General features: G+C 60.8%; 54 protein-coding genes (1 of these 54 running past the window's edge). 32 read left to right on the top strand and 22 right to left on the bottom strand.

Annotation, left to right across the window (positions count from 1 at the left end; translation table 11 throughout):
- Together IPM54_10850 and IPM54_10845 are read left to right on the top strand one after the other, a co-directional pair.
- A protein-coding gene (locus IPM54_10850; protein MBK9260323.1) for a hypothetical protein crosses the window boundary here: on the top strand, positions 1–1,135 show its 3' portion. Its footprint begins 782 nt before the window's first position; 1,135 of the gene's 1,917 nt are visible here — the last part of the coding sequence; the start codon falls outside the window, past its left edge; it ends in the stop codon at positions 1,133–1,135.
- Positions 1,132–1,860 carry a hypothetical protein gene (locus IPM54_10845; GenBank protein MBK9260322.1) on the top strand — a complete coding sequence of 243 codons (729 nt, stop codon included), beginning with the start codon at positions 1,132–1,134 and terminating at the stop codon, positions 1,858–1,860. Before IPM54_10850 ends, IPM54_10845 begins: the two co-directional genes overlap by 4 nt.
- 245 nt (positions 1,861–2,105) lie before the next feature.
- Here IPM54_10845 and IPM54_10840 read toward each other — a convergent pair whose 3' ends face one another.
- Positions 2,106–2,324: a hypothetical protein gene (locus IPM54_10840; protein ID MBK9260321.1), complete on the bottom strand. Its 219-nt coding sequence runs from the start codon at positions 2,322–2,324 to the stop codon at positions 2,106–2,108.
- A gap of 57 nt (positions 2,325–2,381) precedes the next feature.
- Positions 2,382–3,158: a hypothetical protein gene (locus IPM54_10835; protein ID MBK9260320.1), complete on the bottom strand. Its 777-nt coding sequence runs from the start codon at positions 3,156–3,158 to the stop codon at positions 2,382–2,384.
- Positions 3,159–3,175: 17 nt separating this feature from the next.
- Between IPM54_10835 and IPM54_10830 the strand changes: the two genes are divergently transcribed.
- From IPM54_10830 to IPM54_10815, 4 genes are all read left to right on the top strand, one after another.
- Positions 3,176–4,273 carry a sigma-70 family RNA polymerase sigma factor gene (locus tag IPM54_10830; GenBank protein MBK9260319.1) on the top strand — a complete coding sequence of 366 codons (1,098 nt, stop codon included), beginning with the start codon at positions 3,176–3,178 and terminating at the stop codon, positions 4,271–4,273.
- A gap of 67 nt (positions 4,274–4,340) precedes the next feature.
- On the top strand, positions 4,341–4,853 hold the full coding sequence (locus tag IPM54_10825; GenBank protein MBK9260318.1) for a hypothetical protein: 513 nt from the start codon (positions 4,341–4,343) through the stop codon (positions 4,851–4,853).
- Between the two features lie 252 nt (positions 4,854–5,105).
- Positions 5,106–6,767, top strand: a complete 1,662-nt coding sequence (locus tag IPM54_10820) for a hypothetical protein (protein ID MBK9260317.1) — start codon at positions 5,106–5,108, stop codon at positions 6,765–6,767.
- Between the two features lie 240 nt (positions 6,768–7,007).
- Positions 7,008–7,706: a hypothetical protein gene (locus IPM54_10815; GenBank protein ID MBK9260316.1), complete on the top strand. Its 699-nt coding sequence runs from the start codon at positions 7,008–7,010 to the stop codon at positions 7,704–7,706.
- A 261-nt stretch (positions 7,707–7,967) separates the two neighbouring features.
- Here IPM54_10815 and IPM54_10810 read toward each other — a convergent pair whose 3' ends face one another.
- The gene (locus tag IPM54_10810) at positions 7,968–8,960 is read right to left on the bottom strand and encodes a hypothetical protein (protein MBK9260315.1); all 993 of its coding nucleotides are present in this window, start codon (positions 8,958–8,960) and stop codon (positions 7,968–7,970) included.
- Between the two features lie 431 nt (positions 8,961–9,391).
- Here IPM54_10810 and IPM54_10805 point away from each other — a divergent pair, with 431 nt between their 5' ends.
- The 7 genes from IPM54_10805 to IPM54_10775 all read left to right on the top strand — a co-directional run bounded on the left by IPM54_10805 (position 9,392) and on the right by IPM54_10775 (position 15,938).
- Positions 9,392–10,135, top strand: a complete 744-nt coding sequence (locus IPM54_10805; protein MBK9260314.1) for a hypothetical protein — start codon at positions 9,392–9,394, stop codon at positions 10,133–10,135.
- Between the two features lie 521 nt (positions 10,136–10,656).
- Positions 10,657–11,475, top strand: coding sequence for a hypothetical protein (locus tag IPM54_10800; GenBank protein ID MBK9260313.1), 819 nt, complete (start codon positions 10,657–10,659; stop codon positions 11,473–11,475).
- A gap of 129 nt (positions 11,476–11,604) precedes the next feature.
- Positions 11,605–11,904 (top strand): hypothetical protein, encoded by a 300-nt coding sequence (locus tag IPM54_10795; GenBank protein MBK9260312.1) that lies wholly within the window; start codon positions 11,605–11,607, stop codon positions 11,902–11,904.
- Between the two features lie 275 nt (positions 11,905–12,179).
- A complete protein-coding gene (locus IPM54_10790) occupies positions 12,180–12,725 on the top strand; it encodes a hypothetical protein (GenBank protein ID MBK9260311.1) in 546 nt (181 codons plus the stop codon).
- Positions 12,676–13,902, top strand: a complete 1,227-nt coding sequence (locus IPM54_10785) for an OmpA family protein (protein MBK9260310.1) — start codon at positions 12,676–12,678, stop codon at positions 13,900–13,902. Before IPM54_10790 ends, IPM54_10785 begins: the two co-directional genes overlap by 50 nt.
- Before the next feature lie 79 nt (positions 13,903–13,981).
- Positions 13,982–15,367 (top strand): hypothetical protein, encoded by a 1,386-nt coding sequence (locus IPM54_10780; GenBank protein ID MBK9260309.1) that lies wholly within the window; start codon positions 13,982–13,984, stop codon positions 15,365–15,367.
- 49 nt (positions 15,368–15,416) lie between these two features.
- A complete protein-coding gene (locus IPM54_10775; GenBank protein MBK9260308.1) occupies positions 15,417–15,938 on the top strand; it encodes a hypothetical protein in 522 nt (173 codons plus the stop codon).
- Positions 15,939–15,998: 60 nt separating this feature from the next.
- Here IPM54_10775 and IPM54_10770 read toward each other — a convergent pair whose 3' ends face one another.
- From IPM54_10770 to IPM54_10740, 7 genes are all read right to left on the bottom strand, one after another.
- The gene (locus IPM54_10770; GenBank protein ID MBK9260307.1) at positions 15,999–17,384 is read right to left on the bottom strand and encodes an FAD-dependent oxidoreductase; all 1,386 of its coding nucleotides are present in this window, start codon (positions 17,382–17,384) and stop codon (positions 15,999–16,001) included.
- 124 nt (positions 17,385–17,508) lie between these two features.
- Complete coding sequence (locus IPM54_10765; GenBank protein ID MBK9260306.1) at positions 17,509–18,564, bottom strand: NAD-dependent epimerase/dehydratase family protein; 1,056 nt, start codon at positions 18,562–18,564, stop codon at positions 17,509–17,511.
- A gap of 56 nt (positions 18,565–18,620) precedes the next feature.
- A complete protein-coding gene (locus IPM54_10760) occupies positions 18,621–19,709 on the bottom strand; it encodes a DUF1624 domain-containing protein (protein MBK9260305.1) in 1,089 nt (362 codons plus the stop codon).
- Between the two features lie 3 nt (positions 19,710–19,712).
- A complete protein-coding gene (locus IPM54_10755) occupies positions 19,713–20,582 on the bottom strand; it encodes a hypothetical protein (GenBank protein ID MBK9260304.1) in 870 nt (289 codons plus the stop codon).
- Between the two features lie 15 nt (positions 20,583–20,597).
- Positions 20,598–21,938 (bottom strand): FAD-dependent oxidoreductase, encoded by a 1,341-nt coding sequence (locus tag IPM54_10750; GenBank protein MBK9260303.1) that lies wholly within the window; start codon positions 21,936–21,938, stop codon positions 20,598–20,600.
- Positions 21,939–22,217: 279 nt separating this feature from the next.
- Positions 22,218–22,874, bottom strand: coding sequence for a CoA transferase subunit B (locus IPM54_10745; GenBank protein ID MBK9260302.1), 657 nt, complete (start codon positions 22,872–22,874; stop codon positions 22,218–22,220).
- A gap of 26 nt (positions 22,875–22,900) precedes the next feature.
- A complete protein-coding gene (locus tag IPM54_10740; GenBank protein MBK9260301.1) occupies positions 22,901–23,101 on the bottom strand; it encodes a hypothetical protein in 201 nt (66 codons plus the stop codon).
- A 219-nt stretch (positions 23,102–23,320) separates the two neighbouring features.
- Between IPM54_10740 and IPM54_10735 the strand changes: the two genes are divergently transcribed.
- Together IPM54_10735 and IPM54_10730 are read left to right on the top strand one after the other, a co-directional pair.
- Positions 23,321–24,241 (top strand): PAS domain-containing protein, encoded by a 921-nt coding sequence (locus IPM54_10735; GenBank protein MBK9260300.1) that lies wholly within the window; start codon positions 23,321–23,323, stop codon positions 24,239–24,241.
- 162 nt (positions 24,242–24,403) lie between these two features.
- Entirely contained in the window at positions 24,404–26,347 is a 1,944-nt protein-coding gene (locus tag IPM54_10730; GenBank protein ID MBK9260299.1) for a WD40 repeat domain-containing protein, read from the top strand.
- A 25-nt stretch (positions 26,348–26,372) separates the two neighbouring features.
- Here IPM54_10730 and IPM54_10725 read toward each other — a convergent pair whose 3' ends face one another.
- Entirely contained in the window at positions 26,373–26,831 is a 459-nt protein-coding gene (locus tag IPM54_10725) for an SMI1/KNR4 family protein (GenBank protein MBK9260298.1), read from the bottom strand.
- 11 nt (positions 26,832–26,842) lie between these two features.
- Positions 26,843–28,432, bottom strand: a complete 1,590-nt coding sequence (locus IPM54_10720) for an HNH endonuclease (protein ID MBK9260297.1) — start codon at positions 28,430–28,432, stop codon at positions 26,843–26,845.
- 652 nt (positions 28,433–29,084) lie between these two features.
- Between IPM54_10720 and IPM54_10715 the strand changes: the two genes are divergently transcribed.
- On the top strand, positions 29,085–29,384 hold the full coding sequence (locus IPM54_10715) for a ParA family protein (protein MBK9260296.1): 300 nt from the start codon (positions 29,085–29,087) through the stop codon (positions 29,382–29,384).
- A 38-nt stretch (positions 29,385–29,422) separates the two neighbouring features.
- Here the strand turns inward: IPM54_10715 and IPM54_10710 are convergent, their stop codons facing one another.
- Positions 29,423–29,590 carry a hypothetical protein gene (locus tag IPM54_10710; protein ID MBK9260295.1) on the bottom strand — a complete coding sequence of 56 codons (168 nt, stop codon included), beginning with the start codon at positions 29,588–29,590 and terminating at the stop codon, positions 29,423–29,425.
- Positions 29,591–29,602: 12 nt separating this feature from the next.
- On the opposite strand from IPM54_10710, the gene IPM54_10705 reads away from it, so the two are divergent.
- Positions 29,603–31,981 carry a hypothetical protein gene (locus IPM54_10705; GenBank protein MBK9260294.1) on the top strand — a complete coding sequence of 793 codons (2,379 nt, stop codon included), beginning with the start codon at positions 29,603–29,605 and terminating at the stop codon, positions 31,979–31,981.
- 95 nt (positions 31,982–32,076) lie between these two features.
- Positions 32,077–32,700: a hypothetical protein gene (locus IPM54_10700; GenBank protein MBK9260293.1), complete on the top strand. Its 624-nt coding sequence runs from the start codon at positions 32,077–32,079 to the stop codon at positions 32,698–32,700.
- A 27-nt stretch (positions 32,701–32,727) separates the two neighbouring features.
- On the opposite strand, the gene IPM54_10695 is transcribed toward IPM54_10700, so the two are convergent.
- Entirely contained in the window at positions 32,728–34,206 is a 1,479-nt protein-coding gene (locus IPM54_10695) for a hypothetical protein (protein MBK9260292.1), read from the bottom strand.
- A 9-nt stretch (positions 34,207–34,215) separates the two neighbouring features.
- On the bottom strand, positions 34,216–34,590 hold the full coding sequence (locus IPM54_10690) for a hypothetical protein (GenBank protein ID MBK9260291.1): 375 nt from the start codon (positions 34,588–34,590) through the stop codon (positions 34,216–34,218).
- 100 nt (positions 34,591–34,690) lie between these two features.
- On the opposite strand from IPM54_10690, the gene IPM54_10685 reads away from it, so the two are divergent.
- On the top strand, positions 34,691–35,422 hold the full coding sequence (locus IPM54_10685) for a hypothetical protein (protein MBK9260290.1): 732 nt from the start codon (positions 34,691–34,693) through the stop codon (positions 35,420–35,422).
- Between the two features lie 11 nt (positions 35,423–35,433).
- Here IPM54_10685 and IPM54_10680 read toward each other — a convergent pair whose 3' ends face one another.
- From IPM54_10680 to IPM54_10665, 4 genes are all read right to left on the bottom strand, one after another.
- Positions 35,434–37,425 carry a serine/threonine protein kinase gene (locus IPM54_10680; protein ID MBK9260289.1) on the bottom strand — a complete coding sequence of 664 codons (1,992 nt, stop codon included), beginning with the start codon at positions 37,423–37,425 and terminating at the stop codon, positions 35,434–35,436.
- Complete coding sequence (locus IPM54_10675) at positions 37,422–38,348, bottom strand: hypothetical protein (protein ID MBK9260288.1); 927 nt, start codon at positions 38,346–38,348, stop codon at positions 37,422–37,424. The genes IPM54_10680 and IPM54_10675 overlap by 4 nt, the downstream gene beginning before the upstream one ends.
- 68 nt (positions 38,349–38,416) lie before the next feature.
- A complete protein-coding gene (locus tag IPM54_10670) occupies positions 38,417–39,178 on the bottom strand; it encodes a hypothetical protein (GenBank protein ID MBK9260287.1) in 762 nt (253 codons plus the stop codon).
- A 26-nt stretch (positions 39,179–39,204) separates the two neighbouring features.
- Entirely contained in the window at positions 39,205–39,510 is a 306-nt protein-coding gene (locus tag IPM54_10665; GenBank protein ID MBK9260286.1) for a YfhL family 4Fe-4S dicluster ferredoxin, read from the bottom strand.
- 342 nt (positions 39,511–39,852) lie between these two features.
- Between IPM54_10665 and IPM54_10660 the strand changes: the two genes are divergently transcribed.
- The 11 genes from IPM54_10660 to IPM54_10610 all read left to right on the top strand — a co-directional run bounded on the left by IPM54_10660 (position 39,853) and on the right by IPM54_10610 (position 50,009).
- Complete coding sequence (locus IPM54_10660) at positions 39,853–40,542, top strand: hypothetical protein (protein MBK9260285.1); 690 nt, start codon at positions 39,853–39,855, stop codon at positions 40,540–40,542.
- An 82-nt stretch (positions 40,543–40,624) separates the two neighbouring features.
- Complete coding sequence (locus IPM54_10655) at positions 40,625–41,692, top strand: HEAT repeat domain-containing protein (protein MBK9260284.1); 1,068 nt, start codon at positions 40,625–40,627, stop codon at positions 41,690–41,692.
- The gene (locus IPM54_10650) at positions 41,689–42,723 is read left to right on the top strand and encodes a hypothetical protein (GenBank protein ID MBK9260283.1); all 1,035 of its coding nucleotides are present in this window, start codon (positions 41,689–41,691) and stop codon (positions 42,721–42,723) included. The genes IPM54_10655 and IPM54_10650 overlap by 4 nt, the downstream gene beginning before the upstream one ends.
- Complete coding sequence (locus IPM54_10645) at positions 42,720–43,340, top strand: DUF4149 domain-containing protein (protein ID MBK9260282.1); 621 nt, start codon at positions 42,720–42,722, stop codon at positions 43,338–43,340. The genes IPM54_10650 and IPM54_10645 overlap by 4 nt, the downstream gene beginning before the upstream one ends.
- Before the next feature lie 131 nt (positions 43,341–43,471).
- A complete protein-coding gene (locus IPM54_10640; GenBank protein ID MBK9260281.1) occupies positions 43,472–44,977 on the top strand; it encodes a hypothetical protein in 1,506 nt (501 codons plus the stop codon).
- Positions 44,974–45,603 (top strand): hypothetical protein, encoded by a 630-nt coding sequence (locus IPM54_10635; GenBank protein MBK9260280.1) that lies wholly within the window; start codon positions 44,974–44,976, stop codon positions 45,601–45,603. Before IPM54_10640 ends, IPM54_10635 begins: the two co-directional genes overlap by 4 nt.
- 47 nt (positions 45,604–45,650) lie before the next feature.
- The gene (locus tag IPM54_10630) at positions 45,651–46,784 is read left to right on the top strand and encodes a thiamine pyrophosphate-dependent dehydrogenase E1 component subunit alpha (protein MBK9260279.1); all 1,134 of its coding nucleotides are present in this window, start codon (positions 45,651–45,653) and stop codon (positions 46,782–46,784) included.
- A 130-nt stretch (positions 46,785–46,914) separates the two neighbouring features.
- Positions 46,915–48,321 carry a dihydrolipoyl dehydrogenase gene (lpdA, locus tag IPM54_10625; GenBank protein MBK9260278.1) on the top strand — a complete coding sequence of 469 codons (1,407 nt, stop codon included), beginning with the start codon at positions 46,915–46,917 and terminating at the stop codon, positions 48,319–48,321.
- Between the two features lie 204 nt (positions 48,322–48,525).
- Entirely contained in the window at positions 48,526–48,882 is a 357-nt protein-coding gene (locus IPM54_10620) for a hypothetical protein (GenBank protein MBK9260277.1), read from the top strand.
- Positions 48,879–49,295: an HNH endonuclease gene (locus IPM54_10615; GenBank protein ID MBK9260276.1), complete on the top strand. Its 417-nt coding sequence runs from the start codon at positions 48,879–48,881 to the stop codon at positions 49,293–49,295. Before IPM54_10620 ends, IPM54_10615 begins: the two co-directional genes overlap by 4 nt.
- A 264-nt stretch (positions 49,296–49,559) precedes the next feature.
- Positions 49,560–50,009 carry a nucleotide-binding protein gene (locus IPM54_10610; GenBank protein ID MBK9260275.1) on the top strand — a complete coding sequence of 150 codons (450 nt, stop codon included), beginning with the start codon at positions 49,560–49,562 and terminating at the stop codon, positions 50,007–50,009.
- A gap of 599 nt (positions 50,010–50,608) precedes the next feature.
- Here IPM54_10610 and IPM54_10605 read toward each other — a convergent pair.
- The 3 genes from IPM54_10605 to IPM54_10595 are packed head-to-tail and all read right to left on the bottom strand — an operon-like array spanning position 50,609 to position 52,272.
- A complete protein-coding gene (locus tag IPM54_10605; protein MBK9260274.1) occupies positions 50,609–51,013 on the bottom strand; it encodes a PIN domain-containing protein in 405 nt (134 codons plus the stop codon).
- A complete protein-coding gene (locus tag IPM54_10600) occupies positions 51,010–51,258 on the bottom strand; it encodes a ribbon-helix-helix protein, CopG family (protein ID MBK9260273.1) in 249 nt (82 codons plus the stop codon). The genes IPM54_10605 and IPM54_10600 overlap by 4 nt, the downstream gene beginning before the upstream one ends.
- A gap of 54 nt (positions 51,259–51,312) precedes the next feature.
- A complete protein-coding gene (locus IPM54_10595) occupies positions 51,313–52,272 on the bottom strand; it encodes a hypothetical protein (GenBank protein MBK9260272.1) in 960 nt (319 codons plus the stop codon).
- Positions 52,273–52,361: 89 nt separating this feature from the next.
- Between IPM54_10595 and IPM54_10590 the strand changes: the two genes are divergently transcribed.
- Positions 52,362–53,852 (top strand): VWA domain-containing protein, encoded by a 1,491-nt coding sequence (locus IPM54_10590; GenBank protein ID MBK9260271.1) that lies wholly within the window; start codon positions 52,362–52,364, stop codon positions 53,850–53,852.
- 73 nt (positions 53,853–53,925) lie between these two features.
- Positions 53,926–57,671 (top strand): protein kinase (locus IPM54_10585; GenBank protein MBK9260270.1); only part of this gene is annotated, 3,746 nt, incomplete at its 3' end.

The raw sequence follows: 57,671 nt of genomic DNA, 5'->3' as shown, positions 1-57,671 counted from the left end.
AACGTATCGGGATCCATTGCAGCAACTTGAAATCAAATTGGTGGTGGCTGCTCTGAGGTGGGCGGGTGAGCAATTGGCGGAGCCGCAGGTGATTCCGCCGCAGCCGCGCGAGATCTTGCCATTGCCGAAGCTCGTGGTGCAAAAGCCGGTCGCCGACGAAGCGTTGTCATTGGAAGATCCCCGCGTGCAATTTGGCGGGGGAATGGCTGCGGGTGGCGCGGTTGGCGCCGTGCCACTCGGTTCGCCCGGTGCCGAGGTAGCGATTCAATTGCGCCTGCTTCCGAAAGGCACGTATTGGGCGCAGGTGGGGCGTGCGTGTGGCGAGATTCTCGTAGGCACGGGACAGATTGCCCTCGGTTGCGCGGGCATGGGCGCTGGTGCCGGGATGAGCAGCACGGGTGGTGGGGCCATCGTGGGCGTGCCCGTCGCCGCGGGGTCGTTTGCCATTGCCACAAATGGCTGTGCGACGCTCGCAAATGGCGTGCGCAATGCCGGGCAATTGCTGAGTGAAGGCGCTCCTCCGGACGCTCCGCCTGCACCGTCACAGGTCAAGCTTCTGGAGCCCAAGGCGAAACCGTCGGCGCAAGCGCCGCCGCCACCCAAGGCAGCGCCGCCACCCGCGGCGAAACCGGCACAGGCGCCACCTGCGCAGCCGGTGACGAAGACGACGATCAAGGACTCGTCCGGCAAAATGATCGCAACGACCACGACGAGCTCGTCAGGTACGAGGACGACGACGCGACCGCGGCAACCACTCCCCGCGGAGCCTGCGGAGCTCAAGCCTTACGGCGGACCGGGAGGCGGGCACCATGTGCCGGCAAAGAAGGCCTTCGAGGGGCCATCAGGCTACACGCCCGGCTACAATCCGAACAAGGCGCTCGCCATTCCAAACGCTGAGCTCAAGAGTTTGGGGGTCGACCACGGCAAGGTTACGACCGCCCAGCAGAAAGCCTATGTTGCGTATGCAAAAACTGGTAAGCCTCTGACATGGGAGGCAGTTGCCAAAATTGAAACACATGCTCTTGTCGAGGGTGAAATGAAGCTCGAGACGGCCCGGGCCACCGTGGCTAAGGCCATCCAGGCGCTCAAGGATGCCGGCGTCGCGGCGCCGGTCCGGATTCCGTGGGGTAAATGATGTCTACAGATGCCGTCGAAGAATTCGGCGAACGGCTCGTGCGCCACGTGCGTGATGAAGCCATTCAGCTTTGTGACCTGCGACTACACCCCGATCGCCAATCGACAATCGCCAAGCGATGGAGAGCCGCCGCGGCTACTATCGGGGGTGAGGGCATGGTAATCCCCGATTACGTGGACACGACGGCCTTCGAAGTGCTTCGCGAGATCGACGACCAGGAGCGTCTTCATCTTTCGTTCACCACGAAAAACGGAGAGACCGTTGACTTGCTGGTCGAGGGTGGTGGTGAGCTCGGCGGATGGTACCTGGGCACTCCCGGATGGCGCACGTGGTACTCGAACGAGCGCATCGTCGACGCCGACGATATCGACGTCTCTGCCCTTGCAGCCGAATGGGGCACCGAACACATCCCGGACGACCCCGCCCCCATTCTCGAAGAGCTTCCCATGCCCCGCAGAGCCATCGAAGAGCTCGGCCAACTGCTCGTGCGCCATGTCCGCGACGTGGCCATTCAAAGCTGCGACCTGCAACTCTTGCCGCATTCGCAAACACCCCTGGCCAAACGATGGAGGCGCGCGGCGGTTCCTTTCAATGGCAAGGTGCCGCCACAGGTGCTCATCCCCGATTGCGTGGACGAGACGATCTTGCTTTTCTCCGCGCCATCGACCAAGGCCTCCTTCGCCTTTCCTTCACTGCGGAAAGCGGTGAAACCGTGGACCTTGTAAAGGAGGGGCGCGGAGAGCTCGGCGCACGGTACATGGCGAGCGGCGGGTGGCGTGCCAAATACTCGAAGGAGCGTTTTGTCGACGACTTCGCCGAGCTCTCGTCGGCATGAGGCGCTGCGTAGATCGGACTTTTCGACGACGTTTACCACAGGCTCGAGGACGGCGAGCGCACCGCCGATGTTTTGCGCGACTACGTCGCCGATGCACGCAGGCCACACGACTTTGCGTACTCCTGCGCGCTACCCTCATTCGAACGACCACACGGCCATCGCCGAAGCGCCCGCCGCAAAAGAATGCTGCGCGCCGAGCGCCGCTACTCCCAAAGGCATGAGTGCAAACACGTCGACACGAAGCGATGGCGGACCGGCAATCCTGATTTCCGCGCCGAGGCGCATACTTGCCGCGAGCATCGCGAGCATCGTGTCGCCATCATCATGTTCGCTTGGCAAAAACGTCGTCACCACGCCGCCGCATAGGCGTAACGCCGTCGGTGCAAAACAAAGCGAGCCAAAGAGCGGGGATCATATCGCCACGAAATGCATTCGAGGTCGGTAATGCATAAGCGACATCGAGTTCAATGCGCAGGTGCGGCACGCGAATAGACGGGACGAATCCAAGAGAAAGAGTGGGCCGACCCATTGCATCGGCGTCGCGCCCATGCCGGGCAATGCGCCGAGACCGAAGTCAAAGCGACGCACGGCTGGGGGTGGCGTGGAGACGGGGCACTTCGGACACGGCGGGCATGCTGGGGAAGGCGCGGGTTCCGGAGGAGGCGGAAGAGGGGGACACTGGGGCCAAGGTTCGGGCGGCGGCGGCTTCTCGAAGGCGCCCAGGAGCGTCGCTGCGGTACGTGCCGCTTCGTAAAGCACTCGGTGACATTCCTCTCTGACGCCGAAGGGCTGGTGATGCTCAGCCATGGTTGTCCCGGTTGCATCCACCAGCGTCACATCGACCAGCTTTTCACCCCTCGGAGAACGATGGATGCGGACCATGAGCCGGCGAGCTGCATCAGGTGTCCACACGCTTTCAGCCACCCAGTTCCGCAGGAGCATGTCAAACGTCACGCGATTGTTACAACTCTTGGGCGCTCGGCTTGCATCGAAGTCGAGCTGCGTCGGAGCGATGGCGGGTGCGTCGAGGGCAAACGCCGTACGAACCGGCAAGGTTAGCCCGAGCGTGAAGAAAAAGAGCAGGAGGGTGGACGATTTTTTCGGGATTCCGGTAGCCTCGTACCCTATCCCGTCATGACGCATCGACCACCGACTGATCCCCCGACGATCCGCCGAAGGTCCAGCCATCCCAGGATGTTCGCCGCATGCTCGCTTCGGCTTTTGGTTTGTCGAGACCAGAGTTCGACGACCTGGTGAAGACCATGATGGCGGTGGTGCGGAAAGTGGGTTGTCCTGCGCATGTTCATCCCTTGGAGGTCGTGCATGATGCCTTCATCAAGGCCCTAGACAAACCCATTTCGAAGCGCCGGTCCAGCACTGACCGAGAAAAATTCATCGGGTGGATGTGTGAGCTCGCGAGATATGCGGCTTTGACCAATCGCGGGTCCAAACATCGCAAGCTTTTAGGCGAAGAGCTCACCGATGCGAACATCGCCGCCGCGCTCTCCACGCCCGCCCATGTGCCCGACGTGGGTATGCGCAAAGCTCTAGAAGAGGCGTTGGCTCTGCTCGATGCCAAAGACCTGGCGCTCTTGTATGCTCATTACGTCGAAGACAAGACCGTGCAGGAGATTGCCGACGAACAGAACCGGCGTTGGTCAACGGTTGACTCGCGTCTTCGCCGGGTGCGGCGCTTGCTGCGCGCGGCCATGCAATCAACCATCATCGCCTTCGTCTTGTTCGTCGCAAAAAACGCCCGCGCACAAGGTGCTCGTTTGGCCCGGCACGTTTCGCGGTTGCTTCCGCATGCGACCCACGCGGCGTGCGCGATGACCGTCGCCGTGGTCTGCGGAATCGTCGCGCATGGGAATTCGACGGCTACGCCAGTACGTCAGGACATACCGTCGCTCGTGGCGTTGGCCCCACCAGAGACAGCCACCACGAATGCTATGGCGCCGCCCTTGCCCCAGGAGGTTGCGCCCGTAAAACCGATTGGCCTTGACGAACTCGGCGAGCAGTGGTCTGCTTCGACCATGAAGTCGACCAAGTTTGCCCTTTGTCTCCAAACAACCGTCGTCCCCTTTGGTTTTCTCTTGGCGTCCGCCATGACCGCTGGAGCTTGCGCCGGGACGGACCGCCAAACGCCTCCACCGCAAGAGCCAGAGGAGGAGTACGATCCAGGCGGGTATGACCCGTATGACCTGGCGTGTCAGAGCGAGACAGCCCGTGGCAACGACTGTCTTTCGAAGGAAGAGTGGTGCGCAAAGAGGGGCATGCGCCCCGCGCGTCGCGGCTGCAAGTGACCACGAGGTTGCGCCCGTAAAACGGATTGGCCTTGACGAACCCGGCGACCAGTGGTCTGCTTTCACCATGAAGTCGACCAAGTTTGCCCTTTGTCTTCAAACAACCGTTGTCCCCTTTGGCATTCTCATGGCGTCCGGCGCGGTCAAGAAGAATCGCGACAATCCCAAATACAAACGCTACTTTGCCGACGGCTTGCGCGCCGTGACGGCCGCAGAGTCACGGGAAGAAGAGCCGAAGATCGTCGCCGACATCCTCGAATCCATGGCCGAGGACGAAAACGATCCGGAGATTGGCGCTGTCGTCACGCAATGGAAATCAAAGCTCGCCGCTGCACGAGCGAAGGTGATCGCAACGGTCGAATCGCTCGAAACGACGGAAAAGGCCATTGCGTACATCAAAGACAAGAAGCTGCCCGTGCTGATGGCAACGTGGCGCGAGGAATACAAGAAACTCGAAGGCGCGCTCCTCACGGTTTATGCTTCCAATCCGAAGCGCGTCGCGCGGTTCTTCAAACCCTTTCGGAAGAATCGAAAAGTCTCCAAGCTTCAAACGCCCGTCGTGCCTCCCGCATCGCCCTGAAGCTGCACAAAGCGGTATCAGGCGCCTTGTCCGGCGCCTTGGACGTGCACAATCGAGTCGAACAGGGCTTCGGCGCGTCCGTGGACGTGCACAATTCGAGGGAACGCTCGTTGTGCGTCGTCGTGACGCTGTGAGGCGGCGAATTACGAAGTAAGCACCATGCTCAGGCGCGACGTTGGGGGGTTGACCTACGTTTGCTTGACTTGCAACAATTCGAAGCTGTAGCCTGCCTGCCGCGGGAGGCAGCTTGCGATGACGGCATGGCTTCGCTTTCTCTGGGTCGCTTGGGCGCTGGTCTTGCGGCGATGGGCTTGTTCGTGTGCGCTGGTGCTCGTGATGCCAGCGACGAACGCCTCAGCCGCGCCGGCCCCGGTCGAAGTGTGCTGGAGGCCTGACAAATTGGCGGCGGATACCGATACATTTGTCATCGTCAAGGATACGAAGGGGTGGAGGGAGGTCGGTGCATGGAAAGGGACGAGGACCGATCATCATCTTGTTTACAAGCACAACCCAAACCTTGGCCCCGATAGCCTCAATAGGTTTCCCGAGGATATTCGCAAGATTGCGTGGACTTGCAAGCGAGCACCCGCGGTTCAGCCGCCGCCGGCTGCGGATCCACCACCTCCGCCGCCCCCGCCAAAGCCGCCCCCGCCGAAGAAGACCACGCCGAAGCCGCAAAAGAAGAGCGCGAGCGATGGTCCGAAACCACTGCCACAACCGATTGCGCGGCCAGCGCAAAAGCCTGTTGCAAGGCCAGAGCAGCCGCGGAAAGCGCCGTCGGTGTTGCCTGGTGGCGAGCGGTTGCTGCCGAAGGACGAGCTGGCGCGCGTGCTGCCGGATGCAAAGGACGCGTCGCCATTGCCTCGGCCGTCGCTTTCGCATTTCGCTGTGAATTGCGCGGATGAAAAGGCGCGGTGCAAGCGTGACGCGGAGCTCTCCATGCCTGCCGAGCTGCGAGCAACGCTCACGGCGATCTTGGCGCAGTCGTGTCGAGACAATGCCCGCCCGGATCCTCGGTATGCGGGGCAAACGTATCGGGATCCATTGCAGCAACTTGAAACAAAGTTGCTCGTGGCTGCTCTGAGGTGGGCGGGTGAGCAATTGGCGGAGCCGCGAGTGATTCCGCCGCAGCCGCGCGAGATATTGCCATTGCCGAAGCTCGTGGTGCAAAAGCCGGTCGCTCAGGACGACGCGTTGTCATTGGAAGATCCCCGCGTGCAATTTGGCGGGGGATTGGTTTCTGGTGGCGCGAGTGGCGCCGTGCCGTTCGGTTCGGCCGGTGCCGAGGTCGCGATTCAACTGCGCCTGCTTCCGAAAGGCACGTATTGGGCGCAGGTGGGGCGTGCGTGTGGAGAGATTGCCGTCGGCACGGGTCAAATTGTCCTTGGTTGCACAGGCATGGGTGCTGGTGCCGGGATGAGCAGCACGGGTGGCGGGGCCATTGTCGGCGTGCCCATCGCGGCGGGGTCGTTTGCCATTGCGACCAATGGCTGTGCGACGCTCGCCAATGGCGTGCGCAATGCCGGGCAATTGCTGAGTGAAGGCGCTCCTCCGGACGCTCCGCCTGCACCGTCACAGGTCAAGCTTCTGGAGCCCAAGGCGAAACCGTCGGCGCAAGCGCCGCCGCCGCAAGGCAGCGCCGCCACCCGCGGCGAAACCGGCACAGGCGCCACCTGCGCAGCCGGTGACGAAGACGACGATCAAGGACTCGTCCGGCAAAACGATCGCAACGACCACGACGAGCTCGTCAGGTACGAGGACGACGACGCGACCGCGGCAACCACTCCCCGCGGAGCCTGCGGAGCTCAAGCCTTACGGCGGACCGGGAGGCGGGCACCATGTGCCTGCAAAGAGGGCTTTCGAAGGCGCGCCAAGGTACGATCTCAAGAAAGCACTCGCCATTCCCAATGCTGAGACTGATAAATTGGGGGTGAAACACGCCATCGTAACGGGTGCACAACGAAAGCGATACAAGGCATTTTGCAGAAACCGGTCAGCCGCTGACATGGGAGGCTATCGCCAAGATCGAAACAGAGGCGTTGGTGGACGCCAAGATGAACCTTGACATGGCCCAAGCGACCGTGGCCAAGGCGATCAAGGCCCTCAGAGACGCCGGCATCTCTGCACCAGTTAGTATACCGTGGGGTAAATGATATGTCCAAAGAAGCGATTGAAGAGTTTGCTGAGCTGCTCGTATGCCATGTGCGCGACGTGTCCATTCAGCAATGCGATATGACACTGGGACCGGATTACCGAGGACCAGACGGCCAGCGATGGCGGGCCGCCGCGGTTGCCGCGGGAGGTCAGGCGCCCGCGAGTATGGTGATACCGGACTGTGTGGACACGACGATATTTGAAGTGCTTCGCGAAACAGACGACCAGGAGATCCTTCACCTTTCGTTCACCACGAACCATGGCGAGATCATGGACCTACTGGTTGAGGGCGGTGGTGAGCTGGGCGGATGGTACATCGGGACCGGCGAGTGGCGTCCGATGTATTCGAAGGAGCGTTTCATCGACGACTTCGCGGACATCCCCACCGAATGGGGCATCGCTACACCGGAGCTCGCCCCCATTCTCGAAGAGCTTCCCATGCCCCGCAGAGCCATCGAAGAGCTCGGCCAACTGCTCGTGCGCCATGTCCGCGACGTGGCCATTCAAAGCTGCGACCTGCAACTCTTGCCGCATTCGCAAACACCCTGGCCAAACGATGGAGGCGCGCGGCGGTTCCTTTCAATGGCAAGGTGCCGCCACAAGTGCTCATCCCCGATTGCGTGGACGAGACGATCTTGCTTTTCTCCGCGCCATCGACCAAGGCCTCCTTCGCCTTTCCTTCACTGCGGAAAGCGGTGAAACCGTGGACCTTGTAAAGGAGGGGGCGCGGAGAGCTCGGCGCACGGTACATGGCGAGCGGCGGGTGGCGTGCCAAATACTCGAAGGAGTTTTGTCGACGACTTCGCCGAGCTCTCGTCGGCATGAGGCGCTGCGTAGATCGGACTTTTCGACGACGTTTACCACAGGCTCGAGGACGGCGAGCGCACCGCCGATGTTTTGCGCGACTACGTCGCCGACGCACGCAGGCCCCACGACTTTGCGTACTCCTGCGCGCTACCCTCATTCGAACGACCACACGGCCATCGCCGAAGCGCCCGCCGCAAAAGAATGCTGCGCGCCGAGCGCCGCTACTCCCAAAGGCATGAGTGCAAACGCATCGGTGCGAAGCGACACCGGCCCGGCAATCCTGAATTCCGCGCCCAAGCGCAAACTTGCCGCAAGCATCGCGAGCATCGTGTCGCCATCATCATGTTCGCTTGGCAAAAACGTCGTCACCACACCGCCGCATAGGCGTAATGCCGTCGGTGCAAAACAAAGCGAGCCGAAAACCGGAATCATATCGCCACGAAATGCGTTCGATGCTGGCAATGCATAAGCGACATCGAGTTCAATGCGCAGGTGCGGCACCCGAGGCGATGGGACGAGTCCAAGCGAAAAGAGCGGGCCGACCCATTGCATCGGCGTCGCGCCCATGCCGAGCAATGCGCCGAGACCGAAGTCAAAGCGACGCACGGCTGGGGGTGGCGTGGAGACGGGGCACTTCGGACACGGCGGGCATGCTGGGGAAGGCGCGGGTTCCGGAGGAGGCGGAAGAGGGGGACACTGGGGCCAAGGTTCGGGCGGCGGGGGTTCTTCGAAGGCGCCGAGGAGCCTCGCCGCGGCACGCGCCGACTCGTAAAGCACCTTGTAACATTCTTCTCTGGCGCCGTAGCGCTCATGATGCTCTGCCATGGTGGCCCCGGCAGCATCCACGAGCGTCATGTCCACCAGCACGCCCCCCATGGGAGAACGACGGATACGAACGACCAACCGGCGGTCGGCATCGGGTGACCACACATTGACATCCATCCAGTTGTCGAGCAACGTACGAAACGTCGCGCGATCGTTGCAAAGCTTTGGCGCTTGGCTCGCATCGAACTCCAGCCGCGCCGACGCGATGGCGGGTGCGTCGTGGGCGAACGCCGTACGAGCCGGCAAAACCCCAACCAGGCCAAGCATCAAGAAAAATGTGAGCCATGGTTTCGTGATTTCGATAGGCTCGTGTCCTAGCATATCATGAGCCGCCCGCCCTCGACCCCTCCGCCCGAAGGCCCGCCCGAACCTCAAAAGCCATTGAACGAATCCGTCATGGCATCCGCGTCCGCATTGGGGTTGTCGAAAGATCGCGCCGAAGAGCTGATCAACGCGATGCGGGCCATGATTCGCAAAGAGGGTTGTCCGGTGCACCTTCATGACGATGCGCTGCAAGATGCGTTCGTCACGGCACTAAGTAAACCAAATTCGGTCGAGCAGCGCATCAAAGACTGGAACCGGTTCATCGCGTGGATGGCCACATTAGCCCAATTTGCGGCCATGACCACCCGCAACGCAGAACAACGACGACGCGAGTGCGACGAGCCCTCGGATGAGAAAATTGCCGAACGGCTCGCCACGTCAGAACCGATGAAGGACTTTCTGGCCCTCGAACTGTTGCAAAGGCGCGTTTGCAGCTCGATCCGGAAGACGAAGCGCTGCTCGAGGCGTACTACGTCGATGAGAAGACCATCCAGAAGATCGCCAACGAGCGGAACCTGCCCTGGTCGACGGCCAAATCGCGCCTCGACCGCGTGCTGCGCCTGCTTCGCGTCGCCATGCAATCGATCGTCGTCGCCATCGTCGCGCTCGTCACGAAAAACGCTCGTGCTCAAGGTGCGCGTTTGGCCCGGCACGTATCGCATCTGCTTCCGCATGCGACACAAGCGGCGTGCGCGATGACCGTGGCCATGGCCTGTGGCGTCATCATACCCGGAAGCGCGATGGCTACAATGGTACGTCAAGACGCACTTGCGTCCACACCGTTGGAGCCACCCGATACGGTCACCACGGGTTTTGCTGCGCCGTCGTTGCCCGTGGAGGTTGCGCCCGAAAAACGGATTGGCCTTGACGAACCCGACGAGCAATGGTCTGATGCCCCCATGAAGTCGACCAAGATCGCCCTTTGCCTCCAAACCACCGTTGTCCCCTTCGGCTTTCTCATGGCGTCTGCCATGACCCAACTTGGCTGCGCTGGAGCCGAACAGCATACGCCTCCGCCGCAACAACCCGATGAGGACGACTACGACCCAGGCGGGATGGATCCGTACGACATGTCATGTGAGAGCCAGAGAGCCCGCGGCAAAGAGTGCCCTACGAAGGCAGAGTGGTGCGCAAGTATGGGCATGCGCCCGGCACGCCGCGGCTGTCAGTGAGCATCGGGTTGCGCCCGTAAAACGGATTGGCCTTGACGAACCCGGCGACCAGTGGTCTGCTTTCACCATGAAGTCGACCAAGATCGCCCTTTGTCTTCAAACAACCGTTGTCCCCTTTGGCATTCTCATGGCGTCCGCCATGATCCAACTCGGCTGCGCAGGAGCCGAACAACATCCGGCGCAGCCGCAGCAACCCCAGTATGTGGAGCGCGATTTCTATGAAGTCATATGCGTCAATGCGGGCACTCCGGGCGACAAGTGCCCCCCAAAGGCAAAGTTATATCGTGACTTGGGGTTATGCTCCGACCGAAACAAAGACTGTCCGGAGTAGGACGAGGTCGCGACCGTAAAACGGATGGGGCTCTCGATGAGGCCCATGCACCTCGCCCCTGACCCACCTTGCCCCGTGACGCGGACGGATACCTCGAACGACCCCTCGTCCATGCAGCCCGACGACCATCTGCAATATTTTTGACCCTGTCTCCTGATTCTGTTACGACGTTCGTCAGGAGGACTTGTCCATGGAAATGCCGATGGCGGATACATCTGCCGATGCCTATCTCCCCAAAAGTACGTACACCGTGTCGCGTGTCGCGGCAGATCCCAAAACCGCGGGGCTCGAAGCTGTGCATACGAGCATCAAAACGACGCTCCGCGAACGCGATGACCTCGAGGAGCAAGCGCAAAAAAAAGCTGCATTGCTCGATGCGGACGACGAAGCTTGTGATGATATCGTCGAAGAATTCGAATTGCATCTGCTCGGCGCGGTCAAGAAAAATCGCGACAATCTCAAATACAAACGCTACTTTGCCGACGGCTTGCGCGCCGTGACGGCCGCAGAGTCACGGGAAGAAGAGCCGAAGATCGTCGCCGACATCCTCGAATCCATGGCCGAGGACGAAAACGATCCGGAGATTGGCGCTGTCGTCACGCAATGGAAATCAAAGCTCGCCGCTGCACGAGCGAAGGTGATCGCAATGGTCGAATCGCTCGGAAACGACGGAAAAGGCCATTGCGTACATCAAAGACAAGAAGCTGCCCGTGCTGATGGCAACGTGGCGCGAGGAATACAAGAAACTCGAAGGCGCGCTCCTCACGGTTTATGCTTCCAATCCGAAGCGCGTCGCGCGGTTCTTCAAACCCTTTCGGAAGAATCGAAAAGTCTCCAAGCTTCAAACGCCCGTCGTGCCTCCCGCATCGCCCTGAAGCTGCACAAAGCGGTATCAGGCGCCTTGTCCGGCGCCTTGGACGTGCACAATCGAGTCGAACAGGGCTTCGGCGCGTCCGTGGACGTGCACAATTCGAGGGAACGCTCGTTGTGCGTCGTCGTGACGCTGTGAGGCGGCGAATTACGAAGTAAGCACCATGCTCAGGCGTGACGTTGGGAGGTTGACCTACGTTTGCTTGACTTGCAGCAATTCCACTCTGTAGCCTGCCTGCTGCGTCGATGCGCACGCCGGATCGACTGCATGCCGCCGCGTCGATTTTTCTTGACATGCGGACGCACGTGTGCATTGGCGCGACGCTCGAGCTTACGACTTGCGTCCGGCATGCAGCGCTTCGAGCTCGGCGAGTTTAACGAGCGCGCGTTCTTTCTCGGCGCGTTCGTCGTCGACTTGCTTCAACGCAGCTTCCTTTGCGGTGCGTTCGTCGACGCTTGTTTCGACAAACCCATTCGCCATTTTACGATGGGCACCAGCGGCTCGATTCGAGGAGCTGCGCGGATGCAGCGCAACCGCAAGACGGAGCGATTCCGCCGCGGAACGTGACGGTGCGCCAGGGAAAGCAACACTGACACGAGAAAACCGCGATGAGCTCCGAGCGACGCGGACGACCCATCCGGCACGTTCTTGACGGCAATCGTTTGCCCCCAGTCGCCGCCGGCAAGATATATGTGACGGAAAGCAATTGCAAGATTTGGCCCAGGTACGGCGTTTGCGGTAGAGCCCTTTGTCGATACAAGACCGTTTGAACATGTGGGGTTTCGGGTCGCCTTCGGCGCCCTTCGGCCCCAAACCCCATGATTGCCCCGGAGGAGGCGCCCATGAAGCGCGTTGCCAAGACGTTGGTTCACCCAGTCATTCTTTCGCTTGCCGCCCTCGTGTCACACAGCGCGCAGGCCCAACAGTCGACGGAGTCTGCGCAGGGCTTTGCCATCAATCGGTACAACCCTGCGGAGCGAGGCAGTCAGTGGTTTGCACTCGATTCACTGGACTTGCGGGGACATGTTCGGCCGGCCGTTGGAGCGACCCTCGATTTGGCCTACAAGCCGCTCGTCATCTACAAACCGGATGGCTCCGAAGACACGACCGTCATCAATACACAGTTTTTCGCGCACATCGGCGCATCGTTGGTCCTCTGGGAGCGATTGCGCGTCGGCGTCAATTTCCCCTTCGCTCTGCAGCAATCGGGGGAAAAGGGGACGGTGGGTACGTTCAGCGTTCCTTCGCCGTCGGGCGCGGCGTTGGGCGATTTGCGATTGGGTGCCGACGTTCGTCTTTTTTGGGAAATATGGCGATCCGCTCACCATGGCTTTGGGCGTGCAATTGTTCACCCCGACGGGCAAACGAACCGAATTCACGGGCGATGAAACGGTTCGAGTCCTGCCTCGGCTTTCCGCAGCAGGGCAGTATGGCAAGTTCACCTATGCGGCCATGCTCGGCGTACAATACCGAGGGATGACCGAAGGATTCGTCGACACCAAGACGGGCACCGAATTCGCGGGGGGCGTGAGCGTCGGCGTAAAACCGCTCGATGATCGTCTCGTCGTGGGCCCCGAGCTTTATGGCAGCACGATCATTTCCGGCACCGACGACGTGAATTTCAAGCAGCCCAAAGCGCCGCTCGAAGTGATTTTCGGAGCGCATTACACCGTGGGGCAACTTCGTATCGGCGGCGGCGTGGGCCCGGGACTCACGCGCGGCGTGGGTTCCCCGACATTGCGCGCCGTAGCTTCGGTGGAATGGGTTCCCGGTGTTGCCAAACCCAAGAAACCCGTGCTCGTGCCGACGGAAGACGATCGCGATGGCGACGGCATCAACGACAACAAAGACGCGTGTCCCGACATCCCCGGAGTTTCCAGCGACAATCCGCAATTGCATGGGTGTCCGGTCGACGAGGCCACGGGCGTGCTGGTTTCGATTGATCGCGACAAGGACCGCGTGATCGACGCGGCCGACAAGTGCCCGGACGTACCGGGGCTTCGCGAGCCACCCGCGTCGCTCAAGCCCGAGCAAAAAGCGCTTTGGGAATTGAAGTACATTGGTTGCCCCGACGATATCGATGGCGACAAGATCGCGAACATACCGGATGCGTGCCCGACGATTCCCGGCCAACCGCACAAGGATCCGGCGCGTCACGGTTGTCCGATGGTCTTCGTTTCGGAATGCCAGATCAAGATCATGGATCGCATTTACTTCAAGACCGCGAGCGACAAACTCGAAACGATCGGGGAAAAGGGCCGGCTCACGCAAGCTGTCCTGCAGGGCGTCTATGATGTGCTTCGGGCAAACCCGAAGATCACGCGGATCGAAGTTCAGGGGCATGCCTCGCAGGACAATTATGCGAAAAACCAAGAATTGAGCGAGCAGCGGGCGGCGTCGGTCGTCAAGTGGTTGGTCGAGCGGAACATCGAGCCCGGACGGCTCGTTCCCAAAGGGTACGGAATGAGCCGACCGGCCCAGGGCGTGCCTGTCGATAGGAAGAACAAAGAGCTGCACCAACGGGTCGAGTTCCACATTCTAGAGCCCACCTGCGAGGCGAAGTGAGGCCTTTGGGGTCCGAAAGCGGCTTGCACCAACGGATAACGATCCATCCAAAAGAACGAGCTTACCGAGGAGAACCAACATGAAAACGATTCATCGCCCCCTTGGCTTCGTAGTTTCAGCAGCGATGCTTTTCGGCTCGAGTCAAACGCTCGCCCAAAATGTCCAGACGACCGAGTCGTATTGCAGCCCCGACGACACGACGGGGGGATTCTCGGATTCCGACAATTGGATCAACGGGGGAAAGCTGATGCTCACGGGCGCGGCAACGATCACGCCCGACGGCAAATTGAAGCTCACGGATTCCACGAAGCCCTTCAGCCAATCGGCGAACGTGTACTTCTACGATGCGCTCGATTTGAGCTATGTGGAAGGCACGAGCAATCGGCCGTTCCATACGTACTTCGCCTTCACCATTGGGCCCGAAGGTGGGGACAACGGGGGCGCGGGTCTATCGTTTTTGATGCAGAACAACGACGTCGGACAGACCGGTGCGAGCGGCGGCGGTATGGGATATGCGGGGATATCGACGAGTCTCGCGATCGAATTCGACACGCGCAGAGACGTACCGCCCATGGGCAATGCGCTTTACCCCGATCCGATGGTGGACCACATCGGGTTCATGCTCGACGGCAAGCAGGAAGAGCATCCGGCGTATATTTTGCCGATGATTGACGGCTCGCCGAATTTGACGCTTCGACGTCTGCACGTGTGGATTGATTACGCCGGAATGGGGGACAACAGCATTCGCATCTACGTGTCGGCGACGAAGCAGAAGCCGGCAACGCCGCTCATGTGGCAATTGAACAAAAATCCCCAACCCATGCTTCCGTTTCCCACGTTTCCCGATAATTTCGATGCCGCCGATTGGTTCACCGTCGTCATGGATAACAAGCCGGCTCAGGCGTGGGTCGGGTTTTCGGCGTCCACCTACAACGCAACGATTACGAACGATCACGTGATCGAAGAGTGGGAATTCAGCAATCAAGGGAGCCCGTGCACCTGTCAAGAACAGGATTATTGCTTGAACGCCGACCCGACGAAACCGGTATGCGATGTGGGTAGCAGCGGGGTATGTGTCGAGTGCCTGAAGGATGAAAACTGCGGCACGAAAAAACCGGTGTGCGACCCGATGGCGAAGGTATGCAATGAATGCACGTCGAATGGGGATTGCAATCGCTTTCCGGATGCTCCCGTATGCGATACCGACGAAACTTCGCCCACGAAAGGCGAGTGCAAAGGATGTGCGATGGGCACGACGTTCGATGCGGCCACGGGGACCTGCGTCACGGGAGAAGTGCCCGACCCGCCGACGGGTGCCGGCGGCGGCGGCAATACCGGGACGATTGGCGGTGGAGGTTTGTCGTGCGCGCTCGCGAGCGTCATCGGGGGCGATAACTCGAAAGCCGTGCTGCCGCTTCTTTTCGGCGCAGCGGCGCTCGTGATGCGCCGACGTCGGCGCAGCTAGGGCGAGGAAGCGAGAGCACGACAACTTTTGAAGATTTCGGAGCAGAAAAATGAATACCAGAAAAAACAGCTTCACGCTCGTGTGCGCATGGGCGGTCGTCGCGTCGCTGCTCACGGGCTGCGGTCCCCAGATGCCCGCAGAGAGTGCGGAAGGACCATCGGCGGCCCAGGCGAAAAAAGCGCCGGCCCCGCCGCCGCCGCCTCCTACGGTGGCGGATTGCAAAACGATGGCGCAAAAAGCAGCGACGAGTGTTCCCTCGACGTCGGGCACCGATGCTCAGAAGCAGTTCGACGATACATTTCAGATGTATCAGGAACCATTTCGCTGCTGCTTTGATGCGCTGTATGCCCCGCAAGCCCCTCGGATGAACGGGCAGGTGGCATTGGATGTGAAAGTCAACCACGAGGGCAAGCTGATCGGTGCCGAAGTGCTTTCGTCGGAATCGAACATCACGATGCCCGAGCTGCACACGTGCATGATCGACATTGCCAAGACGGTGACGTATCCCAAGCCCGCAAACGACAGCGCCATCGCGTACAAGCGGGTGTTCCAGTTCAAAGCACGCCGATGATGATGCACGGACGAGGCAAGTGCGCGCGGACAAACTCAAGCAGGAGCGGCTACGCGAATGCTACGCCACGATCTCTCGTGCTGCGCGCACGCCCGACAGATACGCCCCGTGGACCGTCGACGCGTATTCCTTGTTGGTCGCCTCTCCCGCGAAATGCAGCCTCCCCACCGGCTTGGCCAATGCGTCGTAATCATCCGGCCGCGCGCCCGGCGGCATATACGAATAGGATCCGAATGCATACGGATCGCTGGCCCAGCGCGTAATGAGAAAGCTCTCCGGATCAGGAATGCTCTTTTTGAACATCGTCCGGAACACCTCCATAGCCGCAGCAACGATGGCCTCGTCCGACATGGCCTCGAGCTCGCGCGCGTACGACCCCGCATGGAAGCAGACCAGCGTGGGCCTGCCGTCAATCTTGTAATAACTCATGCTCGTCGACCACGCGCCCACGTTTTGGGCGATGTACCCATGGTAAAGCAGGCCCTCGTCGGCCCAGAACGCTTGCGGGAACCGCAGCACCACCTTGTTGAGGACGCCCATGCCGAGCCGATCGATGGCCCCAAGCTTGGCCGCCGGCAAAGGCGGCTCGAAGCGTACGGCGCCTGCCTCGAGCACCCCGAGCGGGAGCGTGACGACCGCGTAATCACCTTCGAATGTCCCCTTTTCAGTCACAATGGTTGCACCCGTATCGTCGTAATGGATTTGCTGGACCACGTGCCCCGTACGGATATCGAGCTGCGACGCGAGCATATTCGTGACGCAGTCGTATCCTCGCGGAAATACGACGTCTGGACCATCGAATTTCGGACCCCAATCCCAGTAATAGAGCGACAAGTCCCCGGCATCGGCCGCAAATCCCAATTCGATGCTGGTGTTTACCGCAAGGAGCAGCCGCTGCCGCTCTTTGCCCGTGATCCCCTGCTCATCCATAATTTCGTCCATCGCTACCAAAAGCGGGATGTCGCCCAATCCCATCGCAATGCGCCGCTCCCGAAGCTCGTCGAGCTCCTCGAGCAGCATATCGAATGCTGTCCAAATCGCCTCTTCCTCGTGCTCCGTGAGTATCCTGCCATCGGTGTCCCATGTCTGATAGGAATTGGAATGCGTGGGTATCGTCTCCGCACCGAAGTCTGCGGCAAGCTTGGCGATCGGGTTGCCTTCGGCACCGTGGATCCACGAGGCGCCGAGGTCCACGGGTTCGTCCGGGCGCGAGCGATCGGTGAACACCCTTCCGCCAATGCGGTCCCGCGCCTCGAGCACGATCACTTCGTGTCCTGCGCAGGAAAGCTCGCGCGCGGCGGCGAGCCCCGCAATGCCTGCGCCGATGACGATGACGCGCGTTCGCCGCGCACTCGGCGCGAGCCGGGGCCGCGGTTCTTTACAAGCCGGGAAAACGTGCGCGCTCGATGCGGCAAGAAGAAGCTTCAACCATTGACGACGTTGCATGCCGCGAGGTCACACTGCGGCACGCGATCCGTCAAGACGGTAACTCTACATTTTTAAAAATGCAACAATGGGGAAATCCCAGCACAATGGGATATCTTGTCATCGATTGCGCACTCGAGGACGCTCATTCCCTTTTGATCAGGGCGAGCAGCGCGTCTTCGGCGCTGAAATCGTATTCGAGCTTATCGGCCAAGCCCTCCCGTTCGAACCACTCGTACGTTTGGGTCTCGCCTGACTTGAACGTGTAGAGTTGTTCGTAGTTCAAGTCGTCCTGCAGCTTTTTGGTGCTGAAAAGGACGGGCGCTTTCCAGCCGTGAATGAAGGGCGCGAGGCGCTGGATGATGGGCCGGTCATTGGATGGATTTCCGCTTTCGTCGGGTCCCAAGCCGAGGCGGGCGCGGTCGATCACGGCATTGGGAGCATATTCGTCCATGATGTGGGCGGGGACGAACACCTTTTGCGCCCGTACGCCCGCAATTTCGGCCAACGTATCGACATATGCTTCGTCGGTGAAATAATCTTTGCCAGTGACATTGTAGATTTGTCCGAAAGTTTTGGGGTTTTGCATCATCAGCCGCAAAGCGCGGGCTTCGTCTTCCACGTGCCCGACCATGCCGAGCGTCGTGCCGTCGCCGGGAATGAGGATTTCTCGACCGCGCAAGAGTCGCACCCACATACGCTGTTCTCGGTCTGGATAACGGTTGTGGGGACCCAGCACCATGGCGAATCGCGCAATGGATATGGGAAATCGGCGCTGCCGCCACACATTCAAGAGAAAACGCTCGCACATGATTTTGTTGCGCCCATAATCTTGCTGCAGCGGCCCGAGCTCGACGGGCGCGTCCTCGGTGAGCGGCATGATTTTGGAGGGCGCATACACGGTGGTCGTGCTGGCGAAGATATAATGATCCGTGCGGCCTTCGAAGATTTCGACCATGCTTTGCACGTCGTCCAGCGTATAGGCGCTGATATCCTGAACGCAGTCGAATTCCTCGTTGCCTAGAGCTTCTTTCAATTGGTTGTGGTTTTTGCGATCGGCATACAGGCGCCGGACCTGCCGCGGGAGCACGACGGGGGTGATGCCGCGATTGAGGACGGTGACGTCGTGCCCGCCGTTCACCAATTCGCGCACCAAATGATACCCATTGAAGCGAGTGCCTCCCATGACGAGGATTTTCATATTCGTCACTCCTCCTGTCGCTCGATGGCGTGGTTTCGGCACGCCGGACAACCGCATCAATCGCAAAGCCAGCGCATCAGTGTCTCCATTCCGGGCTTACCGGTTCGTGTCATCCATTGCAGGAGCCAGTAGCAGAGCCCGAGAAATACGAAGGCCAACGGCCAGGATACCGTGATTGGCAATGCTTTCTGCCAATGCGCGGTCGGCTCGGGCCCCGTGACCATGCCATAAATCCAGAGCGGCCAGATGTGGACCAAATGGTGCAACACATAGACCGAAAGGGCGCGCGGACCAAATATCGTAAAGACCTGCGCGAGTTTGCTGTCTTTGGGAATGACGGAAGTGGCGTCGACCCAACGATGCAGCAGCGTAAACGCCGTGATGGCTAGGCCCAGAGTGCCCAGCATGTACTCGACGGATGCCGGAAACATCCTCCAGCCTTCGAGCCAGATGTTTTGCACAATCGACGGGCTATGAGGACGAAGCAACGTCGCCGCGATCCACGCTCCGAGCAGACCAACGCCGATATACGTCAATCGATTGAGCGTGGCGGGCGGGCAAGTGGTATCGGGGGGCATCAAGCGCGAAGTAACCACGAACCCCACAATGGGATAAACAATCCACGGAAAGATTGGGAAATACCCATTGACGAGGAAGCCCAACAGCACGTCGGACAGCGTCAGATCGAAATCGAACGTGTTGCTCGTCCAGTACGCAGGGTATTCAGTGAGAACTCGTAGAGTGGGACTGATGACGAAGATCACGGCGCATATCATCAACAGAATGGAGCTCGGCAATTTGCGGGCACCATTCAGGACGATCAACCCCACGCCGAGAAACGTCAAAATGTCCCAGATGAACGCGTCCTCGGGGAGCCAGACGAAGACATTGAACAGGATACCCACGCCGAACAAAAACAACCCGCGACGAATGGAGATCTTGCTGATCTCTGAATCCTTCGTTTTGCGCACGCGCGGATTCTCGAGCCACAAAAAGTAGCTGACACCCAGGAGAAAAGCGAAGAGTGGCGCCCCGAAGCCGGCCGGGCCCGGATGGTGAAACCCCGAAAGGTTTCCCACGAAATGCACCTGCACCATGACGAAAATGGCCACGGTGCGGAGGATGTCGATCGACAAATAGCGCATGGGTCAAATCCCGTTTGCAGCGAGCAAATCAACGATGAGTGCCAGCGTCTCCGTCGCCAGAAGGATGATGATGATCCAGTTCAAACGGGCCTCTTTCTGAGCGATCACGAATTCGCTCGAGCGGTGGCCGCACATCTCGTAGACCCCCGCGAGGAGCTCGAGCTGTTCGTCGACGAATTCCATTCGTTCGGATAGCTGCGCCCGTTCTTTCAGGCGCTCGTTCAATTGGCTGGCCAATGTTGGAGGATGGATCGGCGGCTGGTGAATGACGGGATCGATCCGGGCCAAACGCGCGCGCAGGCCGACGACCTGCTGGAATCGCTGCGCAAGCTCGTCTCGTTTCGCCATTGCTTGCGTGTCGAACCGAAATGCGAGCGGCGTATCGGTTTCCAGATGGGGCCAAATCCGAGCAAGCTCCGCTTCGATCTTGCGAGTTTCCCCATCGTGAAATGAAAAATCGACGACCGCGTGACGCAGCGCCTCCATTCGATCGGCCGAAGCAATGAGCCCCGCGCGCCCTGGGGACCAAATGACCCGCGCTCCCCAAAGCATGATCAAAATTCCGCGCCGAAGCTCTTGCGGAACCCCCGGCTCGACCCAATTCCAAACATTCGCCAAAACCTCGGGATCCTCGTGATCGCTCGTCGGCACGATCAACATCGTCACGTCGGCAGGAGGCTCTGCGGCAGAGCCTTTCACCAATACCGCGTGGCACGCGTGAGGCTCATTGAATTCCATGAGCGTCATCTGTGCCGTGTCAGCCCGGGTGACGAATGCCACTTGCTGGATTTCCGCGCCGTCGGGCAAACCCTGCAGCAATTGAATGGATGCGGGCGAAGTTTGCTTTTTCGGCGGTGTACTTTGGGTATGCATGATTTGCTCGCTCGGTTAATTGTCGATGATTCGAGAAGCCAACCACTCTGCTACGTATTCAGCCGAATCCAGGACTCCGTTGAGCGTCGAGTCGAACAAGTAGTCACCGACGACGAATAGGTCCGGATGTCCCACGGGTTCCGGTTGATGTTGCAGGTTTCGGGCACGCGGCGTAATTCCGCCCGGAATCGCGTTCACGGCGTATGGCCAGCGATGAACCCGGCCTTCCCGAAACCATTGCCGGCCTTCGGCCAAGAAATCAGGCAATGACTCCAGCGCCGCCGCAATCAGCGTCGCATCGTCGAGCGCGCTCATTTCCAGCGCGGGCTGTCCACCCAAGAGCCAACCGAGCACGCCGTATGTCATTTCCGGCGCCCGCGTCCCCTCGTCATACAAACAGCACCCGCCAAACCGATCCAGCATGAAGAACGCGTCGTCCAGCTTGGCTCGCCAAAAGGGCCGTTCGAACAGCAACGTCATTCTCAAATAATGCGCCGGATGATCGTAGTGTGCGCAATGTGCTCGCATTGCTTCTGCAAGGCGTTCACCGCGGAATTGGAGGTGCGTCAGGTAATTGTGCGGCAGCGCGATGATCACGAAATCAAACGAATCCTCGCCCAATACCCCACGATGATCATGCGCCACCACGAGCTTGCCATCCGCTCCCCGGCCGATTTCGGTCACCACGTGATTCAACCGCACGGTGGCGCTGATCCGTCGCGCCAGCTCCTCGGGCAACCGCTCGTTGCCCCCGCCGATGCGATACAGTTGCATGTAACTGGGATCATTCATCAAATAATTGTGCATTCCGTACTCGACGCTCGTTCGCTCCGGCTCGGTCGCGAGATCGCTATGGATCAGCGTCTCGATGTAACGACGTGTCGCGGCCGGGCGAATCTTTTCCAAGAGCGCATCGAAGCGCGAGGTCTGGGGCGACGCGGCAGGGTCGCCCGCGTAATACTCCAATGGGCTCACCATATCCTTGGCCGCTCGATCGAAGGAGAGCAGTGCAGCGCATGCTTCTGCCCCAAGGTGCGCCCGCATATCATCCAGATTGCACAGGATCTTCTGATCCAGGATGACCGACGAGCTGCCAATGGGGCTGATGGAAAGTCCCAGCTCGGCAATCAATGCTTTGAGCGGATCGTCGTCGACTGGCGAGTAGTCATAAAACTCGGCCGCACCTGCCTCGTATTGCGCAGGCAATGCCTGAAACCGCGATGTGTGAATTTTCCCTCCAAGCCGATTGGAGGCTTCGAACAGCGTCAGATTCATCGGCGAATTCGCCGTCTTCTGCAGCAGATATGCAGTCATGAGACCACCTGGTCCGCCGCCGATGATGGAAATTCGTTTCATTTCGCTCACCGTTTCGCCTGCGCGAAAGCGACTGCCCACGCCAATACACGGCGACGGGCGGCCTCATCCAATCATTGTTCGAAGCGACGCGGACGCACGACCTGCCGAGCCTGATTCGCTGTCAGGATGGCCCCTGCTTCCATCGTGAATATCGTCCGGATGCATTGCGCGAATGGGGGACATCGCGGCGATGGTGGAGGACCTTTACAGGTGCGCAATTCGCTCCTGCGCCGTCACATGTGTATGGACCTGGGGTCCGTGGTGATTCGGGCGGAACACCTAAATCGCCATTTCGCGAATGGTCGGCGCGACCTTCAATGGCGGCTCCGTCCACTTTTGTACTTCTCCGGTGGATACGCCCGGTGCAATCTCGCAAAGAACGAGACCTTCGGGAGCCACGTCGATCACCGCGAGCTCCGTAATGATGCGGTGAACCACCCTGTGCCCCGTCAGCGGCAGCGTGCACTGATTCCTAATTTTCGGCGACCCGTTCTTCGCCACATGATCCATGATGACGACGACCCGTTTTGCGCTCACGACCAAATCCATTGCGCCGCCTATCCCCTTCACCCTTTGGCCGGGGATCATCCAATTCGCGAGATCGCCCTTTTCGGAAACTTCCATTCCCCCCAAGATGGCAAGATCGATATGCCCGCCCCGGATTTGCCCGAACGACTCGGCGCTCGAAAAGGTGGCGGCCCCGGGCAACATGGTGATCGTCTCTTTTCCGGCATTGATGACGTCCGGATCTTCGTCTCCCGGAGCAGGGTATGGGCCAATGCCGAGCAATCCGTTTTCGCTCTGCAGCACGACCGTCATCCCGGCTGGTATGTAGTTCGCGACCAGCGTCGGCATACCGACCCCGAGATTCACGTAGTCACCGTCTCGCAATTCCTGCGCTGCGCGTTTTGCAATTCGTTCCCGTGTGAGTGCCATCGTGATGCCCTCCGGGTCGTGCGCCGTCATGTCCCGCGAATTCCGATCACGGCAATGGCAGGGTCATTTCCAGCCGGCTCCCTCGAATGCCCAAGGTCCCCGAGCGCAACATAGAACGAGCTGCGCAAGCGCCAAGTCCCTACCACCCGCTCGACGCGATCCCCGGTATCGTCGACGATGTTCAGGTTCTGCACCTCATTGGGCACGAAGACCCACGCACCGAGCATCCCCGATCGCGAATCGCCGCAAGGCGGATTATCGACGGGGGCGGCCCGAGATCATTGACGCGCTGCGCCTCCACGATGAACCGTCAAATCAATGACGGAAATAATGAATAACGCGTTGATTATTTCAAGAATGCGGTTGGTCCATTACCAAAATCGACTTGTTTTTGCCTGCAACGTTGATCTATAACTGGGCAACTCCAAATCGAGAGCAGACAATCCATGGACGGCTCCACACCTCGTCAATCGATTGACACAGAGACCCTTCGCGCTCGTATTTTCGCGCTCGAACATTCATTGAAGCGAGCCGAAGCCGAGCTCGCGGCATCCCGCGCTTCCGAAACTGAAATGCGGGCCGTCCTGTCGGCAATGACGGACGTGGTGCTCGTCATGGACTCGACGGGTCGTTATGTGAGGATTGCGCCGACCGCGCCGAATAAGCTGTACAAGCCCAGCGATGAGCTGGTCGGCAAGAGGTTGCACGAGGTCATGCCGGCCGAGGCGGCGGATTTTTTCCTTTCCAAGATCGAGGCATGTTTGCGTTCGCAGGGGCTGGTCACAATGGAGTACAGCCTCCCGATCAATGGCAGCGATACGTGGTTTTTTGCCAATATCTCGCCGATGACGGGCGACCTCGTCGTCATCGTGGCGCGCGACGTCACCGATCGTAAGCGGATGGAGGAGGAGGCCGCGGAGAATGCGCGGCGGCAAGCGGTCATCGAGGCGCAGAACGCGGCGCTGGCGGAGCTGTCGACGCCGCTCATCCCCATTACCGACGGCATCGTCGTGATGCCGCTCATCGGCACGCTCGATTCTCAGCGCATGGTGCAGGTCATGGACACGCTGCTTCGAGGCATTTCGGAGCGCAGCGCACGGACGGTCATCCTCGACCTGACGGGCATTTCGGTGGTCGACTCGCAGGTCGCCGACGCGCTCGTGCAGGCTGCGCGAGGGGTCCAGCTCCTCGGCGCGGAGGTGATTTTTACGGGGATCCGTCGAGACGTGGCCCAGACATTGATCCATATCCAGGCCAACCTGGGCGGCGTCGTGACCCGCGGCACGCTTCAGAGCGGAATTTCCTTCGCAATGGGCGGGCAGTTCCGAAATAGCGTTGCAGGCCCGCGCCCTCAGGGACGCGGATAAGGCACGGACGACGCAAGTACGCGCGGACAAACCCAAGCACGAGCGGCTGCGCGACGAGTGGCACCTGTCACGAGCGCCCGAAAGCCAGGGCGACGAAATGCCTACGTACTTTTCCTAAAATGTGCTTTGATGTATGCCGTGAATGCCGCGCTGCTCCTCCCCATGCTCGTATGCATCGCGTCCTGTGCGACGAAATCGGTAGACCACACCCATTCGTCCTCGACGGCGGCCAAGTCGACCGAGCCTTCGGCGATGCCCGCAGCGCCTGAGAGCTCGATTTGTGGTGTATTGCCCGAGCTTGCGCATTACGGTGGGAATCCTCTGGTCGCAGACGACGACGTGCGAACGGTCGCGTTTTCGCCGGATGGGAAACGATTGGCCTCGGGTGGTGGAGGGAAACGCGGCAATGAAGTGCTGGTGTGGGATGCCGTAGCGGGCGCTCGGTCGTATGCGCTCGCGGCGGCAAGTGAACCTATCGTGAACGTCGCTTTTTCGCCCGACGGTCGTTTTTTGGCTGCGTCCGACCTAACGATATCCATTTTCATATGGGACCTGCAAAGCCGAAAGCTCGTGCACAAGCTCGAGCATGCCGGGGCGTCGATCTACGATATTGCGTACGCCGCGGATGGGCAAACGCTTGTCGCGCTCGATTCGAACGGTCGAGTGACCTCGTGGGACTTGCGCCAATCCAATCCCTCGTCGCGAATCATTCACGAACACCGCAATCTTTCGACTCGAATTGCCTTGTCCCCGGACGGCAAACAGGTCGTAGCCACCGCAGATGAAGGCCATTTTTGGATCATTCCCACGAATTCCGGCAAACGCGCGAAAGATATCGACAGCAGCGCCCACCGTGTTCATTCCGTCGCGTATTCACCGGATGGGAAAATCCTCATCATGGGCGAGCTGTCCAAGGATGGGAAAGATGGCGTTGCGCTGCGCGATCCAGCGACAGGGGCAAAAATCCGCGTGCTCGAGGGGCAATTCGGTTCCATTGGCGCTTTGGGGATGACCCCGGACAAACGCTGGGTCGTTTCGGGTAGCAATGCAGGACATCTCGTCGTCTGGGATGCGAATACGGGAAAAGCCAAGCTCGTCACCCGTAGCCGACAAGAAACTCCAATATGGCATCTCGCCATTTCGCCAGACGGGAAACGAGTCGCCGGGGCGGGCCGCTCGCGGTTGCTGGAAATATGGGATTTGGACAGTGGCGCGCCTTCGTTCAATGCATCCGGGCACACGGCGGCGATTGTCGAAGTGGCTTACTCGCGTGACGGAGCGCTCATTGCTTCCGGGGATACCGACGGCGTCGTTCTCGTGCGGGACGCGAGCACGGGCGCGGAAAAAGCGCGCCTTCCGCGCATGAGTTTTGGCATTGATACGCTCGTGTTTTCACCCGATGGCCGTCGATTGCTCACGATGGCCCATGGAAGCGCACGCTTTTGGGATACATCATCGTGGAAAGAGACGAACCGATTCGAACGGGGCCGCATGGAAGCGCTTCGGTATACTCCCGATGGCAAGTGGCTCGCTGCGAGTAATGAAACACGGATCGTACGATTGCTCGATGCGACCACCGGGGCCGAACAAAAGACGTTTGGCACTGCAAAACCGCAGGACGGGATGGCGCAAAACCTCATGACCCCAAGTTCCGTGGCGTTCACATCGGATGGGCAACGAATGGCCGTTGCTCGATGGGATCAGCCAGTGCACGTTTGGAATGTGCACACCGGCGCGCTCGAAAAAACGCTGGATGGAACGCTGTTCGTCACGTATTCCCCCGACGATCGGCTCATGATCACGGGCTTTGGAAAGGTATCGAAGCGGGCTCCTCCATTGCATTTGCAGATATGGGACGCAGCCACGGGAAATGCATTACGAGAAATCGACGCCGAGCCACCGGCCGTGTTTTCGCCGAGCGGAGACACGTTTGCGACCCTGTCGGAAGGCGAAGTGCAGCTTTGGGACTCGAATACGGGCGCGCGTGTTGCTCGGACAGAAGCGGGCGAGCAAGGGGCATTGTGTTTTGCATTTTCTCGCGACGGGAAACGAATCGCCACGGGAGGCGCGGATACGATGGTGCGGGTATTCGAAGTGAAGCGGTAGCAGCGGAGATGGAGTACGCGCTGCCTCACTCCCTGAGTTGGCGCAAGAACTCATCGATTGAATTCGCTAGAAAGTACACGTTACCATAGTCTTGCCGACCCTCACCGTGTTCGTCGAATTCGTCCTCGTGATCCCAGAAGTAGATTTTGCCGCGGCGTTTGCCTTCGATGCCAAGGCAGATGATGTTGCCGCCTTGATCATCGGCTATGGGGATTATCGCCGGAGGAAGCCGTTCGGCAAAAAACGCACAATCTTTTTCCAGGTTCGAATGCGGTCCGGCGTGGATCCCATAGAATCGGGCAACGCGGCTATTGACATGGTGCCAGCCGGGCACGTCGAACGCATCGGGGACAGGCGCTCCACCATTATTTCGAAGCAAGAAGCGTCTATACCCATCAGGCAATACGAGCCCCAGACGCGACTCTAGGGCTGCGATGTTTGCATCGGAGATCATGCCATACGATTCTTCGATTTTCTCGAGCATGCAATGCCTCCTTATCGTGTTGTTGCCATGCCACCCGTGTGGAAAAATTCTCGGTGTATTTCCTGCTTAATGAGCTGCATTGTGCGGCCGTCCTGATGATGATGCCATGTGTAGCCATCAGGCGTTCTTTTGAGGCCCGCTGCTGCATTGGCGGCCGCGAAGTCAGGATCATATTTGCCCGTAAACTCAATCTTCACATCTTTCACCGTGGGATGCCGATACGGCGCAAAATCCGGATACCCATGCTTGTCATAGGTGACCTCCACCCCATCCTTCCGCCTGTACGTCGTTCTCCCATCGGGATGCTCTTTAATCGTACCGCCCTTCTTTGTCCACTTGTCCGGATCCGGCTGGTGCGGCTTCCGCGCCTTCACCGGATTTGGCGTAGGTTGCCGCGGTCGCGTCGTCGTCCTCGTGCCTGACGCGCTCGTCGTGGTCGTCGTCGTTGGCTCGCTCGCCCCCCGGACCCGCGTCGTGGTCTTGGTCGGCGTCGGCTTCGGCGCCGGTTTGGCAATCGGCAACGGCTTTGGCTTCGGCTTTGGCTTCGATGCATTCGGCTTTGCAGCCGGTTTCGGCGGCGCGATGGGTATCACGGTCGCCTGCGTGTCGTCGCGCTTGAAAAGCAATTCCAGCGTGAGCTGCTCGGCGCCATGGCAAAACGTGGCGCCACCGTTGGCCACGAGCGTAATGCTGCCCAAACAAATAAGCGCGCCAGGTGCAGCGCCTCCACCGGTAGCGCTCATGCCCGTTCCGGCCACTACACCACCGATGCCCACGAAGAATTGACCGCCGCCCACCACGATTTCGCCCAGCGCTTTGCCAATGCGAGCGTCACGCGTGCCTTGCGGCAACATGCGCGTTTCAATGAGCACATCCGAGCCCATGGCACCGCCTGGTGCCACGCCAACCGCTACGCCCGAAACGAAGCCGCCCACTCTTTGCACGTTCGGCTGCGCTACGATTTTAGGATCTCGCCACCATTTGTAGGGTTTGCCATCGGCATCCTTGGGCAAATCCTTTTCACGCACGGCGCCGCCTTCGAAAAGCACCCGAATCGACAATTCACGCAGAATCGTCTTCTGCAGCGGCGATATGAAGTCTCGAGGTTTACCCGTCTCGGGGTCGATGACGATGGGTCTCGGCGTCGTCAAAAGCTGCCCCATGTGCTCACGCACGCCCTGCATCGATGCCGTCTCTGGCGGCGGCAACGCACAACCGTCCGCGAGCACCTCCGCCATGGCTTGCCGAAATGCATACGACACGTCAATCTCGTTTTTCGGCAGCGCCTTGCGCGGCGGCACCGTCACCCACATATCCGAGTTACACGTCAGGTGATTGTACGGAAAAACAAAATGATCGACCGTCGATGCTGGAGCGTGGGGATGGAATTCGTAAATCCAGTCCGCGTCCTTGGCGAATTCGATCAATCGCTCAGGCTCGCGGTCCGTCACCGTTTCATTCGTCTCTGTCTTGACCGCCCAATATTGAACACCTTCGGGAACGTCCGGCGTCCTTCGACAAACATAGGTATACTTCGCTTGGCTTTGAGCCTTGAGACGCCATTCGGTGACTTCAACCGCGCAACCCGATAGCGACGTCACAATCGAAAGGCACACCAACATCAATGTGAATTGAATCCCTCGCCCCATGCTGCGATGCCAACAGAGCAGACACCGGAGAGCAAGCATCCAGTGTGTCAGATACCTGCTGATCAAACCGTTGCATTTTCGACCCGAGCCCCGTTACCGGTCGCTCGATTTGTTGCACACATCACGCGAGTAACGATTGCCGCGGACGCAGTTCGTGCCTGCGGGGCGCGATGCAATTGCACCGACGTCGAACAGGTCGTTACCGATATCGCGGCAGTCGTTTCGCTGGCAATGGATGGTTGCACGAATCACGCGCGGGGCCATGACCGACGTCCCAAGGCAGTGCTCCTGCGTCGATATGGCTTGCCCGCATGTCTCGAGGGCTTGCCGCTTCGTCGCGTGGCATTGCCTTCAGGGCGAAGTGGTCGTTCCCGACGCGACGGAGGTCGTAACGGGTGCGCTGATTTGCAGCACGGCGCGCCCACCATTGCGGGGATCCTGTTGTTTGGGATCAACCCGACGCGATGAAGAACCTCGGTTACGTCAATCGATTCGGCTATGGCATTCAGCGGGCCCAAGCGGCCCTGAACGCGAACGGCAACCCACCGCCCGAATTCGACTGCGATGACCGGGCGTTTTCGGTCATCATTCGCCGGAGGTGCTAATGACGATTCCCATCGCGTTTTTCAACAACAGAGGTGGGGTGGGTACAACTGCCCTCGTCTCTCACCTCGCGTGGATGTTCGCGGAGCGAGGCGTTCCTGTCCTTGCAGCCGACCTCGATCCGCAGTCGAACCTGACCTCGATGTTCGTGACCGACGACCGCATCAGGGAGCTTTGGGACCAAAAGCTCACTGTGTACGCGGGTATCGCGAGATCGTGCTCGACCAGCATGGTGGGACGATTCCCCCGCCCGATCAGGACCCGTTTCGATTGGCCGCGCTCAAGCATTATCGCAGCCTGATGCCGCTCGCCATGACGGCGCGTAAACCAATGTTCCTGCTAGAGGCTGCCGATGGTGCCCGCGGTGCACATCTCGACGCCGTTCCAAATGGGTGGCGAATCCAATGAACCCGTCGAAATCGCTCGACCCTGCAAACGAGCTTTGCCAGCGCGTGAACTTCGCGAGACCATGCCGCCGTGCAGGAACGGATCGTCGTTGCTTTTCACGCGTCTCCACTCGTGCTGCGAGACCACGCGGATGTCTATTTCGAGCATGCGTCGTCGATGAGAACGAGCGCCGAGGTGTACGGCGCGTCCCTGTGCGCTTTCGGTGGCGAAACGTTGGCCTTCGACTTCGGCCCGGACGAGCTCGACGAAGCTCTCGCGTTCGCGATCGAGCACGCTCGCGCCGCAAAGCCCGAGCTGCGTATGAGCGTCGGGATCGCGCAAGGCAAACTGCGTAGCTTGGGTGATCGAGGATCCGTCGTGGGTTTGTCCTGGGGACATGCCTTGGTGCTCGCCGAACAGCTCGCGCGACTTTCCAGACAAGGCGAAGTGCTCGTCGATCCCGACATGCCGTGCGCGCGCTCCGGCGAGCTCGTGATGAGCGGCAAGCGCGGCGTGCCGCTTCGTGATGGCGTCGTCGTGCGCGGCCTGCGCCTCGATGTCGCCGTTCCGTACAGGCGCGATGCGCTCGCGAAAGTGGGCCGTCTGCGCGAAGCACCGATGCTCGTCGGACGCGAATCCGAGCTTGCTCGGATGAGTGTCCTGCCGGGGTTCATGGGCGTGATCCGCGCGCGGCCCGGAGCTGGTGGAACGCGCATGCTCCGAGAAGCACGCAAGAAGCTCGCAGCTCCGCGGACGCTCGCGATCACGCCGGCGCACCTTCCGCGCGAACCGCTCGCAGCGCTCCGTGCGGCGCTTGCGCGGTCCCTCGCGACGGAGAGGCTTCCGATGTTGTCGCCGCACCAGACCGAGGTGCTCGACGCGATCATCGCGGGCCAAGGCGCGTCGACCGATGCTGCCATGGAGCTCGTCGATGCGTGGCTCGCGCCGATCGATGGCAACGCGGGTCTCGTCACCATCGACGATGTCGACATCATCGATTCCGCAACGCTCGACGTGATCGCGCGAGCGCTCTTGGCCAAAGGGTTTGCCCTCGTCGTACGCATGGGAGACGACGCGGACTTGCCCAAGGCGCTTTCGTCTTTGCCAACGATGTTCGACATCGTGCTCGGGCCGCTCCCGTTCGATGCATCGGTGGCGCTTGCGCGCGCGTTTTGTGGCGATGCGATCACCGACGAAGCGGCGCGTCGATGGGCGCAACGAGGAGCGGGATTGCCGCTCGGCATTCGCGAAGCGCTCGCCGAAGGTTTGTCCTCGGGCGAGCTTCGGTGGACCGGCGAAAAAGCCGAGCCGCGAGGTCGCACGAGTGGTCGAGGTCGAGGTGCGCCGCCGTCGGTGTGGATCATGCGCCGTGCGAAGTACTTGTCGCCCGGAGCTCGCGCGTCGCTCGTTGCATTGGCGCTGCTCGGCGGCGATGCTCCCGTGCCGATCATCGATGCGATCGCGTGTTTGGTGGAGGGTCCCGGGGCGCGGTTGTCGCTGGTCGAATCGATGCTGACGAGTGGAGGTTGGGCGTATCAATCCGAACCGGATTGGCTTTCGCTCGCGTCACGTTCGGCGATGCAAGCGTTCGAAGGGTCGCTCGATGCGGGCACGCGAGTGATGTGGCATCGGATGATTTGGCGGACGCTCGAACACCAGGTCACGACGCTTGGATTGGCCGAGCTCGCGTATCATGCGACGCAGGCCGAAGAAGAACACGTGGCCGCGTCGCTGGCCGCATCGGCTGCATTTGGAGCGGCGAATGCCGGCTTGAATTTGTCGGCGGCGGAGCTTGCAGCGGAAGCGCGCAAGCACGATGCAGACATCGAGGTACCCGAGCTGGCCGAGGAGGTCGCGGGTCCTGAGGAAGAAACGCCTGTCGAAGGGGTCGTATCGATTGCGTCGCTCATCGAGGCGACGATGGACGAGCTGCCGATTTCGATCAAAAGCGTGGCGCCGATCAGCCTTCGAGCGGGACCGGATTCGGGTCCTGGATCGCTGCCGCGTCCGAGTGTGGCGGATGCATTTGCGGCATTGCGAGCGGATCCTGAAGTCGATGAAGATCCGGACGTCATGGCGGCACGTTTGCCGCGATTGGCAAAGCAGGCATTGCTCGAAGGCGACCTTGCGACGCTCGAACAGGTGCTCGTGAGCTTGCGCGTCACGGGTGAGCACGACGCGCTCGTCGAGCGGATGGGTGCATTCATGGCGCTTGCCCGAGGCAATTACACGGAGGCATTTCGCAAATTGACGGCGGCCGAGCAAGTATCGGGGCTCGACACGCGGCAGCGATTGTCGCACGCGATAACGCTTGCATCGATTGGCGCGGTGGACGGTGCCGTCTTGGAGACGCTCGAAGCATTGGCGCAGGCGCGGCAAGCGCGTGACTACCGCGGCGAGCAGGCGTGTGCGCGCTTTTTGGCGTATTTGTCGGCGGCGATGGGCCAGCCGCGGGAAGCGTCGGTATGGGCGCGCGTCGCGCAGGATGCGCAGGAAGCGATGCGGGGGTAGGGGGTTGGCCGGCATATCGATGAGGGTGCGGTTCTTGATTTGCCGCGATCGTGTTACCGTCGCGGCACTCGGTTTTTCCGAACAAGGGAGGCGTCATGATTCGAATTCTCGGGCCCGCACTCGTTCTCAAGCAATTTTCCACCGATCAGTACTCCGGCCGCGTGTATGTCGTCGGTCGCCAGCCAGGGTTCATGGGCTGGTTTCTCTCCGCCATCGGTGTGGATGCCAATACGGAGCTGACGGTGACTCCGGGCGAGGTCACATTCCGAAAAGCAAGCCTTTTCGGTGAAACCGTCACCGTATGTCCCGTGACGCGTGTCGCATGCGTCTCGGCCGGCTACGCCAAACCCGTCGAATACCTGCTACTTGCCGGGATGCTGGTCTGGACGGTCATCGTGCCAATCGTGATGCTCATCCTTTTCTTCCTCGAGAAGCGGATGTTCGTCATGGTCGAAACCACCGGGGGCGGCGCGTTTGCCATGGCATTCAAGCGCAGCATCATCGAAGGCGTCGAGGTCAACGAAGAGAAGGCAAAAGAAGTGGTCCAAATCCTCCACCGCAACATCATGGCCTCTGCTGCGGCCGACGGTCGAGGTGCTGGACCCGCTGCCGGCATGCAAGGTGCGCCCATGCAAGGCGCGGGGATGCAAATGCAAGGCGCGCCCATGCAAGCGCAAGGTGCACCCATGCAAGGTGGGTATCCGATGCACCCGCGCTGATAGGGTATTTTTGCGGAGTTGGGTATTTCAGGGCAAATTGCGCCAGCGCTGGACGCATTCCAAGGCGACGTCGGCAACATCGACGCCCGGACCAAGCCCGATGGATGAATACGTGGTCGCGTTGTAAAACTGAAACTGCTCGATGGGCGCCCAATCGCGCGGTGTCGTGTCGACGAAAACGTTTGCGTGAAGCCCGGCGCCTTCGGCAAGCGTATGCAGCATGGTCGATGAAGCTCCCCACGTATCGGCGATACGACCCAGCGGCGTGTAGCGATAAAAGACGCTCATGATGTCGCCGAGAATGGGGATGGTTTCACCTGGAAAACGGTTTGCCGGCAATGCCATCACGTTCATGGCGAACACGATGTCGGCGCCGAATCGTTCGGCGAGAAATGGCGGGGGCAAACCTGCGAGGAACGCGCCGTCGGCTTGTCGCGAATCTCCCACGAAATAAGCGTCGAAAAACGGTGCGCCACCGCTCGCTCGGTTGGCTTCCCCGAACGTACCATCCATCGCGGCGGCTGCGCGAGGTGGGGACATGGGGGCAATGCGCGTGGAGAGGGCCACGACGCGCATTTCCGTATTGCATACGCCGCAATGATCGAAGAAATCGTCGATGTAGTACTTGACGAATCGGGTGCTCAGCAGGCCGCCCATGACGGCTGCCGTGAGCGAAATGCCGCGGTTGGCGAGCTCTTGAACTTTGGGGAGCCCCCCAAAAGCATAACATGACGAAAAGATCGCTCCGCCACTGACGCCTGCGAGCAAATCAATGGGTAACCCTTCGTCCTCGAACGCTTGAAACAAGGGCACCAATCGAAACACCGATGCGCCCCCGCCGCTGATGCAAATGGCTACGCGCCGCCATGTGACCGTGCGCGCCCATCGCTCGAGCGTCGCGCGCGTCGTCGTGGCAATGCTCGACCAAATGGGCTCCGCGGCGGCAGCATTGACCTGCGATGGCGAAAGACGCATCCGGCACGAATCTCGTTCGGGCGGGCTAGGCGCGTTCCATCCCATGTCGATCGTATAAAATGTGGCGGCTCCGGCATTTCCCGTCGTGCTCGCGGGCAGCATGATGGCCGGCATGCCGCGCCCGAATGGATTGAGCCACGCTGTAACATCGGGTGGCAATGGATCGAATCGATGCGCGTACGCCCGAATGGGTGTGGCTACGTCGAAATAGGCGCTCGCCACGCCCAAGAATGCAGCGAGCTGAGCATCGCTCACTCCATTGCGCAATACCAAAAAATGCACCGTGCGCGGGGGCAGCGTCATCAATGCGGCGCTCACCTCCGCATCGACCGCATTCATGGTCGGCGTCGGAGGGAAGTTTTGGATCGAATTCGGCGAAAAGAATCGCGATGTGCCCAAAGGATCGACCACCACGGCGTAATCCCCGAGATGCTCCACGATCGCTCGAGCAAGCAGCTCCACGAGCGTCGGCAGATTCATTCCTGCCAGAACAATCGGATCTCCCTGGCAAAGTATGCGGCGAAAGCTCATTTCAATCTCCTATTGCTCCGCTCGACCACCACGTGCCAAGGGCGCGATGATTTCCATGGTTGCGTGTGAAAATGCCAAGTAACGCACCGTATTCGATGTCCCCGCGAGCTTGACTGGGTTGTCGATCTTTTGGTGCTCGTAGAGCGATGCGCCAAAAACTTCACCCGGACCAACCCACCGCGTCGGAGCACCCTCCATCGTCACTCGCAGCGTCCCATCGAGGACCAGACCGAATGCAAGCAACGCAACCGATTCCTTTTTGCCCGAAACCGTCACCAACTTCGCCGAGTCGACCAGATCTCCCAGTCGCCGCAAGCTCATATTCGGCAACGACCGGCGCAGCGCGATGAGCACCTGCGCACGGTTTACGCTCTGTGTTCCCATGTTCGTCCTCTAAAGTCGTCAGATTACGTCATGTCTATCACCAAGACGGACGCCAAGTCCAGCCATTGACAGCGCCCGCCGGGCCGATCACAACCGTGCCATGACCGCGACCGAAGGCGGGTCCACGACCAATTTCCGCAGGCACGAGCGCGCCATCATGGCCGCCGTCGGTGTCGCCAGCATCATCGGCGCGGCGATGACGTTTTACTTCTACAAGCAATACGCTGATGTGTGGCTCCGTAGCCCGCCTCGAATGCCGTCGTGCGTGCTCATTGCACGCCGCCTCTTGTCGCACGAAGAAAAGGTGAGCGGATCCATTCCGCACATGGCGCCCGACGGAAATATCGTTTACTTGCGCCGAAGCGAAGATCACGCCGTGCGGTGCATCAACCGTCTATCGACGAAAACGGCGTCCGTTTTCGCCGCCGCGCTTGCCGAAGTAGACCCGGACAAACGCGCCAAAGCTCTCGCCGCCGTGCTCCGAGATCACGTCTCCACGCAAACGTCCGCCGATGCCGAAGCCCTCGCCTCGTACCTGATCGCATCCTCGGCGATTCGAGCGCTGCCGAAAACGCCGGAAATCGATGAGTTGAAACGCGAGCTCGAGGAGCGCAACGCTTGTCGGTTCGCAATGCGTACGCCGTGCCCGAGTCGACCCCCGATGCCGCTCCGAGTATGGATTCTTGGGGCGCCGACGTCGGTGGGTATCGTCGCGTTCGTCGGATGGGGAATCAAAGCCATCGGCGCACGTTTGGGCGCCATTTTGGCAAAGCGGCGAGCGAAAAAGACGAAATCCAAAAAACCCGTGGAAAAAGAAGCTGCGGAAACCTGAACCGCTGTTCGTCAATCCATACCATCGTCTGCGACAATCTGCCTCGCAAGGTTTTCCAGGGCCGCTGCATCGTTTGCAGCCGCATCGGGCGATGCGGGCTTCCGAGGCCACGCAAGCTCGAGCTCGCCGTCGTACCAATAGACGTGTTGCAGATCGATGTACCCGTGCGCTCCGCCCGATGCCAATAACGCTTGAATGGCCGCGACAAACCGATCGAAAACGTCGCGACGAACCTTGCGCGGCGCGTCCGCAAGTGCAACGCCGAGCGGTGGGGCGACCCAAAGCTCCTGCGCCGCGCGATCCACGCGAAGCACCGTCGGCAGCACCGGATGTCCCACGCGGGCAAACGCACGCGCGCGACGCAGCGAATCGTCGTCGAGCGGCAGCACGAGCACCTCGCGGTCGAGCCATTCGTCGTGCCGCAAGCTCGCCATGTCGCGCCCATCGCCAAGACGCTTGGGCGGACACAAGCGTTCCGTTTCGGTCGGCCGCGCCCGCTCGTCCGCGTTTGTCTCGGTCGACCACACTGCGGGAACCTTCTCCGGCCACCTCAGCGACGAGAGCATGCGCCGCGCTTCGAACGCATCCGCCGGACGATCGGCCGGCAACTCCGCGAGAAACTTCGCGATCACTGCATCGTGCTCGCTCGTGAGCTCGTCGTTCTTCGCGCTCGGAGCTTTTGCAGCGTCCCACGCGCCTCGGTACGGCTCGGCTCCTTCGCCCGTGACCAGCTCGTACAGAATCGCTCCGACCGCATAGAGATCGCTCGCGATTTCCGCTGGCCTACCGATGCGTTGCTCGGGGGCCATGTACGCGTACGTTCCAATCGCGCCTGCCGTTGCCGTGCTGGACACGTCGCCCAGATGCGCTGCACCGAAGTCCGACAACATGGCCGTGCCGGCGTCGTCGAAGAGAACGTTCGCGGGTTTGACGTCGCGATGCAGAATGCCCAGTCGATGCGCTTCACCCAGCGCCGAAAGCACGAGCAGCGCAATCTCCACAGCTCGCGCCGGTGACATCGCGTCGCTTTGCATCTTGTCCGCAAGCGACCCTCCACGCATGAACGCGAGCACGATGGCCGGTCCTTCGGGAACGTATTGCTGCAAAGGAACGACGTTCGGATGACGCAGACGTTCGAGCGCTCGCGCTTCACGCTCGAACCTTTGCAAGGCATCGCGTCCCGCGCCTTCGACGAGTCCCGCGAAAATCTTCACGGCAACGCGTTCGCCCGTGATGCGATCGACGGCCTCGACGAGTCGTGCATGCGCCGATGTCGCGATTTCTCGCACGACATCGTAACGCCCATAAAGCACCACACCGCCCGCGTTCGTCGTTTTCGTCGGTGCGGGCGCATGAGCCTTTGCGTCCGGTGTGACGCCAAGACGCTCCATCTCTTCACGTGCTTCGCGCGCTGCATCGAGGAGCCCCGTTTGCTCGAACGCACGCGCGAGCAGAGGTAACGCTTGCCGTCGCTCCGGCACGGAAGGATCGATCTGTTGCAGCGCTTTGATGGCTTGTTCCACGCGCCCGTGCCGCGCGAGAAGCGATCCGAGCGCGAAGCGCGCTGCTGCATCGTCCGCGTTGCGTCGTATGGCTGCTTCGAGCGCTCGCGCTGCATCCGCAGGTTTGCCCGCGCGTTCGTAACTTTCGGCAGCATCGAGCGCGCTGCCTGCGAGCGCGAACGCTGCGGCCGCGTCGTCGTGCGCATCGAGCCGCGCGTACAAGAGCGCCGCGTACCGATGTGCTCCGCGCGCTGTCAAGTCCGAGGCAACGCCGAGCGCAGCCGGGCTCGGCAGTCGCATCGCGAGCTCGTCGATGGCTTGTCTTGCGGTGCTTTCATCGCCGCCGAGCGTGGCGAGGCGAATGGCTCGGCGTGGGTCTTTGGCGAGCAGCGCTTCACGCGCAGCACCCGCGAAGTCGCACTCGACTTCGAGGCGCCGCGAAGCTTCCGCGTGCGTCCTGACCAACTCTTCGTCGTCGTTCGGGTTTTGCGGGTTCGTCACAGAGACGAGGGGACGATCGTTGCTTTACCAACGACCGAGAAGTCGAATCGCAATTCGGCATCGTCGATACCGGGCGCAGCGAATTGGCCCTGGCGAATGCGATGCAGCGATATCGAGACGACCGCGGGCAGCGCCTCCCAAGCTTTGCTCGTCGTCACGGCGGCGGGAATGACGGCTTGTCCAAGATCCTTGTAGGTGCAACGAATTCCAGTGCCGCTCGGAGCGGTCAGATCGACGTACACCAAGTCGCTTTCGCGCGATTCGGAGGCCGTTTCCGCGACGAGCCAGGTGAGGTTTGTCGAGGTACCTTCTTCGAGCATCACGCCTTCGGCGAGATCCACGTTTCCGATCCGCACGCCCTCGGGGTTTGCCGGAGCATCGGCGCCGATGGAAAACCTTTCGAGCATGCCCGAGCCGGTGCTTTCCAGGACGTACCGACCGGGCGCGGGCAGATCGCTGCGAGCATCGCGTGACGTGTAAAAGACACCGGAAACCAAACCGCCAACATCGGGAAATGCTCGAGTTGCGAGCGGCATGCTGGTCGATTCGGCCGTGATCGAGAGGTCACCGACGTCGAGCAATTCGATGGATCCGAGGTCCGACAGGGCAGGTGCTTCGTCTGTCCCGGCAAACGTGGTGAGTGGCCTGCATTCACCTATGGTTGGAAGGTCGAGCCACGAGCCGCCGACGACACGTTCCGCGACATCCAGATCCGCGTTGGATCCAAGGCGCATGAACTTGGCGGATACGTTGGTTTGGACGAGCTGACCGTCTGCAGCAGTGCGTTCCACGAGCACGATGGCTTCGGTCGTGTAACTCGTCGCGCTCGTGATGTCGTCGTCGACCACGGGGGCCGCACAGCCGCCCACGACGGCGCCCAAAAAGGCGAGCAACGTGGACACCGGACGGTTCGAAGAACGCATGGATCCGAGTGTATTGCGCAACGTCGAGCCCGGCAAGCATCTCGCGGGGATTGCGTTCGCAAGCGCAGTCAGAACGTGAGCACGAGCGCCCCGGCCGGAGTCAATGTGAACTGTGTGAACTCTATCCGCTGCGTCTCATCGACCAGGGCGTTCACAAAATGAAAGGCTCCGCCCAGCTCCATCGCCACATGGATCTGACGGAATCCAAGGCTCAATCCCCCGACAAACCCAAGACGCCCGTCTCGAGCGGAAAAAGCAGTGCCATCGGCGAATGCGCCTTGGATGAACGAAATCCCCGGACGCGGACCAATCCACGCTGAATAGAGCCCCGCCGTGCTCCTCCAGCCAAAAAGTATCGGCAGATCGACTCCGCCGCCGAGAAGCGATTGCGGGTCCTGACTCCCCGTGCGCGGACGCCCGACGAGAAGCACCTCGCCACCAAGCCCGGCCGACAATGCGAGAGAGTTCTTTTTGTTGAGTTTGAACGAATGCCTGGCATCGAGCCGAATGGCTCGTCCGGTGTAGGAAAGACCGGCTTCGTTCGACCCTGCGATGCCAACTCGAGCCGACACCCAGGGCGCAATGGCCGGAGCAATCGTGCTGTTTTGGACTTGCGTTTCGAGGCTGCTTTGGTCGGTCCCCGCGGCACTCGGGAGGTCTTGCAGCACGACCTGTCCGGACAAACCCGCGCCTGCGGAGACTCGTCCTGGAGGAAGCACGTGTGCTGAATGAAGCAGGGGCAAACCCCCGCCACAACCCGACACGCAAAGAATTGCGAGGGGGGCGAGGGTCGTCAGGAAAAACCGTAAGTAAACGTTCCGTCGAGGCACTCGAACAACTGTACCTCGTGGCGCCACTACTTGCGGAAGCGCGAGGGGAAGTCGTTCGCGGCGGCCTTCTTTTTGAGGTCACCGTCGTCCGGATGGAGCTTGATCGCCCGGGCGATGAGCACCGGTTCCTCTTCGCGAATCTGCGGATTGGGCAAGCAGCACTCGACGGGACATACCGCCTGACAAGCTTCGTGATCGTAGAAACCGACGCACTCCGTACAGAGCTCCGGGTCGATCACGTAGATCTCGTCGCCTTCGCTGATCGCCTCGTTCGGACACTCCGGCTCGCAAGCGCCGCAGTTGATGCAATCTTCTGTAATGTAGGTTGCCATGGGGGATAGTTTGTCTTTCCGGTATGCGGTCCGGAAGCTCCCGGTATGTAGAGGTCGTCGCCCCGACTGTCAATCGAGCGGTCGGGTGGTGAGTGCAACTGGCGGAGGTTGCGTGCCCGGTTGCGGACTTTTGGGACGCGTATCCTGAAGCGTCGGCGGCTTTTCGTCCAGGGCATCGTGCATCGTTTCGGGCGCCCAACGGGGTTCGCACTTTTCGGGGACCGGGCGGCCCAAAGTGGTGGGCACCTTTCTGAAACGACGGGTCGGGGAGTGAGGCGCACCTTCTTGGGCAAGGCCGTGGTTGCGCGTCGGTCGACCCGCCGGTAGTACGCCTTTCCTGCAATGCAACGATCCAACGCGTTTCGGTTCGCTCCCGCCGTGCTCGCTGCCCTCGTGACTCTTGCCGGTTGCGCACCGAAAATTGGCCGCGAGTGCTCCACGTCGCTCGACTGTTCGCAACAAGGCGACCGCCTTTGCGACAACACGCAACCCGGTGGCTATTGCACGCTGTTCAACTGCGAGCCTGACAAGTGCCCAGAAGGCGATGGCGTTTGCGTTGCGTTCACGTCGCAACTCGATCCGGCCTGCGGCTCCACCGACGATGCAAGCTGGGGTCGCTTCGAACGCACGTTCTGCATGGCGGACTGCGAAAGCGACGGCGACTGCCGCGAAGGCTACGAGTGCGCTTCTCCGTCGACGCGTGATGGTCGCATCATCGACTTCAGTCCTCTCTCGAACCGCGTGTGCGTCGTGAAAATCCCGGCTCCGTCGGTCACCACGGAGATTCCCGAGGTTTGTCTTCCACCCAAAGTCGACTTCGACCTCACGCCGTACACGCCTGGTGCTGGCGGAGCTGGAGGCATGGGCGGCGCTGGAGGCATGGGCGGCGCTGGCGGAGCTGGAGGTATGGGCGGTGCTGGAGGTGCAGCGGGTGCTGGCGGAGCCGGAGGCATGGGCGGTGCTGGAGGTGCAGCGGGTGCTGGCGGAGCTGCTGGAGCTGGCGGCATGGGTGGAGCTGGCGGCGGGATCTGAAGGGTCCGTCCGGACGATCGGCATCCAAGACCAACGTCGGGTCGTCAGGGTGTTGCACGCTCGTGCGTGCTAGCCTTGCCGCGTGTTTCAAGCGCCTGCGCTACCCCGGACCCTGGCTGCGTCCCTTCGCGACGTGGCTTCGAAACAACCGGCCGTGCGCGAAAGTGCCGTGCGCGATCTCGTTCGATATGCGGACGAAGCGCGCGAAGACGTCGTTCGAGCACTCGAACGCGCACTTCGTGACGACGATGCGCCGCCCGTGCGATCCGCAGCCGCGCTCGGCCTTGCCGACATAGGAGGCAACGAAGCGCTCCCGGCATTGCTCGTTGCGATGGAAGATCCTGACGTGCACGTGCGCCAAATGGCCATCACGGCGCTTGGAGAAATTGGTGACAGCCGAGCCACCGAAAGGCTGCGCCGCGCTCTTGGCGATCAACGTTCGGAAGTTCGTTTCCAAGCCGTGATCGCGTTTGCCCGCGTCTGCCACGATCGGGCCAGCGTTATCGAAGCGCTACAGGCTCGCATGAGCGACACCGATCCGCTCGTTTGTCACATCGCACTGCGTGTCGCCGAAGAAGTGGGTGGAGGCGCTGAAGGCGCGATCGATCCAGCGCTCGTCGATCACGTGAAGGAGCTGCTCGACCACGAGTCGGCGCTCGTCCGAGTTGCTGCCGCGATAGCGCTCGGACATGCGGGCGATCGTTTGGGTGCAAAGATTCTCGTCGGCGTCGTGCGACGATCGATCAAGACTGCGGATACCGAAGACGAGGCTGCTGCCATCGAGCTGGCCGGCGTGCTTGGTCTGAAGGATGCGCATGCAGGTCTCGAAAAACGAGCCTTCGGAGGCATCTTCGGTCGCGATCGTCACGCGTGGCATGCGCGCGTTGCGCTTGCACGCATGGGTCACGAGCGCGCGACGCGCGAGATCATCCGCGAGCTCGAATCATGGGATCGTTCCAAACGCACGCTCGCCGTTGCTGCCGTTGGGCGCGCACGCATTCGAGCTGCAGAACCCACGCTTCGCGCCATGCAAGGCGATGCATCACGCGCCGATCCGCATGCCATCGAAGACGCGCTCGCTCTGCTCGCCGACGCAGAGGACGCTCCACGCCATGACAAACCTTCGCGCAACACGGGAGACTTCGCATGACGATCGCGAGACATCCGAATGCCGTCCACTTCGATCCCGCCGCGGGGCAGAACCACGTTGAAAGCTACTTTCTCAAGGCGAACGAACCGAACGGCGAGCGGGCGGTCTGGATCAAAGCCACCATCTACGCTTCATCGAGCGAACCCGGGCGCGCTCTCGCCGAAGGGTGGGCCATTGCTTTCGATCGTCGCGGCGGCGTGAACAAGCACGTCGCGGTCAAACATGTGCTGCCGTTTTCCAGCGCTTCGTTTGGCGACAAAAACCTCGACGTTCACTGGACCATCGCGCCCAGAGCGGCCGGCGAAGAGCCCGAGCGCCTCTCCATTCAGCAGGGACGGACCTCGGGACGCATCGTTCGTCGTGACGATTCCATCGCGTGGAACCTCGAGCTCGAGGGCGAAGCGCGAGCGTTTGTCCCGTACCCCTATGATGCGATGTACCGCGGAGCTTTTCCCAAGTCGAAGACGCTCACGCCTTACCCTGACTTGCGTTTTTCCGGCGACGTCGTGGTCAATGGCGAGCGCTGGGACCTTTCCGGTTGGCGTGGCATGCAAGGGCACAACTGGGGTCGAGGCCATGCGGACCTTTACGCATGGACGCACGTGAACACGTGGGACAGCGACGTCGAGCTCATCGTGGAAGCGATGAGTGGCCGCGTGAAAGTTGGTCCGATCATGACGCCGGTGCTCACGGTCGTTTGCGCGCGCTTTCGCGGCGTCGACTACTTGTGGAACGGCCCCATCGAGCTTGCGCGGGCGCATGGCGACATCGGCCTGCGCCGGTACAGCTTCACGGCCGAAGCCGGTCGAGCTCGCATCGAAGGGCTTTTCGAGGTCGATACGGGCGACATGGTCGGGCTTTATTATCCCAATCCCGATGGCCCGATGACCTACTGCCTCAACAGCAAACTTGCGCGGGCGCACGTGCGCCTCGAAGTGCGAGGCCGTCCGCCGGTCGTCGTGCGAAGCCATGCAGCGGCCCTTGAAATTGGCACTCGAGACGACGATCACGGCGTCAGGATGTACGTGTGAACGAAACGCGTTTTACCGAAGAAGATCTATTGCCCGATCCCGAAGAACGCCTTGCGCGCATTCGAGCGATCGTGGAACGAGTCGCGGCGACGGCGGGCGTGCTCGCGGCAGGCTTGTACATCGGAGGCCTCCTGGCGCTTGGAGCTTGTGCGGCGCCGATGGTGTTTCGTTTGACGCCGACGCCGTTTTCCGGTGACGCGATGGGCGCGGCGTTTGCCCGCTTCGATCAGATTGCGATCGGTGCGTCCGTCGTCGCGTTGGGATCCGAGATTGCGCGGACGTGGGCGGCTGGTCCGTCCGGACGAACCGCGGCGGCGCGCATTCGCAGGTTCTGCGCGATTTTGATGGCGCTTGCGACGACCTACGTCGGCATGGCGCTCACGCCACGCATCAACGAGCTGCATCGAGCGGGGGTTCGTCGTGATGGAACCCCCCAGGGCCAGGTGCTCGAAGCCATTCATCGTCGTGCGGAAACCGTAGGGAAGGCGGGGATGGTTTTCGCGGCTTCCTTCGTGGCACTTGGAATTTTCACGCTGCGTGTGCGGCGCCCCGAAGACGATGACGACGATGTTGGCGAAGTGTTCGCTCCGCTGCCCCCAGGCCCTCGCGACGACTGAACATTTCGCGTTCTGTTCGCTGCATCTGCTGGTCTTCAACCGCTCACATCGCTATGCTGGGGACGTCTGGAAGGCGCGGCACGTGGCCGTCGTTGCTGGCTGAGTCTTTCTTTGGTGCGTGGAGGCATCCGATGAAATTGAATAGTGCGTGGTGGCTTCTTTCGACGATTGGGCTTGGATTCATCGTCGCTTTGAACGCAGCAGGCTGCGAGACGGACGTCAACAATGGTACCGGTGGTTCGGCTGGCGGAGGCTCGACGTCGTCTTCGTCGAGCAGTTCTTCGTCATCCAGCTCGAGCGGCACGACCGATACGGGAGATTGGCTTGGTTTGCCCTGCGGAACCGACTCCGAATGCGGCATGGGCGGCACGTGTGCAACGTCGGCCGGAAACGACCCGGTTTTCCAAGGTGGCCCGTCGAATGGGTATTGCACCAAGGCGTGCCAAACCAGCGGTGATTGCCCTGGTGTTGCCAATATCTGTTTCAAGCCGGATCCCAACGCCTCGGAAGGTCGTTGCGTTTTGGGATGCGAGCTTGGTCCCGAGCTTCAATACTTGAACGACCCGCTCGACGAATTCAAATGCCACGGGCGTGAAGACGTTGCTTGTTATCGCGTGACGGCAGGCGACCTCTGTTTGCCCACCTGCGGCAATGACAGCGAATGCCCCGCGGATCGTTACTGCAATCTCGCGGCTGGCGTATGTCTGGACAAGGCCATGGCCCCGACGGGCAAAAAGCTCGGTATGACCTGCGACCCGATGGCCGCGCAGGATGAATGCGGCAATGGCTTCTGCATTGGTTCGGGCGACGGCAAGGGCTTCTGCTCGGGCGTTTGCGCGCTCGGCGGCGACATCAATTACGGCGACTGTGGCGGCATCGAAAATGGTCTATGCCTCTATTTGCCCGTCGTGATGGGCTGTCCGCAGGGCCAAGTTTGCGTCGGCGCTGGCGACGTCGGTTTCTGTGGCGGTGGCTGCACGGCGCATGATGAATGCGGCGCCCCCGACCTTTGGTGCCGCGGGCTCCTGATGGGTGGACCGGTCGGCTATTGCGTCGGCGAAGATCCGTGCCCCAACGGCCAAATGGATTGCGGTACGGGCACGACCTGCACCAATACCATCCACGGCCCCTACTGCATCGATACCAAGTACCCGCTCGGCACGCTCGAACCCATGGGCGGCGCTGGCGGCATGGGCGGTGCCGGTGGTGCTGGCGGAGCCGGTGGCATGGGCGGCGCTGGCGGCGCTGGCGGCGCTGGCGGCGCTGGCGGTGCGGCGGCGGCATGGGCGGCGCTGGCGGTGCTGGCGGCGGCATGGCCGGTATGGGCGGCGTCTGATCGATCCGTTCCTGCTGACCTGACGAAAGCCGCGGCGGGCCATGCTCGTCGCGGCTTTTTCATTCGTCCCGCCCGAATCCCGGGGCGTGTTACCGTTTGCCAATGCGCTTGCTTCGATCTGCTCCTGTGTTCGTCACCGCCTCGGTGGGCGGGTTTGTCTTGTGTATCTCGTTCGTCGGCAGCTGCTCGCTTTTTGGCGGCGACGATGGCTCCGGTGGATCTCCGCCCGCCGCTGGAAGCGGTGGTGACGCTGGCGCCGCTGGTGCGGGCGGCGCGGCTGGAGCCGGCGCAGGGGGCATGACTTCCTCCAGCAGTTCGAGCGGTGCGCCCGTCGAATGCGAGGACCACACGACGCTCGACGAAACGAATTGCCACCTCTTGAAGCAGGATTGCAAAGGCGAAGGTGAAATGTGCGTGCCGGCTGGCACGGGCACGCAGTGCGTCTACGAAACGGGCGTCAAAGGAGTTGGCGCGAGCTGCGCCGACACCAAGGAATGTTCGGCGGGCCTTCTTTGCGTGTTCTACGTCTGCGCGCCCATCTGTTGCCAGAGCCAGGCTCAAGCGTTTTGTGGCAGCGCCCAATGCAACGTCAACATCAACATTGGAGGAAAAACCGTTTGGGCGTGCAACTTCTCGAAGACCTGCACGCTCTTCGGTAATGATTGTCCGGAAAATCAGCAATGCCGTCTCGGGGATCCCGCCCAGGAACTTTCCTTGTGCGCCCCGACCTCCGATTCGCCCTCGCCCGAGGGAGGACCTTGCGACTTCTTGAATGATTGCGGTGCAAACCAAATCTGTTCGAACAAGGTTTGTCGCTACAGTTGTTCGCTCGCAGATTGGCAATCGAAAGCCCCTGGCGAAGGTGGGTGTCCCCAGGGTCAAACGTGCAACGGCGTCTCGCCGAACTACGGCGTGTGCGCGCTGTAACGCCGATCCCGCTGCACATACGCCCCTTTTCGCGCTAGGTTCCGCCCATGCACGACAGCCATGCGTCTTCGCCGCTCGCGTCCGGCGACTCCAGCGACTTGGGCCTGCTTCGCGTCCTTCGAGACGATGGCAGTGCGGATCCCGAAACCGATCCCGGCATGCCCGCAGACGTTCTGTTGCGTGCGTATCGCGAGATGAAACGTGTGCGTCTCATCGACACGCGCATGATGCTTCTGCAGCGTCAGGGGCGCATTCATTTCGCTGGGGAATGCCGCGGCCAAGAGGCCACGCCAATCGCCACGGGTCTCTTGCTCGATCCGTCCGATTGGGTTTTTCCCGCGCTGCGCGAGAGCGCGATCATGCTCGTGCGAGGCTTCGCGCTGCGTAGCTACATCGCGCAGTATTTCGGCAACGCCGGTGATGTTCTGAAAGGCCGCCAGATGCCGTCGCACATGAGCGGCCGGGCCGTCAATCAAGTGGCTTGGTCGAGCTGCATGGCGACGCAGATGCCTCACGCCGTCGGAGCTGCGTGGGCGGCGAAGATGCGACGCGATCGAACGATCACCGTGGGGTTTGTCGGAGATGGCGGTACGAGCGAGCCGGACTTCCACAATGCGCTGAACTTTGCGGGCGTCTTCAAGGTGCCGTGCGTCCTGGTTTGTCAAAACAACCACTGGGCCATCAGCGTGCCCGCGCAAAGGCAAACCGCATCGGCCACGTTCGCCATCAAAGGGCGAGCGTACGGCGTTCCCAGCATGCGGGTCGATGGCAACGACGTGCTCGCCGTCTACCGTGTGATGCGAGACGCCATTCAGCGCGCGCGCGACGGGCATGGACCAACGTTCATCGAGGCGCTCACGTATCGCATGGGCGCGCATTCATCGAGCGACGATCCCACGCGTTACCGCTCGCAGAACGAGGTCGACACGTGGGCGCAGCGCGATCCGATCGGGCGCTTGCGACGGCATCTGCTTCATCGTGGGCTGCTCGACGATGCGCAGGACGCGGCGCTCGAAGAAGGCCTCATGGCGGAAATCAGCGCGGCCGTTCAGGAAGTCGAGCAGCTTGGGCCGCCCCCGCGCGAAAGCCTTTTCGACGACGTATATGCCGAGCTTCCGTGGCATCTCGCCGAACAGCGGGCCGAGGTGTTGGCTCACCCGCCGCAGACGAGCGGGCATTAGTCATTTCTCCGGTCCTTCGCGGGTCGTGACGTTTTTTCCCGCCTGCTTCTCACGGTCATGGTAATCCGCGCGCGTTGGAGGGCCGCCGGTCCACGCTCGGGCCGCCTTTCCCCTCCTGCACCGAGGATCGATGAAGACCTACGACGCAATCGTCATTGGTGGCGGCCCTGGCGGCTACGTCTGTGCGATTCGGCTCGGACAGCTCGGCGTAAAGACTGTTTGCATCGAGAAGGAAGAAGTCGGCGGCGTGTGCCTGAATTGGGGCTGCATTCCGTCGAAAGCCCTCATCGCGGCAGCGCATTCGTACGAAAAAGCGCACTCGTCCTTTGCAACGATGGGCATCAAGGTCGGCTCGGTCGAGCACGACTGCAACGCGATGCAGGACTGGAAAGAAGGCATCGTCAAGAAGCTGACCGGCGGCGTGCGTGGTCTGCTCAAGTCGAACGGCGCGGATCTTCTCGCCGGTTCGGCGGTGCTCGTCGGGAAAAACCGCGTCGACGTCACGAAGGCCGATGGCACGGTCGAACAGATCGAAGCCAAGAACATCGTGCTGGCGACGGGTTCGAGCACCATCGAGATCCCGACCTTCAAGTTCGACGGCAAGCAGATCATCGGCGCCAAAGAGGCGGTCAGCTTGCGCAACGTTCCCAAGCGACTCCTCGTCATTGGCGGCGGCGTCATCGGCCTCGAGCTCGGCATGGTCTATCAGGCCTTCGGCGCGGAGCTCGTGGTCGTCGAAGCGCTCCCGAACCTCTTGAACGGCGTCGATCCGGACTGCGTCAAGGTGGTCGAGCGCAAGATCACGAAGCGCGGCGGAAAGATCTACAAGAACGCGAAAGCTGCGGGATACGAGCGTCAACCGGACGGATCGCTCGCGGTGAAGATCGACATCGAGGGCAAGATCGAGACGATCCCGACCGACGTGGTGCTCGTCGCGGTGGGCATGCGTCCGAACTCGCGCAACTTGGGCCTCGAGTCTGTCGGTGTGCACGTGGACAAACGAGGGTTCGTCCCGGCGGATCAGTTTGGTCGGACGAACATTCCGAACATCTACTCGATTGGTGACTTGTCGGGGCCTCCGATGCTCGCGCACAAGGCATCGAAAGAGGGCGAAATCATTGCAGAAGTCATTGCGGGCCATCATGCCGCCAAGGACTGGGCGTGCATTCCTGGCGCCATCTTCACCGATCCCGAGATCGCCACAGCGGGTTTGACCGAGGAAGAGGCGAAGGCGAAGGGCATCGAGGTGAAGGTGGGCAAGTTCCCGTTCGCGGCGCTTGGCAAGGCGATGGCGATGATGGAGACCGACGGGTTCGTCAAGGTGGTGACGGACAAGAACACGAAGCAGGTGCTTGGTGTTCACATCGTTGGTCCCGAGGCGAGCACGATGATCAGCGAAGGCGCATTGGCGCTCGAGATGGCGGCGTTTGCCGAGGACATCGCGCTGACGATTCACCCGCATCCGACGCTCGGCGAAGCGTTCATGGAGGCGGCGGCGCACTCGCTCGGCGCGGCGGTTCACATCGTGAATCGGTGAGGAGCGGCGGACGGATCGTTTGTCCACCAACGGAATGGAAGGTGGGCAAACGACGTATTCATTTCGCGTCACTCCTCATCCACATCTTCCAAGCAGTGAAAAAACTGGCGTACTGCTCTGCCTGCATGACCTAGCTTGCCGATTCGCCGCGCAAGCGGTAGGTCATGGGTACAGTGTTACGAGCCGAGGAAGGAGTTTGTCCCCATGTCATCGGTAATTCTGGATGTTCCGGACGAACTTGCCGAGCGTTTGCGCCTCCTTGCGGATCGGTTGCCTCGCATTCTTGATTTGGGGCTTCGGGCACTTACCGCGGAATCTCCTGCGGAGTACGCAGGAGCAGCCGAGGTTTTGGAGCTTCTGGCTCGTCTTCCGACGCCCGAGGAAGTATTGGCGCTGCGTCCATCGGCTGCGTTGTCCCTGCGCGTGAGCGAGCTGCTCGAGAAGCGACGTGCTGGCGGCCTGTCTCATGAAGAAGAAGTCGAGTGGCAGAGGCTTGCGTACCTCGAGCATTTGGTTCGTATCGCGAAGGCGAGGGCGGCGGCGAAGCAGAAGAGCGCGTGAGCCTGGTTCACATCCCGGTGGCATTGCGCCGCGCCGTTCACGAACGGGCGAATGGGCGTTGCGAATACTGCCTCATGCCCGAGGCAGTCACGTTCTTTCCCCACGAAGTCGATCACATCATCGCGCAAAAGCACGGGGGAGCGACAGATGGGGAAAACCTCGCTCTAGCGTGCGTACTTTGCAACCAGCACAAAGGCAGCGACATCGCGTCGATCGATCCGCATACCAGGCGACTCGAACCGCTCTTTCATCCGCGAAAGCATTTTTGGTGCGAGCACTTCGCTCTTCTGCAAGCGCATGTGCATGGGCTGAGCGGGATCGGAAGAGTGACTGTGAAGCTACTGCGACTCAACGACTCCCTTCGCGTCGTCGAACGAGGGATTCTCGTGGATGCAGGGTTGTTCGAGGTGTGAGCACGATGATTCATGATAACGGCTGAAGATTGTCATGTACGCGTGTCGTTTGTTCACAAACGAAATGATTTGTAGTCAAACTATATTCACGCTCATGCACCCTGTTTTTCCGCTTTCGTATGGGCGAACCGGTCGTGACATGTGCCTCTTGACTGCTTGTTCGGTGTGGCATCTACTCCGCTGTTAGGTTTGCCAATTCGCCACCGAGGACAATATGCCTGGACGACCCACAGACGAAGATTGCCTCCTATTCTCGCCTCCCTGATGATGGTTCGACCTCTGAATGGTTCGGCGCCCGATTCTGCGGACGGCAGTCAAAACCGCCAACCGCAGCGCAAGCCTCGGATATTCATTGGCTCGTCGGTTGAGGGGCTCGATTACGCGGAACAGATTCAGGCCGGGCTCGATTACCTTGCAGAACCTACAATCTGGCATCAAGGAGTTTTTGGACTATCTAAGGGCACGCTCGAATCCCTTCTCGACGCTCGAGATCAATTCGATTTTGCGGTGCTCGTTTTGACTCCGGATGACATGACCTTCACCCGGAAGAACAAGAAGAACTCGCCGCGCGACAACGTTTTGTTCGAATTGGGCCTTTTTATGGGAGCACTCGGCCGAGACCGAACGTTTATTGTCTATTGTCGAGACAAAGAAATTGATTTGCCTACGGATCTCTGGGGTTACGCCGGCGACATTTGCCGATCGATCGGATAAAAACATCAAGGCGGCAATGGGACCCGTATGTACTGACATCAAGCACGCAATCAAGCGGGTTTGGGGCTGAGGGGCATTCGCTGCAGCTAGCATCTAGTACAGGCGGTTCTTCACTCAAAACTTCTGCGGCCACCGCGCTCAACTCTTCCCCCACCGCTCGAAACAATCGTCCAGTACCCGCTTCCATTCCGCACGAGCTGCGTTGCCTCGACAAACTTTGCCGTCACCGGTGCGTGATACCCCTATGCTCGCGAGTTTGTCCAGGTCCTTGCCGATCGTCTCGCCAACTCATCCGTCGCGGCGAAGTTTCCTTCGTTGGTGCTCCAACATTGTGTTTCGACATGATCTGGACATCGCGCACGCAGCGTCCCGCGATCCTTGAACGCGATCGCATGCACTAAATCGGCCACGATTCCAAAGTCAGGACCCGGCCAGCCCGTCCCACGCTCGTGCCCGCGATTCGACAAGCGCAACGTTGCCGCGCGCCACCACCCCGGCTTCGCGTCGCCGAGGCGCTTCGTAAGGCAAGTTCATGTCCTCTGTTTTCCTCTTCCGTGCGGCATGTTCGCCAGCGGCACCGTTGGCGAACAAATGATTGGTTAGCTCCAATCTTCAACTTTCAATCCAGGCACCCTGGCTAGGTGTCGCACATTGGCCGTCACGAGCACTGCGTCTTCAGCGAGCGCGTGTGCAGCGATCGCTGCATCAAGATCCTCGATGCGTTCTCCTCGGCGTTCGAGCGTCGCCTTCACAACGCCAAACTTTTCGCTCACCGCGTCAGTCCAGAGTGTGCGTGCGAGTTCCTTGAGGATCCAATCGAGTCGTTCTTGCAGCGCCTGACGACGCTTCGAGCGAGGAAGGCGCTCGATTCCGTATGCAAGTTCAGCGATGACCGGCTGAGGAATTGCCACAGCGCCTTTGCTTACGCGGCGCAATCGTCCAATCACGGTTGCGTCGCCTTTCATCAATGCTGACACGGCGTTCGTATCCAGGACGTATTTCATAGGCGCCTCGGTTTTTTCGATCGCCTTGCTCTCAGCACCGCATCGAGCATCTCTTCAACGGCTGCGGCGGTTGCAGCGTCCGTTTCTTCGAGACGTTCAAAGAATCCCGGTGACCATTCATCGGTTGCCCGTAGTTCTCGTTCGAGCGCTTGCACGATCAACCGATTCCGGCTGATTCGTAGATACTTGGCACGCCGATCGAGAGCATCGAGCAGCGCTTGCGGCAGGTGGACACTCGTAGCCATGACTATACTCGTGACTATATCAGCGTGGTGCGCGAGTGCAACGGTTCGGCGCGCTCACCCCTTCCCACGTCGCTCGAAACAATCGTTCGGTACGCGTTTGTCCCGCCGCACCAATTGTGTGGCCTCGACAAACTTCCCCGTCACCGGATCGTGATACCCGCTCGCCCCCGCCAATCCCGGCACCATCCCCTGATAGTGCCGCACGATCCGCTCCATCAGCACCTCGCGCATCCATTTGCCCACCATCGACGCGAGCGACACGAGCAGATCCGTCGCATCCCCATCCTGCACGAACGCGATGTCCCCGAGCCCCGGAAACCGATACACGCTCTTCGGCCGCGTTTCCTGCAAGATCGCGTGCATCCGCCCGCCAAGCGGCCCGAACGCGCCGCTGTACTTGCCAAACCCTCCCACCTTCCCGCAAATCGCCTCCACCTCCTCACCCGCCATCGCTTGAAGTGAAACGATGAGCTCCTCCATCGCGTGCAAATCCATCGTGAATCGGCTCTTGCCCGCATCGAGCCCCTCGTTCAGCCGCTTCGTACACACGATCGACGACCGCACCGCAACGACCTCCACTCCTTTGCTCGCGAGTTTGTCCAGGTCCTTCCCGATCGTCACGACCAACTCGTTCGTCGCGGAAAACCCCTCAGCGTTTGTGTTCCAACATTGTCCTGCGACGTGATCCGGACACCGCGCGCGAAGCGCATCTCGCTCCTCGAACGCGATCGCATGCACCAGATCGTCCACCGTTCCGTAGGAAAAACCCGGCCTGCCCGCACCCCGCGCCGCAAGCGCTCGCGCCCACGCTTCGGCCAGCGCAACGTCGCCGTATGCCACCATCGCCTTCGAGTCGCCTAGACGCTGCGCCAGGCCTCCTCGCGGCTTTCGCTCCACGACGGCTGCGCCATCTTCCGTCACGCGCGCCATCACGGCCGTAACGAGCATCGGTCCGAGACGTGGGCCGAGTCCGTTTTCGTCCACGCCTATACGAAAATTTTGCCGCGAGCTCATGCGCCCACACCGTTACACGAGCAGCGCCTCGCGTCATCGCCCAGCTCGAAGCGGATTTCCTCCAAACTTAGCGTATCCTCTTCGTTGCCATGGCGAGCCTGCGTCGGACGATCCGTGCTGTCGCCCAGGCGAGTGCACTTTTCGCGCTCGCCGCTGGTGTCGAAGCGTGCTCGCGCCCTGCGCTCACGCGCGATGGACAAGTCGTTTTCACGCCCGCCGGAGGGCGTCGTGGAGCATCGGTTCTCACGGCAAACGGCGTCGAATTCATCGATGCCGCCGAAGTACCCAAACCCAACGTTCGACGCAGCCCGTACGAACCGTGGACGCCCGCAACCGGGTTTCTCCTTCCAAAGGATGGCGTTTGGCGAGCCACGTCGAAGCCCGTAGCCATCTCCGGTCCGGGCCTTGCCGTCGTCATTCGTTCGAGTGACGTGCTCATCCCGAGCTGGGGCGGCGAAGTGCTCGTGCGCATCGACGTCATCGCGCCTCGTGACGCGTTTCCACATGCTCACGCGTCGGTGCGCGAGCCTCGGCGCATCGCGCTCGTCATCGACGGATACACCAGCGAAACCGTGCATCACGCGCGCACCGTGCTCGACAACCTCGGCGCGCTCGATCGCATCGTCGTCATCGATGCCCAAGGCGCTCGCCTCGTCGTTCCTCCACTCCCTGGTTCGGATCACACGCTCCTCGATGGCGCCATCGCGCGCGTCGTCGGACGTCCCTCGAGCTCCAAGGAACGAGGCAGCCGCGATCTTCCGAAAGCCCTTGCTCTCGCGCGAAGGTTCCTCACGGGATATGCATCCGACAGTGCTCCCGTTGCTGCTGCGAGGCAGGTGATCGTCTTGACCGATGGCATCGGCGTTGCTCGCGGGGAGCTTCGTCTTGCGTCGGAAATCGCGTCGCTCAAACGATCCTCCGTCCGCGTATCGGCACTAGGTATGACGAGCTCGCTCGGACCGGCGCACCTGGTTCCGTTTGAGCACGAAGGGTTTGTCGGAACATCCGTGGACAAACGTGACGAATTGCTCGAGAAGCTCGTTCCTCCGCCGGGAGACGTCGTGCTCGAAGACGTGGAGCTCACGTTCAGTTCGGTGCCCGCGCCGGTGCGGGTGCTCGAAGTGTCCGGGGGCTTCACTGCGTTGTCGCTCGATCATGACCGTTTGGCGCTTGGCGACTTGTACGCAGGGGAAGCGCGGACTGAAGTGGCGCGCGTGGTGATGCCGGTGTGGGTGCCGGGCGAGCCGCTCGAGTTCACGGTCACGGCGCGTTATCGCGACGCTGCGACGGGCGCGTGGTTTGCCGCAAACAGCACCATTTTGGGACGTTACGACGACGATGTCGAACGCATCGCTCGCGCGCGCCATGGTGACGTCATCGCGTACGCATCGGCGCTTTCGATGGTTCGTCGCTTGGGGCGTATTTTCCAGGGCAGCCGCACCGATCATCTCGGCGGGCTTCGTCCCATCGTCGCGATGCAAGCCGATTCGCTTGCTCGGTTGTCGCGCGAGACGGGTGATGGTGCGCTCGGCGTACAAGCCGACGTGCTTCGCGCATTGCTTGGCGTGGTCGATGACTGACGCGCGTGCATTTTCGTGCCAGCCTCCTTTACACTGAGCAATTGTCATCGATAGGCTGCGCGGGGGCAGGCGCATGAGGCCGGGTACGACAGTCGGTGATCGCTACGAGATTTTGCAGCTTGCGGGTGTGGGAGGCATGGCCGAGGTGTATCGCGGCCGCGACAAACGCACGTCGGAACGCGTGGCGATCAAAATTTTGCTCGAAGGTTACGCGGGCGACGAAGACCGATTCGAACGCGAAATTGCGGCACTCGAGGCGCTCGAGCATCCGGGAATCGTGCGTTTGCTCGATCGCGGTTTTTTGTCGTACGGCGCCCGCTACCTCGTCATGGAATGGCTCGACGGAGAAGATTTGGAGCAGATATTGCTCCGCGGTCGCATGTCGATTGGCGCCACATTGGCGCTCGGCAGGCGTATTGCCGAAGCGCTCGGAGCTGCACATGCTCGAGGAATCGTTCACCGCGACTTGAAACCTGCCAATGTATTTCTCATTGAAAATCGTCCCGAAAACGCCAAGATAGTCGATTTTGGCATTGCAAAATTGAGCTCGCGAAGTCGTATCACGTCCGTCGGTACGCTCATTGGCACGCCTGGATTCATGGCTCCCGAGCAAATTCGGAGCGAGGTGACGGTCGATGCGCGCGCCGACGTGTTTGCCCTGGGATGTTTGCTGTACCAATGTATTGCTGGAGTGCCTGCATTTCCCGGCGAGGGCATTCAGGCGGTCTTGGCCAAAGTTCTTTTTGCCGAACCTGCACGGCTTCGTGATCTCCGCCCCGACGTGCCGCTTTCCATCGAAGAATTCGTCATGGGATTGCTTGCAAAGGAGCCCGATGCGCGTCCCATGGATGGCCGGGCCGTCGTCGAGCTTCTCGACCAACTCGATTACGTAGGACCGAATTCGCGCGTCTTGGCCACGCATCGACCTGCGGCGTTGACGGGCACCGAACGGCGGCCCGTTGCAGCGCTCCTCATTGGTCGCTCGCGTCATTCACTGCTGCCTGCCGCGAATTCGGTTGCGCCGGTGGTTTCCGAGCTCGATCGCGCCATTCAAACGCAGGCTGACGCGTTGGGGATCCCGTGCGAGCCATTGCCTGACGGGTCGCTTGCGTTGTGGATAACGGGAGCGGCCGTTGCCACGGACTTGGCTTCACGCGCGGCACGTCTCGCGCTGACGCTTCGCGCGCATGCAGCGGCTCGCCCTTTTGCATTGACCGTAGGCTGGGGTGCGTCAACCGGGAAAAACCCGCTGGGCGATGCAATCGACCGAGCGGCACGTACGTTATCGGCACAGCGTGCTTGGTCCGACCGTGACGATTGTCCCATCGTTCTCGACGAGATCACCGCCGGCCTGCTCGATGGACGATTCGATTTGCGCGAATTGGATTCCGACTTGTTCGTGCTCCACGGCGAGCGTTCGATATTGCCTGGTTCCCGGACGCTCTTGGGAAAACCCACCTCGTGCGTCGGACGTGATCGCGAATTGAATCTCTTGGCGGGGCTCATCGACCATTGCATCGACGAAGGCGTGCCACAAGCAGCGGTCGTGACGGCACCGCCGGGGCTTGGCAAATCGAGGCTCGCGCACGAATTCGTACGTTTGAGCGTCGATCGGTATCCCGAACTTTCGTTATGGGTCGTGGGAGCCGATGTATTGCGTGCTGGATCGGCGCTCGACTTGGCTTCACGGGTGCTCTCCATTCCTTTGGGAATTGCCGTCGCGGATTCGCAGGACGTGCGTCGGCAAAAGATCGTGGCCCGTGTTTCGTCACGAGTATCGCGCGCGGATGTGCATCGCGTGAGTCGATTTCTGGGTGAAGTCGTGGGTGCACCTTTTCCCGATCACGAAGATCTTCCACTTCGCGCTGCCCGTGCGTCGGTGCAGCTCATGCTCGATCAGGTGCGATCGGCATTCGTGGACTTATTGTCAGCCGAATGCGGTTCCGCGCCGATTCTGCTCGTCCTCGAGGATCTTCAATGGGGCGATTTGCCCACCGTCCGATTGCTCGACGCGGCTCTTCGCGACATCAAAGACAAGTCATTTTTCATCTTGGCGCTTGCTCGCCCCGAGGTTCACGAACGTTTTCCCAAGCTTTGGGCAGGGCGGCGGATGCAAGAAATCACGCTTCTCGAGCTGCCGAAAAAGGCGAGCGAACGGCTCGTTCGTCAAGCACTCGGCGAAAAGGCGCGACAAGATCTCGTCGACCGAATCGTCGCGCGAGCCCAAGGAAATACGTTTTACTTGGAAGAGCTCGTGCGGGCCGCCGCGGAAGGGCGAAGTGATGAATTTCCAGAAACCATCGTGGCGATGGTGCAATCCCGTTTGCATTCGCTCGAAGATGCGGATCGGCGGATTTTGCGAGCGGCCAGCCTGTTCGGGGATGTCTTTTGGGCCGGCGGCGTCCATGCGCTGCTCGGCAAAAAGCAAAAGGTTGCCACGATCCTGGAGAAGTTGAACGGCCTCGTCGACCGAGAAATCCTGTCGCTTCGTCATGAAAGTCGGTTTTCCGGTGAATCCGAATATGCGTTCCGTCACGCCCTCGTGCGTGAAGGTGCGTTTGCCATGCTCACGCCCGAAGATCGCACGCTCGGGCATACGCTTGCGGGTGAGTGGCTCGAAGAACGGGGTGAAACCGATCCATTGGTGCTTGCTGGGCACTTCGAATTGGGAGGGCAAGTCAAGCGCGCTGCCGTGCATTATCTCCGAGCGGCAGAACGGGCACATCGCGCCGGCGATGATGAAGTCGCCATTCGCCGCGCCGAACGAGGTTTGTCGCTCGAACCCGACCCGGATACGCGCATTGGATTGCTTGGTATCGTGACGGAAACTCGCATGTGGCGCAATCAGCTCGACGAGGCATCGATTTCGGGCGCCAAACTCATGCGCGTCGCGCCTCCAGGAAGCGCTGCTTGGGTGCGCGGCGCGCTTGCGCAATTCACGTATGAAATGCGACACGGCCATATCGACGTATCCATTGGGATTCTCGATACCATTCGATCCATCGATCCCGCTCCGGAAGTCTTGGGTACGCTGTCATTGGCGCTCGCCATGGCGACGGCAATGTTACTTACTGAGGGACGGGTCGATTTGGTCGAGCCCATTCAGCGAAGGCTCGATGCGCTCGTGGCTCCGGCTGCGGATGGAGACCCGATGGCGCGGGCATTTTGGCATTTGGCATATCCGCGCTGGGAAGCATGGATCAAAGAGAACCCGTGGCAAAGCCTCGTGCGTGCCAAGGCTGCATACGATGCATTTACCGAGGCGGGTTCGCGTCGCGGTCAGCATTTGGCTCGCGTCTTCATTGGAATGAATGAATGGCTTCTTGGCCAGAGCTTGCGAGCCATTGAAACGCTTCGTGCCGAAATGCCGCTCGAAGAAGAATTCGCCATCGTGGCATCGCTCCGTTCGCTATTTCGAGTGTTGGCCTTGCTCGACGCGGGCGATGCCCGCACGGCGCGTACGGAAGCAGAGCAGCTCATTGCGGTGTCGAAGAGCAAGGGCACGGATGCGGACGTTGCGCGTGGGCGCTGGGCCCTGGCGGAAGTGTATCGGCGCGCTGGAGTTTTGGGGCTTGCGGAGCGTGAGGCGCGTGAAGCGCTCGAATTGCCAGGTGCGGCGCCGCTCGATGCAGCAGCGGCGGCGACGATCCTTGCGGCGACGCGTTTGGCCGACAATCGTTCGACCGAGGCCATGCTGGCGATTCGCGACGCCGCAGCTCGTTACGAAGCATTACGAGCGTTTGGTTATCGAGGTGCGTTCATGCGGATCGTTCAGGTCGAAGTGCTGGATGCGACCGGTCATCACGGTGCTGCTCGCGA

Source organism: Polyangiaceae bacterium (assembly GCA_016715885.1).
Classification (GTDB): Bacteria; Myxococcota_A; Polyangia; order Polyangiales; family Polyangiaceae; genus Polyangium.
The sequence above is the reverse complement of the archived record's forward strand: the minus strand, read 5'-3'. Positions and strand labels throughout refer to the sequence as shown.

Coding starts and splice junctions, on each gene's coding strand:
- IPM54_10740 (MBK9260301.1), bottom strand. CDS start 23,101: ATGCTCGGTGCGTGGGTCTTCGTGCCCAATGAGGTGCAGAACCTGAAC.
- IPM54_10630 (MBK9260279.1), top strand. CDS start 45,651: ATGCACGACAGCCATGCGTCTTCGCCGCTCGCGTCCGGCGACTCCAGC.
- IPM54_10765 (MBK9260306.1), bottom strand. CDS start 18,564: ATGAAAATCCTCGTCATGGGAGGCACTCGCTTCAATGGGTATCATTTG.
- IPM54_10795 (MBK9260312.1), top strand. CDS start 11,605: ATGCCGCCGCGTCGATTTTTCTTGACATGCGGACGCACGTGTGCATTG.
- IPM54_10750 (MBK9260303.1), bottom strand. CDS start 21,938: ATGAAACGAATTTCCATCATCGGCGGCGGACCAGGTGGTCTCATGACT.
- IPM54_10745 (MBK9260302.1), bottom strand. CDS start 22,874: ATGGCACTCACACGGGAACGAATTGCAAAACGCGCAGCGCAGGAATTG.
- IPM54_10605 (MBK9260274.1), bottom strand. CDS start 51,013: ATGAAATACGTCCTGGATACGAACGCCGTGTCAGCATTGATGAAAGGC.
- IPM54_10715 (MBK9260296.1), top strand. CDS start 29,085: ATGACGATTCCCATCGCGTTTTTCAACAACAGAGGTGGGGTGGGTACA.
- IPM54_10700 (MBK9260293.1), top strand. CDS start 32,077: ATGATTCGAATTCTCGGGCCCGCACTCGTTCTCAAGCAATTTTCCACC.
- IPM54_10690 (MBK9260291.1), bottom strand. CDS start 34,590: ATGGGAACACAGAGCGTAAACCGTGCGCAGGTGCTCATCGCGCTGCGC.
- IPM54_10775 (MBK9260308.1), top strand. CDS start 15,417: ATGAATACCAGAAAAAACAGCTTCACGCTCGTGTGCGCATGGGCGGTC.
- IPM54_10835 (MBK9260320.1), bottom strand. CDS start 3,158: ATGGCTGGACCTTCGGCGGATCGTCGGGGGATCAGTCGGTGGTCGATG.
- IPM54_10650 (MBK9260283.1), top strand. CDS start 41,689: ATGACGATCGCGAGACATCCGAATGCCGTCCACTTCGATCCCGCCGCG.
- IPM54_10610 (MBK9260275.1), top strand. CDS start 49,560: ATGATGGTTCGACCTCTGAATGGTTCGGCGCCCGATTCTGCGGACGGC.
- IPM54_10685 (MBK9260290.1), top strand. CDS start 34,691: ATGACCGCGACCGAAGGCGGGTCCACGACCAATTTCCGCAGGCACGAG.
- IPM54_10755 (MBK9260304.1), bottom strand. CDS start 20,582: ATGCATACCCAAAGTACACCGCCGAAAAAGCAAACTTCGCCCGCATCC.
- lpdA (MBK9260278.1), top strand. CDS start 46,915: ATGAAGACCTACGACGCAATCGTCATTGGTGGCGGCCCTGGCGGCTAC.
- IPM54_10595 (MBK9260272.1), bottom strand. CDS start 52,272: ATGAGCTCGCGGCAAAATTTTCGTATAGGCGTGGACGAAAACGGACTC.
- IPM54_10825 (MBK9260318.1), top strand. CDS start 4,341: ATGAAGTCGACCAAGTTTGCCCTTTGTCTTCAAACAACCGTTGTCCCC.
- IPM54_10770 (MBK9260307.1), bottom strand. CDS start 17,384: ATGCAACGTCGTCAATGGTTGAAGCTTCTTCTTGCCGCATCGAGCGCG.
- IPM54_10620 (MBK9260277.1), top strand. CDS start 48,526: ATGTCATCGGTAATTCTGGATGTTCCGGACGAACTTGCCGAGCGTTTG.
- IPM54_10830 (MBK9260319.1), top strand. CDS start 3,176: ATGCTCGCTTCGGCTTTTGGTTTGTCGAGACCAGAGTTCGACGACCTG.
- IPM54_10635 (MBK9260280.1), top strand. CDS start 44,974: ATGACTTCCTCCAGCAGTTCGAGCGGTGCGCCCGTCGAATGCGAGGAC.
- IPM54_10695 (MBK9260292.1), bottom strand. CDS start 34,206: ATGAGCTTTCGCCGCATACTTTGCCAGGGAGATCCGATTGTTCTGGCA.
- IPM54_10790 (MBK9260311.1), top strand. CDS start 12,180: ATGAAGCGCGTTGCCAAGACGTTGGTTCACCCAGTCATTCTTTCGCTT.
- IPM54_10600 (MBK9260273.1), bottom strand. CDS start 51,258: ATGGCTACGAGTGTCCACCTGCCGCAAGCGCTGCTCGATGCTCTCGAT.
- IPM54_10845 (MBK9260322.1), top strand. CDS start 1,132: ATGATGTCTACAGATGCCGTCGAAGAATTCGGCGAACGGCTCGTGCGC.
- IPM54_10675 (MBK9260288.1), bottom strand. CDS start 38,348: ATGCGTTCTTCGAACCGTCCGGTGTCCACGTTGCTCGCCTTTTTGGGC.
- IPM54_10660 (MBK9260285.1), top strand. CDS start 39,853: ATGCAACGATCCAACGCGTTTCGGTTCGCTCCCGCCGTGCTCGCTGCC.
- IPM54_10810 (MBK9260315.1), bottom strand. CDS start 8,960: ATGCTAGGACACGAGCCTATCGAAATCACGAAACCATGGCTCACATTT.
- IPM54_10665 (MBK9260286.1), bottom strand. CDS start 39,510: ATGGCAACCTACATTACAGAAGATTGCATCAACTGCGGCGCTTGCGAG.
- IPM54_10760 (MBK9260305.1), bottom strand. CDS start 19,709: ATGCGCTATTTGTCGATCGACATCCTCCGCACCGTGGCCATTTTCGTC.
- IPM54_10780 (MBK9260309.1), top strand. CDS start 13,982: ATGAAAACGATTCATCGCCCCCTTGGCTTCGTAGTTTCAGCAGCGATG.
- IPM54_10730 (MBK9260299.1), top strand. CDS start 24,404: ATGCTCGTATGCATCGCGTCCTGTGCGACGAAATCGGTAGACCACACC.
- IPM54_10820 (MBK9260317.1), top strand. CDS start 5,106: ATGACGGCATGGCTTCGCTTTCTCTGGGTCGCTTGGGCGCTGGTCTTG.
- IPM54_10640 (MBK9260281.1), top strand. CDS start 43,472: ATGAAATTGAATAGTGCGTGGTGGCTTCTTTCGACGATTGGGCTTGGA.
- IPM54_10725 (MBK9260298.1), bottom strand. CDS start 26,831: ATGCTCGAGAAAATCGAAGAATCGTATGGCATGATCTCCGATGCAAAC.
- IPM54_10815 (MBK9260316.1), top strand. CDS start 7,008: ATGTCCAAAGAAGCGATTGAAGAGTTTGCTGAGCTGCTCGTATGCCAT.
- IPM54_10735 (MBK9260300.1), top strand. CDS start 23,321: ATGGACGGCTCCACACCTCGTCAATCGATTGACACAGAGACCCTTCGC.
- IPM54_10800 (MBK9260313.1), top strand. CDS start 10,657: ATGGAAATGCCGATGGCGGATACATCTGCCGATGCCTATCTCCCCAAA.
- IPM54_10590 (MBK9260271.1), top strand. CDS start 52,362: ATGGCGAGCCTGCGTCGGACGATCCGTGCTGTCGCCCAGGCGAGTGCA.